General features: G+C 73.3%; 47 protein-coding genes (2 of these 47 cut by a window edge). 23 read left to right on the forward strand and 24 right to left on the reverse strand.

What is annotated here, in order from left to right; all coding sequences use genetic code 11:
- Positions 1–990, forward strand: the 3' portion of a protein-coding gene (locus tag J2S41_RS14590; protein WP_310368040.1) for a saccharopine dehydrogenase NADP-binding domain-containing protein. It extends 96 nt beyond the left edge of the window; the window shows 990 of its 1,086 coding nt (coding positions 97–1,086); the start codon falls outside the window, past its left edge; its stop codon occupies positions 988–990.
- A 657-nt stretch (positions 991–1,647) separates the two neighbouring features.
- Here J2S41_RS14590 and J2S41_RS14595 read toward each other — a convergent pair.
- Complete coding sequence (locus J2S41_RS14595) at positions 1,648–3,414, reverse strand: ABC transporter ATP-binding protein (protein ID WP_310368042.1); 1,767 nt, start codon at positions 3,412–3,414, stop codon at positions 1,648–1,650.
- A 69-nt stretch (positions 3,415–3,483) separates the two neighbouring features.
- Between J2S41_RS14595 and J2S41_RS14600 the strand changes: the two genes are divergently transcribed.
- Together J2S41_RS14600 and J2S41_RS14605 are read left to right on the forward strand one after the other, a co-directional pair.
- Positions 3,484–3,897 (forward strand): MarR family winged helix-turn-helix transcriptional regulator, encoded by a 414-nt coding sequence (locus J2S41_RS14600; protein WP_310368043.1) that lies wholly within the window; start codon positions 3,484–3,486, stop codon positions 3,895–3,897.
- 119 nt (positions 3,898–4,016) lie between these two features.
- Complete coding sequence (locus J2S41_RS14605; protein ID WP_310368045.1) at positions 4,017–4,562, forward strand: globin domain-containing protein; 546 nt, start codon at positions 4,017–4,019, stop codon at positions 4,560–4,562.
- On the opposite strand, the gene J2S41_RS14610 is transcribed toward J2S41_RS14605, so the two are convergent.
- On the reverse strand, positions 4,557–5,768 hold the full coding sequence (locus tag J2S41_RS14610) for a nitric oxide synthase oxygenase (RefSeq protein WP_310368047.1): 1,212 nt from the start codon (positions 5,766–5,768) through the stop codon (positions 4,557–4,559). The two genes, J2S41_RS14605 and J2S41_RS14610, sit on opposite strands and share 6 nt — an antisense overlap.
- 158 nt (positions 5,769–5,926) lie before the next feature.
- Complete coding sequence (locus tag J2S41_RS14615; RefSeq protein ID WP_310368049.1) at positions 5,927–6,589, reverse strand: GntR family transcriptional regulator; 663 nt, start codon at positions 6,587–6,589, stop codon at positions 5,927–5,929.
- A gap of 16 nt (positions 6,590–6,605) precedes the next feature.
- On the opposite strand from J2S41_RS14615, the gene J2S41_RS14620 reads away from it, so the two are divergent.
- Both J2S41_RS14620 and J2S41_RS14625 read left to right on the forward strand, forming a co-directional pair.
- Positions 6,606–9,392, forward strand: coding sequence for an FAD-binding and (Fe-S)-binding domain-containing protein (locus J2S41_RS14620; RefSeq protein ID WP_310368052.1), 2,787 nt, complete (start codon positions 6,606–6,608; stop codon positions 9,390–9,392).
- An 11-nt stretch (positions 9,393–9,403) separates the two neighbouring features.
- A complete protein-coding gene (locus tag J2S41_RS14625; protein WP_310368055.1) occupies positions 9,404–10,339 on the forward strand; it encodes a serine hydrolase domain-containing protein in 936 nt (311 codons plus the stop codon).
- On the opposite strand, the gene J2S41_RS14630 is transcribed toward J2S41_RS14625, so the two are convergent.
- The 4 genes from J2S41_RS14630 to J2S41_RS14645 all read right to left on the reverse strand — a co-directional run bounded on the left by J2S41_RS14630 (position 10,333) and on the right by J2S41_RS14645 (position 14,835).
- Positions 10,333–11,259 (reverse strand): L,D-transpeptidase family protein, encoded by a 927-nt coding sequence (locus tag J2S41_RS14630; RefSeq protein ID WP_310368058.1) that lies wholly within the window; start codon positions 11,257–11,259, stop codon positions 10,333–10,335. The genes J2S41_RS14625 and J2S41_RS14630 overlap by 7 nt on opposite strands.
- Before the next feature lie 137 nt (positions 11,260–11,396).
- Positions 11,397–12,818: a hypothetical protein gene (locus J2S41_RS14635; RefSeq protein ID WP_310368061.1), complete on the reverse strand. Its 1,422-nt coding sequence runs from the start codon at positions 12,816–12,818 to the stop codon at positions 11,397–11,399.
- Positions 12,819–13,047: 229 nt separating this feature from the next.
- Positions 13,048–13,554, reverse strand: a complete 507-nt coding sequence (locus tag J2S41_RS14640) for an acyl-CoA thioesterase (protein ID WP_310368064.1) — start codon at positions 13,552–13,554, stop codon at positions 13,048–13,050.
- A 120-nt stretch (positions 13,555–13,674) separates the two neighbouring features.
- Positions 13,675–14,835 carry a tryptophan dimethylallyltransferase family protein gene (locus tag J2S41_RS14645; RefSeq protein WP_310368067.1) on the reverse strand — a complete coding sequence of 387 codons (1,161 nt, stop codon included), beginning with the start codon at positions 14,833–14,835 and terminating at the stop codon, positions 13,675–13,677.
- A gap of 159 nt (positions 14,836–14,994) precedes the next feature.
- On the opposite strand from J2S41_RS14645, the gene J2S41_RS14650 reads away from it, so the two are divergent.
- Positions 14,995–16,290 (forward strand): flavin-containing monooxygenase, encoded by a 1,296-nt coding sequence (locus J2S41_RS14650; protein ID WP_310368070.1) that lies wholly within the window; start codon positions 14,995–14,997, stop codon positions 16,288–16,290.
- On the opposite strand, the gene J2S41_RS14655 is transcribed toward J2S41_RS14650, so the two are convergent.
- From J2S41_RS14655 to J2S41_RS14665, 3 genes are all read right to left on the reverse strand, one after another.
- Entirely contained in the window at positions 16,283–17,938 is a 1,656-nt protein-coding gene (locus tag J2S41_RS14655) for a cholesterol oxidase substrate-binding domain-containing protein (RefSeq protein ID WP_310368074.1), read from the reverse strand. The two genes, J2S41_RS14650 and J2S41_RS14655, sit on opposite strands and share 8 nt — an antisense overlap.
- Before the next feature lie 81 nt (positions 17,939–18,019).
- Positions 18,020–18,889 (reverse strand): dioxygenase family protein, encoded by an 870-nt coding sequence (locus J2S41_RS14660; protein ID WP_310368077.1) that lies wholly within the window; start codon positions 18,887–18,889, stop codon positions 18,020–18,022.
- An 81-nt stretch (positions 18,890–18,970) separates the two neighbouring features.
- The gene (locus J2S41_RS14665) at positions 18,971–20,233 is read right to left on the reverse strand and encodes a glycosyltransferase (protein ID WP_310368080.1); all 1,263 of its coding nucleotides are present in this window, start codon (positions 20,231–20,233) and stop codon (positions 18,971–18,973) included.
- A 189-nt stretch (positions 20,234–20,422) separates the two neighbouring features.
- Between J2S41_RS14665 and J2S41_RS14670 the strand changes: the two genes are divergently transcribed.
- Entirely contained in the window at positions 20,423–20,821 is a 399-nt protein-coding gene (locus tag J2S41_RS14670) for a hypothetical protein (protein WP_310368083.1), read from the forward strand.
- On the opposite strand, the gene J2S41_RS14675 is transcribed toward J2S41_RS14670, so the two are convergent.
- From J2S41_RS14675 to J2S41_RS14685, 3 genes are all read right to left on the reverse strand, one after another.
- Positions 20,818–23,781, reverse strand: coding sequence for an NACHT domain-containing protein (locus J2S41_RS14675; protein WP_310368085.1), 2,964 nt, complete (start codon positions 23,779–23,781; stop codon positions 20,818–20,820). The genes J2S41_RS14670 and J2S41_RS14675 overlap by 4 nt on opposite strands.
- A 14-nt stretch (positions 23,782–23,795) precedes the next feature.
- Complete coding sequence (locus J2S41_RS14680) at positions 23,796–24,512, reverse strand: GNAT family N-acetyltransferase (protein ID WP_310368088.1); 717 nt, start codon at positions 24,510–24,512, stop codon at positions 23,796–23,798.
- A 73-nt stretch (positions 24,513–24,585) separates the two neighbouring features.
- Complete coding sequence (locus J2S41_RS14685; RefSeq protein WP_310368091.1) at positions 24,586–25,116, reverse strand: TetR/AcrR family transcriptional regulator; 531 nt, start codon at positions 25,114–25,116, stop codon at positions 24,586–24,588.
- Positions 25,117–25,175: 59 nt separating this feature from the next.
- Here J2S41_RS14685 and J2S41_RS14690 point away from each other — a divergent pair, with 59 nt between their 5' ends.
- Positions 25,176–26,354 (forward strand): FAD-dependent monooxygenase, encoded by a 1,179-nt coding sequence (locus J2S41_RS14690; protein WP_310368094.1) that lies wholly within the window; start codon positions 25,176–25,178, stop codon positions 26,352–26,354.
- A 53-nt stretch (positions 26,355–26,407) separates the two neighbouring features.
- On the opposite strand, the gene J2S41_RS14695 is transcribed toward J2S41_RS14690, so the two are convergent.
- Positions 26,408–30,196, reverse strand: coding sequence for a GH92 family glycosyl hydrolase (locus J2S41_RS14695; RefSeq protein ID WP_445343922.1), 3,789 nt, complete (start codon positions 30,194–30,196; stop codon positions 26,408–26,410).
- Positions 30,197–30,323: 127 nt separating this feature from the next.
- Between J2S41_RS14695 and J2S41_RS14700 the strand changes: the two genes are divergently transcribed.
- Positions 30,324–31,163 (forward strand): TIGR02452 family protein, encoded by an 840-nt coding sequence (locus tag J2S41_RS14700; RefSeq protein WP_310368097.1) that lies wholly within the window; start codon positions 30,324–30,326, stop codon positions 31,161–31,163.
- A 117-nt stretch (positions 31,164–31,280) separates the two neighbouring features.
- On the opposite strand, the gene J2S41_RS14705 is transcribed toward J2S41_RS14700, so the two are convergent.
- The 4 genes from J2S41_RS14705 to rnhA form a co-directional block, all read right to left on the reverse strand.
- Positions 31,281–31,889 (reverse strand): DUF305 domain-containing protein, encoded by a 609-nt coding sequence (locus J2S41_RS14705; RefSeq protein WP_310368100.1) that lies wholly within the window; start codon positions 31,887–31,889, stop codon positions 31,281–31,283.
- 79 nt (positions 31,890–31,968) lie between these two features.
- Positions 31,969–32,790 (reverse strand): lytic polysaccharide monooxygenase, encoded by an 822-nt coding sequence (locus J2S41_RS14710; protein ID WP_310368104.1) that lies wholly within the window; start codon positions 32,788–32,790, stop codon positions 31,969–31,971.
- Between the two features lie 527 nt (positions 32,791–33,317).
- Positions 33,318–34,055, reverse strand: a complete 738-nt coding sequence (locus tag J2S41_RS14715) for a lytic polysaccharide monooxygenase (protein ID WP_310368106.1) — start codon at positions 34,053–34,055, stop codon at positions 33,318–33,320.
- A 313-nt stretch (positions 34,056–34,368) separates the two neighbouring features.
- The gene (gene rnhA, locus J2S41_RS14720; RefSeq protein WP_310368107.1) at positions 34,369–34,869 is read right to left on the reverse strand and encodes a ribonuclease HI; all 501 of its coding nucleotides are present in this window, start codon (positions 34,867–34,869) and stop codon (positions 34,369–34,371) included.
- A 106-nt stretch (positions 34,870–34,975) separates the two neighbouring features.
- Between rnhA and J2S41_RS14725 the strand changes: the two genes are divergently transcribed.
- The 10 genes from J2S41_RS14725 to J2S41_RS14770 all read left to right on the forward strand — a co-directional run bounded on the left by J2S41_RS14725 (position 34,976) and on the right by J2S41_RS14770 (position 49,307).
- Positions 34,976–35,473, forward strand: a complete 498-nt coding sequence (locus J2S41_RS14725) for a hypothetical protein (RefSeq protein ID WP_310368109.1) — start codon at positions 34,976–34,978, stop codon at positions 35,471–35,473.
- Positions 35,473–36,822 carry a hypothetical protein gene (locus J2S41_RS14730; protein WP_310368110.1) on the forward strand — a complete coding sequence of 450 codons (1,350 nt, stop codon included), beginning with the start codon at positions 35,473–35,475 and terminating at the stop codon, positions 36,820–36,822. The genes J2S41_RS14725 and J2S41_RS14730 overlap by 1 nt, the downstream gene beginning before the upstream one ends.
- Complete coding sequence (locus tag J2S41_RS14735; protein ID WP_310368112.1) at positions 36,819–38,216, forward strand: vWA domain-containing protein; 1,398 nt, start codon at positions 36,819–36,821, stop codon at positions 38,214–38,216. Before J2S41_RS14730 ends, J2S41_RS14735 begins: the two co-directional genes overlap by 4 nt.
- A 23-nt stretch (positions 38,217–38,239) precedes the next feature.
- Positions 38,240–39,355, forward strand: coding sequence for an ATP-binding protein (locus J2S41_RS14740; protein ID WP_310368113.1), 1,116 nt, complete (start codon positions 38,240–38,242; stop codon positions 39,353–39,355).
- Positions 39,352–42,114 carry a DUF5682 family protein gene (locus J2S41_RS14745; protein ID WP_310368115.1) on the forward strand — a complete coding sequence of 921 codons (2,763 nt, stop codon included), beginning with the start codon at positions 39,352–39,354 and terminating at the stop codon, positions 42,112–42,114. The genes J2S41_RS14740 and J2S41_RS14745 overlap by 4 nt, the downstream gene beginning before the upstream one ends.
- Positions 42,115–42,176: 62 nt before the next feature.
- A complete protein-coding gene (locus tag J2S41_RS14750; RefSeq protein WP_310368116.1) occupies positions 42,177–42,998 on the forward strand; it encodes a M55 family metallopeptidase in 822 nt (273 codons plus the stop codon).
- Between the two features lie 69 nt (positions 42,999–43,067).
- Positions 43,068–43,493: a hypothetical protein gene (locus tag J2S41_RS14755; protein ID WP_310368119.1), complete on the forward strand. Its 426-nt coding sequence runs from the start codon at positions 43,068–43,070 to the stop codon at positions 43,491–43,493.
- A 164-nt stretch (positions 43,494–43,657) separates the two neighbouring features.
- Positions 43,658–45,079: an OFA family MFS transporter gene (locus J2S41_RS14760; protein WP_374728130.1), complete on the forward strand. Its 1,422-nt coding sequence runs from the start codon at positions 43,658–43,660 to the stop codon at positions 45,077–45,079.
- Positions 45,072–45,203, forward strand: a complete 132-nt coding sequence (locus tag J2S41_RS14765; RefSeq protein WP_310368121.1) for an MFS transporter small subunit — start codon at positions 45,072–45,074, stop codon at positions 45,201–45,203. Before J2S41_RS14760 ends, J2S41_RS14765 begins: the two co-directional genes overlap by 8 nt.
- A gap of 1,689 nt (positions 45,204–46,892) precedes the next feature.
- A complete protein-coding gene (locus tag J2S41_RS14770) occupies positions 46,893–49,307 on the forward strand; it encodes a hypothetical protein (RefSeq protein WP_310368123.1) in 2,415 nt (804 codons plus the stop codon).
- Between the two features lie 110 nt (positions 49,308–49,417).
- Here J2S41_RS14770 and J2S41_RS14775 read toward each other — a convergent pair whose 3' ends face one another.
- The 3 genes from J2S41_RS14775 to J2S41_RS14785 all read right to left on the reverse strand — a co-directional run bounded on the left by J2S41_RS14775 (position 49,418) and on the right by J2S41_RS14785 (position 50,860).
- Entirely contained in the window at positions 49,418–49,804 is a 387-nt protein-coding gene (locus J2S41_RS14775) for a hypothetical protein (protein ID WP_310368125.1), read from the reverse strand.
- A 39-nt stretch (positions 49,805–49,843) separates the two neighbouring features.
- Positions 49,844–50,332 carry a hypothetical protein gene (locus tag J2S41_RS14780; protein WP_310368127.1) on the reverse strand — a complete coding sequence of 163 codons (489 nt, stop codon included), beginning with the start codon at positions 50,330–50,332 and terminating at the stop codon, positions 49,844–49,846.
- 90 nt (positions 50,333–50,422) lie between these two features.
- Positions 50,423–50,860, reverse strand: a complete 438-nt coding sequence (locus J2S41_RS14785; protein ID WP_310368129.1) for an NUDIX domain-containing protein — start codon at positions 50,858–50,860, stop codon at positions 50,423–50,425.
- A 125-nt stretch (positions 50,861–50,985) separates the two neighbouring features.
- On the opposite strand from J2S41_RS14785, the gene J2S41_RS14790 reads away from it, so the two are divergent.
- The 4 genes from J2S41_RS14790 (at position 50,986) to J2S41_RS14805 (ending at position 54,578) form a co-directional block, all read left to right on the forward strand.
- Complete coding sequence (locus tag J2S41_RS14790) at positions 50,986–52,542, forward strand: ABC transporter substrate-binding protein (RefSeq protein WP_310368132.1); 1,557 nt, start codon at positions 50,986–50,988, stop codon at positions 52,540–52,542.
- Between the two features lie 156 nt (positions 52,543–52,698).
- Positions 52,699–53,313, forward strand: coding sequence for a DUF4360 domain-containing protein (locus J2S41_RS14795; protein ID WP_310368134.1), 615 nt, complete (start codon positions 52,699–52,701; stop codon positions 53,311–53,313).
- Between the two features lie 64 nt (positions 53,314–53,377).
- The gene (locus J2S41_RS14800) at positions 53,378–53,983 is read left to right on the forward strand and encodes a DUF4360 domain-containing protein (RefSeq protein ID WP_310368136.1); all 606 of its coding nucleotides are present in this window, start codon (positions 53,378–53,380) and stop codon (positions 53,981–53,983) included.
- Position 53,984: 1 nt separating this feature from the next.
- A complete protein-coding gene (locus J2S41_RS14805) occupies positions 53,985–54,578 on the forward strand; it encodes a DUF4360 domain-containing protein (protein ID WP_310368137.1) in 594 nt (197 codons plus the stop codon).
- Positions 54,579–54,630: 52 nt separating this feature from the next.
- Here the strand turns inward: J2S41_RS14805 and J2S41_RS14810 are convergent, their stop codons facing one another.
- The 3 genes in view from J2S41_RS14810 to J2S41_RS14820 are tightly spaced (at most 44 nt apart) and all read right to left on the reverse strand, a layout consistent with a single transcriptional unit that may run on beyond the window.
- On the reverse strand, positions 54,631–55,389 hold the full coding sequence (locus tag J2S41_RS14810) for a dienelactone hydrolase family protein (RefSeq protein ID WP_310368140.1): 759 nt from the start codon (positions 55,387–55,389) through the stop codon (positions 54,631–54,633).
- Positions 55,386–57,329 (reverse strand): putative bifunctional diguanylate cyclase/phosphodiesterase, encoded by a 1,944-nt coding sequence (locus J2S41_RS14815; protein ID WP_310368143.1) that lies wholly within the window; start codon positions 57,327–57,329, stop codon positions 55,386–55,388. Before J2S41_RS14815 ends, J2S41_RS14810 begins: the two co-directional genes overlap by 4 nt.
- Before the next feature lie 44 nt (positions 57,330–57,373).
- On the reverse strand, positions 57,374–57,505 hold the 3' portion of the coding sequence (locus tag J2S41_RS14820; protein WP_310368144.1) for a sensor histidine kinase. It continues 1,551 nt past the right edge of the window; only the last 132 of its 1,683 coding nucleotides appear in the window; its start codon lies beyond the right edge, outside the window; it ends in the stop codon at positions 57,374–57,376.

Below are 57,505 nucleotides of genomic sequence, written 5' to 3' on the forward strand. Positions count from 1 at the left end.
GACGCCGCCCGCCTGGCCGAGGCCGCGGACCGGATCGGCGGCGCCCGCACGGTGGTCGCCGCCTCGGTGACCGCGGCCGGCGAGGAGATCCGGCGGCAGCGGCCGGTCGCCGTGATCAACACGGTCGGCCCGTTCCGCGCGACCGCGACGCCGATCGCGCACGCCTGCCTGGACGCCGGCGCGCACTACGTCGACCTCGCCAACGAGGTGTCCGCGCTGGCCACGACGCTGGCGCTGGACGCGCGCGCGACCACGGCCGGCCGCAGTGTGGTGACCGGCGCCGGATTCGGCGTCACCGCCACCGAGAGCGTGGTCGTCGCGCTCTGCGCGGACCGGCCCCCCGCCGCCGAGGTACGGGTCGACATGGTCCCGTCGCTGGCGATGGAGGCGGGCGAACTCGGCGACGCGCTGGCCGCCACCATGCTCGACGGTCTGCCCGGCTTCGAGGGCGGCCGGCGCTTCCAGGGCCGCCGCTACCGGCGCGGACGCCCGGCCCCGGCCCGGCTCGGCGGCGACGCCACCCCGCTGACGCTGCCGGACGGGTCCCGCGTGGTCACGGTCGGCATGCCGCTCGGCGAGCTGATCGCGGCCCAGCGCGCCAGCGGCGCCCCCGAGGTGGTCGCCGCGTCCAGCGAGGCGGCCCCGCTCCGGCACGTGCTGCCGCTCGCGTCCGTGCTGCTGGAGTTCGCGCCGCTGCGCACGTTCGCGATCCGCCGCTTCGCCCGGGTACGGTTCGGCGCCCGCCCCGCCTCACGCGCGCACTCCTGGGGTCACGCGCGCGTCCGCTGGGCCGACGGCACGGTCCGCGAGGGCTGGCTCCGCCTCGGCGACGCCCAGGCCTACACCGGCGCCGTCCCCGCCGAGGTCACCCGCCGCCTCCTCGCCGGCGAGGGCCGCCCCGGCGCCCACACCCCCGCCGCCCTCTTCGGCCCGTCCCTGGCCGAATCCTGCGGCGGCGAGTTCCTCCTGGACCACCCGGTCACCGCCTAGGAGCCTGTATCGACGTGGGATGCGGGCTGCGGTGTGGCCCGGGCGCCGCCCGGCCGCACGGCGCGAAAGCCCACAGACAACACCGATATGCGGACGTCCGCGCCGCACACCCGGACGGCACCTGCACCTCGCCTCGCCCCGACCCCCACGTCGATACAGGCTCTCGCTCCCGGGCCGGCCGCCCCACGAGAGAGCGCGGGACCGTCCGCCGCCGGTGCGGCCACGGCTCACCGCTGGCCGGCGGGCCTCGGGCGAAACGCGGCTACCTCGCGCGGGCGGCGAGCGGCCGCGGCTCATCGCCGGTCGGCGGGCTTCGCGCGGAGCGCGGAGCCCGGCAGCTTGTGGCCGACGGTGAGCGGGCGTGCGGGGCCTGGCGACGGCCAGGACGTCCCGCGCGGCGGTGGCGGCGCCGAACCCGCGCGGCGGCAAGGGCGTGCCGGGCGCGTGGCGCTGCGCCGGTCACAGCGCCACCGAGACCGCACGGCGGCGGCCGGCCACCGCGGGAGCGTCGGGTGCGCAGCGCTGGACCCGCGCCGGGGACGGGGCGGGGTTCGAGGTGAGTGGCCTCGGATCCCGCAGGGAGGTCGGTCAGCGACCGACCGGTGCCCGCGGGAGCATGCGGAACGGAACCCGCCGGAAGCGGGTGGAGCGGAAGGTTTATGCGGCCAGGGCCGCGTAGCGGCCGTTCGAGGCGACCAGGCCGTCGTGGGTGCCGAGTTCGGCGATGCGGCCGTGGTCGACCACCGCGATCTGGTCGGCGTCGCGGATGGTGGAGAGGCGGTGGGCGATGGTGATGGTGGTGCGGCCCTGGGCGAGCGTGTCGAAGGCGCGCTGCACCGCGCGCTCGGTCTCGGTGTCCAGTGCGGACGTGGCCTCGTCGAGGACCAGGATGCGAGGGTCGCGCAGCAGGGTGCGGGCGATCGCGATGCGCTGCTGCTCGCCGCCGGAGAAGCGGTATCCGCGGGAGCCGACCACGGTGTCGTAGCCGTCCGGCAGGCTCTGGATGTGGTCGTGGATCCGCGCGGCGCGGGCGGCGGCCTCCAACTCCGCGTCGGTGGCGTCCGGCTTCGCGTAGCGCAGGTTCTCCCGGATCGTGGTGTGCAGCAGGTAGGTCTCCTGGCTGACCACGCCGACGATGCCGGCGAGGTCGTCGAGCCGCAGGTCGCGCACGTCCACGCCGTCGACGGTGACGCGGCCGGAGTCCGGGTCGTGCAGGCGGGCGATCAGCGCGGCGATGGTGCTCTTGCCGGAGCCGGTCTCGCCGACCAGCGCGAGGCTGCTGCCGGCGGGCACGTCGAGCGTCACGCCGGCCACGGCCGCGGTGTCGCTGCCCGGGTACGAGAACGTGACGTCCTCCAGGCGCAGGTGGCCGCGCGGGTCGTCCAGGCGCCGCGGGTGCACCGGGTCCGCGACCTCGATCGGCAGGTCCAGATACTCGAAGATGCGGGCGAACAGCGCCAGCGAGCTGGTGATCTGCACGCCGACGCTGAGCAGGCCCAGCAGCGGCCGGAACAGACCGTTCTGCAGCGCGGTGAAGGCGACGAGCGTGCCGATGCTGATCGCGCCGGCGGTGCCGGGCAGGCCCGCGGAGAGGTAGATGAGCGCCGGGATCACCGCGAAGATGATGCTGAGCAGTGCCATCCGCCAGCGGCCGGCCAGCTCGGAGCGCAGCTCCAGGTCGATCAGGCGCTCGGAGGACGCGGTGAAGCGGGCGATCTGGTTCGCGCCCGCGCCCATGGTCTTGCTCAGCCGCACGCCGCTGACCGACAGGCCCTCCTCGATGGTGACGTTGAGATCGGCCAGTTCGCGCTGGCGCTGGGCGACGATCTCGCGGCGCATGCCGGCGACCTTGCGGGTCAGGTAGATCGCGGGCGGCAGCACGATCAGCGACGCCAGGGACAGCTGCCAGGACAGCGCGATCATCGCGACCACGGTGGCGACCGCGGTGGTCAGGTTGGAGGCGATGCCGGTCGCGGTGTTGGTCACCACGGTCTCCATGCCGCCGATGTCGTTGGTGATCCGGGACTGCACCTCGCCGGTACGGGTGCGCGTGAAGAACCCGACGGACTGCCGCTGCAGGTGGGTGAAGACGTCCACGCGCAGCCGGTGCATGACCTCCTGGCCGACCCGGGTGGAGATCCAGGTCTGCACCACGCCGAGCGCGGCGGTCACCACCGCGACCACGATCATGCCGGCGACCAGCCAGGACAGCAGCGTGAGGTCCTGCTCGGGGAGCGCGACGTCGATGACCTCGCGGAGCAGGAACGGCGACGCCATCCCGACGATCGCGGCGACCACGATGATCGCGGTGACGATCGCGAGCGACCCGCGGTGCGGGGTGAACAAGGCGGCGATGCGGCGCAGCGACACGGCGCGCGCCTGGGCCCTCTCGGCCTCGGTGGGTTTGTGGTGATCTCTCGGCACGCGGTCTCCCTATTACTGAGGTTACCTCATCATGAGGCTACAACCGCATGTGCCGCTATGCTATTCCGCGTGCCGCCCGCCGAGTCCGAGTCGCTTCCCGAGCTGTTCTGGGCGGTCGCCCGCCGGCTGCGCCACCAGAGCCGCGAGACGCTGGCGCCGTTCGCGATCACGCCGAGCCAGTCGCGGGCGCTGGGCGTGCTGATGCACCACGGGTCGCTGCGGCTCAACGCGGTCGCCGAGCACCTGCGCATCGCGCCGCGCTCCGCGACCGAGGTGATCGACGACCTGGAGGCGCTGGGGTACGCCACCCGCCGCCCCGACCCGGACGACCGCCGCGCCACGCTGGTCTCCCCCACCGAGGCCGGCATCGCGGCCGGCGAGGCGATCCGCGCCGCCCGCCTGGCCGAGGCCGACCGGCTGTTCGGCGCGCTGCCCCAGCCGGACCGGGAGGCGCTCGCCCGCATCCTGCGCACGCTGCTCTGACCGATTCTCGTCCACGGTAGACACCCCGGCAGCCCACGAAGCTCCTGGTGAGGCCTGGTTTCGGACAATCTCCATGTACGGTTGCACAACCTATCGAGACCGGACGTTATAGTGCATCGGTGATCGATTTCGGAGCCGCATCCGGAGACCTGGGCCGCACCACGGGCGCCGTCTACTCGGCGGGCACCACCCACGGGCCGTCCGGCAGCCTCGGCGACAATCGCCGGCCGACCGCCGAGGCCATGCAGATCGTGCAGCGCACCGCCGAGAAGGTGGCCGACCGGCCGGTCGCCCTGGCGGAGGCGTTCTACCGTCACCTGTTCGCGCTGGCCCCCGGCGTGCGCTCGATGTTCCCCGAGGACATGACGGCGCAGAACGAGCGGCTGTGCCGCGCGTTGCTCGACGGCATCCGCGCGCTCGTCGAGCCGGAGCGGTACGCCGGGCAGATGGAGCGGGCGCTGCACCGGCTCGGCGCGCACCACGCCGACCGCCTCGGTGTCCGCCCGGAGCACTACCCGTACGTGGGGCACGCGCTCGTCCGCGCGGTCGGCGACATCTCGGACGACTGGTCCTCGTCCACGAGTTCGGCGTGGATCTGGGTCTACGACTGGATGGCCGCCCACATGCTCAGCGCGGCGGGGCGGCCGGGACACCTGAGGTCATGAACGCAGCGGCATGCTCGCCCGGAAGTGGCCGTAGCGGGCGAGCAGCCGCGCCTCCTCGTCCAGGTAGAAGTTCGGCCGCTGGTCGGCCTCGTGGTAGTAGCGGTGGAAGACCGGCGTGGCGGCGCCCGACATCGGCGGCACGATCCAGCTCCAGTCGGCCGGCACCTCGCGGCCGGCGCGCTGCTCCCGGCGTATGTGCTCGAGGAACCGGGCGGCCTCGGTGTGATGGTCGGTGATCTTCACGCCCGCCCGCTCGTAGGAGTGCAGCACCGCGCGGTTCAGCTCGACCAGCGCGCGGTCGCGCCACAGCGTCGTCTCCGAGCTGGTGTCCAGGCCCAGCCGGTCCGCGACCACCGGGAGCAGGTTGTACCGGTCGGCGTCGGCCAGGTTCCGGGCGCCGATCTCGGTGCCCATGTACCAGCCGTTGAACGGCGCCAGCGGGTAGTCGACGCCGCCGATGCGCAGCCGCTGGTTCGCGATGGCGGGCACGGCGTACCAGCGCAGGCCCAGCTCGGCGAACCAGCCGAACTCGGGGTGGGTGAGCGGCACCTCGAGCACCACGTTCTGCGGCAGGTCGTACATGTGCATGCCGTGCTCCGGCGTCTCCACCAGCAACGGCAGCACGTCGAACGGCGTCTTCTGGCCCTTCCAGCCGAGCAGCTCCATCGACTCGGTGAAGTCCACCTGCGCCGGGTCGCCGAGCGTCGCACCGTCCGGCATGCGGTAGCCGGCGTACCGGATGAGCTGGTCGTTCCACACCCGAGCGAACGGCCGGCCCGGCTTCGCCGGCGCGAACACGCTGAGCACCGGGCGGACCGCGCCGCGCCGCACGGCCCGCGAGCCGGGGCGCACGTCGGTGCCGCTGGCTATCTCCAGGTGCCGCACCAGCCCCGCGTAGATCTCGTGCGGCGTGGTGGCCGACCGCCGGTCCAGCACGTGCAGGCTGCGCCAGTAGAGCCGGCCGATGCAGCGGCTGGCGTTGCGCCAGGCCAGCTTCGCGCCGTAGGTGACCTCGTCCAGGGTGTGCTCGTACGTGCCGGTGGCCGCGATCTCCGCCCGCACCTCGGCGAGCCGGGCCGTCACGTCGCCCACCCCGGGGTTCTCCGCGTGGTACTGCCGCAGGAACTCCTCGGCCTCGTCCCAGTCCGTCGGTGCGTCCCGATCCCAGTCCGCAACGGGATGATCCCGATAGCCGGGTGTGCCCACGTCTCTTCCACCGTCCCGCAATAGATCGTGTTAAGAGCGATGAAGATCGTAAATTTCCGGCACTTTACCGTCAAGCGGGCGATAATTTCCCACGAAACGTAGCGGTAACACCACTCGGAGCATGTCCCTTTTGAACGGCTCGGTCCTATTGCGACTGATCAGTCGCGCAGATTTCGGACCAGTAGTTCGCCGGTCGCCAGCAGATGCGCGCGCATGGCGTCGCACGCGGCGTCGCCGTCGCGGGCCAGCACGGCCGCGACCACCGGCTCGTGCTCGGCGTGGATTCGGGCGAGCGTGCGGCCGCTTGCCGTGGTGGGCGGGCCGAGCAGCGCGGTGGTGGTGCGCAACCCGTCGATGATCGCGGCGGTGCGCGGCTTCCCGGCCGCCCGCAGCAGCCGGTCGTGCAGTTCCCGGTCCGCGGCCCAGAACGCGGCCTCGTCGCCGCCGGCGAGCGCGACCGCCATGGCCGCCAGCGACGACCGGATCGCGGCGTGCTGCGCGTCGCTGCCGTGCGTGGCCGCACGCCGGGCGGCGGGCGGCTCCAGCGCGAGCCGGATGCCGATGATCTCCTCGACGTCCGCGGCGCGCGGCGGCAGCACGCGGAAGCCGCGGTTGCGCCGGATCTCGATCAGGCCGGCCTCGGCCAGCCGCAGCAGGCCCTCGCGGACCGGGCTGCGGGACACGCCGAGCAGCTCCGCCAGCTGATACACGGAGTAGGTCACGTCCGGCACCAGCTCACCGGCGGCGACGCCGTCCCGGACCGCGCGGGCGACCGCGTCGGCGAGCGTGGGGGCCGCTGGCGGCAGGCTGAGCTGGGGCACGAGTAACATGTTACTTATGACTGACGTGGTGACGGCATTGCAGCGGGCCGGCCTCGAGGTGCGCGCCGATGCCGGCACGCGCGGGATGTACGCGTCCGACGCCTCGCTCTACCGCATCCCGCCGCTCGCCGTGGTCCGCCCGCGGCACACCGACGAGGTCGCCGCCGCGCTCGAGGTCGCCCGTGCCACCGGCACGCCGCTCACCTCGCGCGGCGCCGGCACGTCCGTGGCCGGCAACGCGGTCGGGCGCGGCATCGTGCTGGACTTCTCCCGCCACCTCAATCGCGTGCTCTCCGTCGACCCGGAGGCGCGGACCGCGGTGGTCGAGCCCGGCACCGTGCACGCGGTCCTGCAACGGGCGGCGACACCACACGGCGTGCGCTTCGGCCCGGACCCGTCGACCCACCCGCGGTGCACGATCGGCGGCATGGTCGGCAACAACGCGTGCGGCTCGCGGTCGCTCGCCTACGGCCGCACCTCCGACAACGTGGCCGGCCTCACGCTGCTGACGGCCTCAGGTCAAGAACTCGTCACGGGGTACGACGAGAGCGGCGCACCCTTCGCCCGGGGCGCGGAGCCGGTGCTCGCGGACCTCCGGCGCACCGTGGGGCGGCACCTCGCCACCGCGCGCACCGAGTTCGACCGGTTCGGCCGGCAGGTCTCCGGCTACGCCGTGCAGCATCTGCTGCCGGAGCGCTTCGACCTGACCCGCGCGCTGGTCGGCTCCGAGGGCACGCTCGCGGTGATCACCCGGGCGACCGTGCGGCTGGTGGTGGACGCGCCGGTCCGGGTGGTGGTCGTGCTCGGCTTCCCGGACATCGTCGCGGCCGGCGAGGCCGCCCCGGCCGTGGTCGCGCACGGCCCGACCTCGTGCGAGGGCCTGGACTCGCGATTGCTGGACGTGCTGCGCGCCCGCCGCGGGCCGGACGCGGTGCCGCCGCTGCCGGCCGGCGGTGCCTGGCTGTTCGTGGAGCTGGCCGGCGACGACGCCGGCGAGGTCGAGTCCCGCGCCCGGCGGCTGGCCGCGGACGGCATCGGCGCGGACGCGCTGGTGGTCACCGACCCGGCCACGCAGTCGCGGCTGTGGCGCATCCGCGAGGACGGCGCCGGGCTGGCCGGCCGCGCGCCGTCGGAGAAACCGGCCTGGCCCGGCTGGGAGGACGCGGCCGTGCCGCCGGAGAGGCTGGGTGCGTACCTGGCCCGGTTCGACGAGTTGGTCGCGGCGTACCACATGACCTCGGCGCCGTTCGGCCACTTCGGCGACGGCTGCATGCACGTGCGGCTCGACCTCCCGCTCGACGAGCCCGGCGGCACGAAGATCATGCGCGAGTTCCTGACCGACGCGGCGAAGCTGGTCGGCGAGTTCGGCGGCTCGCTCTCCGGCGAGCACGGCGACGGGCGGGCCCGCTCGGAGCTGCTGCCGCACATGTACTCGGCGGACGCGATCGCGCTGTTCGCCGGCGTCAAGGCCGCGTTCGACCCGGAGAACCTGCTCAACCCGGGCGTGCTGGTCGACCCGGACCCGATCGACGCGGACGTGCGCCCGGCCGGCCGGTTCCCGCTGGCCGGGCTCGCGATGGCGTACCCGCACGACGACGGCGACCTCGGCCAGGCCGTGCACCGGTGCACCGGCGTGGGCAAGTGCCGGGCGGACAACTCCGCGGCCGGCGGCGTGATGTGCCCGTCGTACCTGGCGACGCGCGAGGAGAAGGACTCCACCCGCGGCCGGGCCCGGGTGCTGCAGGAGGTGGTGCGCGGCGAGCTGTCCTGGTCGGACCCGTCCGTGCACGACGCCATGGACCTGTGCCTGTCCTGCAAGGGGTGCGCGTCCGACTGCCCGACCGGCATCGACATGGCCACCTACAAGTCCGAGGTGCTGCACCAGACGTACCGGGGGCGGCTGCGCCCGCGCTCGCACTACACGCTGGGCAAGCTGCCGATGTGGGCGCGGCTGGCCGGGTGGATGCCGCGCCTGGCGAACCTGGGCGTGCGGCTGCCGCTGATCGGGCGGGCCGCGCTGTGGCTGGCCGGCGTGGACGGACGGCGGTCGGTGCCCGCGTTCGCGCGCCGCCCGTTCCGCCGCACCTTCAGGCCCGCGGCCACCCCGGGGAAGCCGGTCGTCCTGTTCGCGGACTCGTTCTCGGACGCGTTCTCCCCGGAGGTCGCGGACGCCACGGTACGGGTGCTGCGCGCCGCCGGATACGAGCCGCGGCTGCCGTCCGGGCCGGTGTGCTGCGGCCTGACCTGGATCACCACCGGGCAGCTGGACTCGGCGAAGAAGATCCTCGCCCGTACCGTGGCCGCGCTGGCCCCTGACGCCCGGGCCGGCGTGCCGATCGTCGGCATCGAGCCGTCCTGCACCGCCGTGCTCCGCTCCGACGTGCGCGAGCTGCTTCCCGGCGACGCCGACGCGGAGGCCGTGGCCGGATCCGTCAAAACCCTCGCCGAGCTGCTGTCCCGGACGCCCGGCTGGACGCCGCCGGACCTGTCCGGCGTGCAGGTCGTCGCGCAGCCGCACTGTCACCACCACGCCGTGCTCGGCTGGAAGACGGACGCGGACCTGCTCGCCGCGAGCGGCGCCACGGTCCGGCGGCTGGCCGGCTGCTGCGGCCTGGCCGGCAACTTCGGCGTGGAGATCGGCCACTACGAGGTGTCCGTCGCGGTGGCCGAGCAGAACCTGCTGCCCGCGCTGGACGCCGCCCCGGACGCGGTGGTCCTCGCGGACGGATTTTCCTGCCGCACGCAGGTCGCCGACCTGCGTGACCGGCCCGCCGTGCACCTCGCGCAGCTGCTGGACCGGTGATACTGGACGGCATGACCGGATCTCTGCACGGCCTGGTGGTCGTCCAGCACGGCGAGGTCGTCCTGGAGCGGTACGGCGCGGGCGAGGACTTCACCTGGGACCGGCCGCTCGGCCACGTGGTCTTCGACGCCGGCACCCCGCACGACGTGCGCTCGGTGACGAAGAGCGTGGTCGCGCTGCTGTACGGCATCGCGCTCGCCGACGGCCGGGTGCCGGAGCCGTCCGCGCCGCTGCTGGCGTCCTTCCCGGAGTACCCGGACCTCGCCGCCGACCCGGCCCGGGCGCGGCTGACCGTGGCGCACGCGCTGACCATGTCGCTCGGCCTGGAGTGGCGCGAGGAGATCCCCTACTCCGATCCGTCCAACGGCGAGATCGCCATGGAGCTGGCACCGGACCGCAACCGCTACGTCCTCTCCCGCCCGGTGGTGACCGCGCCCGGCGAGCGGTGGGTCTACTGCGGCGGCGCGTCCGCGCTGATCGGCCACCTGATCACGGCCGGCACCGGGCGGTCACTCGCCGACTTCGCGCGGGAGCGGCTGTTCGGCCCGCTCGGCATCGACACGTTCGAGTGGATGACCGCGCAGGACGGCGTCCACTCCGCCGCGTCCGGGCTCCGCCTCACGCCCCGCGACCTGGCCCGGATCGGCACGCTGGTGCTGACCGGCGGCGAGGACCTGGTGCCGCCGTCGTGGCTCGCCGCGATGCTGGAGCCGCGCCTGGAGGTCGAGTGGGGCGACCGGTACGGCTACCAGTGGTACCTCGGCGACCGCACCGTCTACGCGGCCGGCAACGGCGGCCAGCGCCTGTTCGTCCTGCCGGACCGGGACGCGGTCGTGGCGGTCACCGCGGGCGCCTACGACGACCCCGAGCAGTGGCGCGTCCCGCACCACGCGCTGCACGAGGTCGCGCTGCCCGCGCTGCACCCCGTTCCTCGCCACCCTCAGTAGACCCAGACCGGCGTACCGACCGGCATCTGCCCGTTCGCCCAGACCCAGTCCATCGCCGCGATCGTCAGCCGCGCGCAGCCGTGCGAGGCCGGTTCCGGGGGCACGCTCGGCGCCCCGTGCACCGCGATCCCGCCGTTGAAGTACTTCGGCCGGTACAGCGGGCCGAGCGGCCCGTACCGCCACGCGTCGATCTCCCGCCCCACCCGGAACCGGCCGGCCGGCGTGTCCGCGAGATAGCGCCGGCCCTGGTAGCGGTAATACTCGTTGGAGCCGGTCGACGTGTTGAAGATCCGCGTGACGGTGCCGTCGTCGACCAGCATCAGCAGTTGCCTCGCCAGGTCGATCTCGACCCGGTGCCCCTTGCTGCTCCGCGCGCCCGGCCGGACGCCACCGGCCAGCGCGCTCATCAGCGCCGGGTCGGCCCGCCCGGTGCGCTCCAGTCCCGCCGCCTTCTGCGCCGCGTACACCGCCTGCAACGTGAGCGGCCCGAACTTCCCGTCGGCCGGCCCGTTCCAGTAGCCCAGCGCATCCAGCCGCTGCTGCAGCACGAGGATCTCCGGCCCCGACTCGCCACGCGTCAGCGTGCCGTCGGCGCCCGCCGTGGGAATGCCGGTAGGCGTCGGCGTGCCCGTCGAGCCCGGCGTGGGAATCCCGCTCATCGTGGGTGCCGGCGCGGAGGCCGTCGGCACGGTCGGCAGTCCGGTCGGCCATCCGGTCGGCGTCGGCGCCGGTGTGGCCCGCGTCGGCGCGGTCGCCGTCGGTGCCGGCGGCCCGGTGCCGCTCGGCGTGCCGTCCGGCGCCGTCGGCGTGCCGGTCGCCTGCTGCGCGAGCGGCGCATCGGTGGCGGTGCCACATCCGGCCGCCAGCACGACCGCGACCCCCAGCGCCACCGCGCGCCGCACCGTTCCGCGCACCGTCATCGGCCCATTGTCCCTGATCAGGGCCGTTTCAAACCCAAAAAACGATCCAGCCGGTACGGCGATCCCGCTCGACCCCCCGACCCAAACTTCCACGGCCCACCCGTCTCCGGCCGCCCCGTCCCCGGCACGCCGACCGATCAGAACACCGGCGGCGGCCCGGGCTGCGGCTGGTACTCATGCGGATACCGCGGCGGGTAGGGCTGAGCGGGTCCCTGCTGCTCCGCGGGTCCGTGCTGCTCCGCGGGTCCGTGCTGCTCCGCGGGTCCGTGCTGCTGGGCGGTCCCCTGCTGCGCCCCATCGTGATTCGGAACCGGGGGACGCGGCGGATATTGCGGCGCTACAGCGTGCTGCGGCGCCACCTGGTGCTGCCACGCGACCGAAGGCTGCCCGCCCTCGCCCTGCTGCGGGCCGCCACCCTGGTGTGGCGCCGGGTACTGCGGTGGGTATGACGGCGCCGCCTGCTGCTGCGCGACCGGGTACTCCGGCGGATACGGCGGCGTCAGCTGCTGCGGATATCCATGCTGCTGAAAGCCCTGCTGGTGCAGCGCGACCGGTTGCTGCGGAAACCCTTGCTGCTGCGGCCCCGGATACTGCCGGTGCCCTTGCTGCTGCGGCCCCGGATACTGCGGGTGCCCTTGCTGCTGCGGCCCCGGATACTGCGGGTGCCCTTGCTGCTGCGGCCCGGGATACTGCGGGTGCCCTTGCTGCTGCGCCGCGCTCTGCGGCGGATACGGGGACGTCAGCTGCTGCTGCTGCGCGTATCCCTGCTGCGACACCCCGCCCTGCTGTGCGAATCCCTGCTGCTGCGGTGCGACTGAATACTGCGGGTATCCCTGCTGCCCAGCACTCTGCTGTGGACCCGGGTACTGCGCCCCCTGCTGCTCCGGATGCCCCTGCTGCTGCGGAAACCCATGGTGAGACCCGCCCTGCTGCGCGTGACCGTGCTGCAGAAACCCCTGATGCGGCTGCCCCTGCTGCCCGTGACCGTGCTGCGGAAACCCCTGATGCGGCTGCCCCCGCTGCGCATAAGCCTGCTGGGCGAACCCCTGCTGCGCGAACCCCTGCTGCGCGAGTCCCTGCTGGGCGAACCCCTGCTGCGCGAGTCCCTGCTGCGCGAGTCCCTGCTGCGCGAGTCCCTGCTGCGCGAGTCCCTGCTGCGCGAGTCCCTGCTGCGCGAGTCCCTGCTGCGCGAGGCCCTGCTGCCCGTACCCATGCTGCGGGTGTTGCCCCTGCTGCCCCGGCGGGAAGCCGCCCTCCCCCGCAGTCCCGGAGCCGCCCTTGCCACCCACGGCCCGCCGGATGATCACGATCACGCCGCCGATCAGCAGCAACGCCCCAGCACCCATGAAGATCATCTGGGTGCGGCCCTCGTAGGCCTTCTGCTCGTCGTACGTCCTGGTGGTGGAGTTCCCCTTGCGAATCGTGGTGCAGGTGTCACCCCGCGACATCACGTCACCACTACACGTCGGCTCGCCACCGAAAACCGTGAGCGACACCCCGATCAGCAGCACCCCTATGAGGACCGCTCCGAAGCGGTTACCGACGACCTTCCACAGCACATTTCCCAGCATCCCCGGCCCCGTTCCGTGACGTTGGCCCGTCACCATAACGCGCCATCGATCGATCACCTCACCGCCCCCCCGCCCCCCGCCCCACCGCACCCCCTCACCGCCGATCTAGGCCGGATTCAGGCGATCGGAGATCGAACCACCGGAATCCGCCCTAGATCGGCGCGGCAGCGGGGCGCGGCAGCGGGGCGGGGCAGAGGGGCGGGGTAGAGGGGCGGGGTCAGGCCGCGGCGGCGGCGGCGAGGTCGTCGCGGAGGGCGAGGCGGTGTTTGCGGCGGATCTCGGCGAGGTGGAAGGCGTGGCGTTCGTCGTCCGTGGTGAGGGTCAGCGGGGGTACGGGGCGCGGCTTGCCCTGCTCGTCGACGGCCACCATGACCAGGTGCGCGGTCGCCACCACGGTCGGCGGCACCGCACGGTCCCAGCGGTCGGCCGTGCAGCGCACCGCCACCTCCATCGAGCTGCGCCCGGCCCAGGTGATCCGCGCCTGCACGTGGACCACGTCGCCGACGCGCACGGCCCGCAGGAACGCGGTCTCGTCGATGGCGGCGGTGACCGCGGGGCCGTCGGAGTGGCGGGCCGCGACCACACCGGCGACCGAGTCGATCAGGTTGAGGATGCGCCCGCCGTGGACCGTACCCATCAGGTTGGTGTGGTGTTGGTCCATGATCTGCGAGAGCGTGAGCTCGGACGCGGACGGCGGTCGGCCGTCGAGGCCCGGGTGAGTCATCGGATCGTCCGTTCTGTCGTGCCAGGTGCCCTTTGATCATGACACCTGGCCCGGGGACGTCCGCGCGGCGGCGGGAATTCGGAACGGGGAGCCGGGGCCACCGGCCCCGGCCCCGACGTGTCAGGCGGGTACGCGGGGCCAGCCGTGGCCCGGGCGGGGGACGGCGTCGGCCCCGGGGGCGTGTACGGGGAGGCGGAAGTAGACGCCGATGTCGGCGGGGCCGGCGTCGCGGGTGCGGTAGCTGACCAGTTCGTGGAGGCCGACGGTGGTGTGCAGGGGGGCGGGCGCGACCGCGGCGGCGATGCGGCGGTAGACGTCGGTGGGGGCGCCCTCACGGTGCATCAGCGCGACGATGCGCTCGGACGCGGTGGCGTCGGTGTCGACCGTGCCGGGCAGGCGGAAGTAGATGTTGGCCTCGTCGGCGCCGTCCCGGCCGGCGCGGAACGCGAGGCCGGTCATCGGTTCGTTGGCGATCGGGCCGGTGTAGAGGTCGGCGGCGGCGTGCGCGGCGCGGTCCGGGTCGTAGCTGCGGGCGAAGGCGCCGAGGCGGTGGATGCCGTCGAGGCCGGTGCCGCGGTGCCGGAAGTAGATCTTCGCGCGGGCCTGGGCGCCGGTGGCCAGGTCGAGCGCGACGTAGTCGAGATGGGTGCCGGTCGCGGCCAGGCCGTCGCGGTCATGGGCGACCGGGGCCCAGGCGGGGGCCAGGCCGAGGCGCTCCATCGCGCGCCCGACGGTGTCCCATTCCCGGCCGGCGCCGTTGACGTACGGGTTGAGGTAGACCTTGAAGTGCGGTGGCGTGTCCGGCCCGCAGGCGAGCGACAACCAGACCCCGGAGCGGTACGCGGGCGGGTCGTCCACTGTGAACAGGTCTTCGACCGCCTCGTACCCGCCGATGGAGACGCCGGTGCGGGTGGCGAGCGCGCGCACCATGGCGCGCCCGGCGTTCTGGGCGGCCCGCGCGTCCGCGCCGGCGCCCACCGGCTCGAAGAGGATGCGCACCTCGGTGACGCCCTTGCGCCAGCTGACCGACAACTCGGCGGGGAAGCCGTCGGCGGACACGAACGATGGATAGTGCGGCCGCGTCTCTATTGGACGGTGGGCCCACGGGTGCAGCATGTCCGCCAGATGCGCGCGGACGTCCTCACGCTCGCCGCCCTCCCACGCGGCGGTGCGGATGCGGTTCCAGAGATCGGCGAGCAGACCGGCGTGGGTGGTGTCGGGTGGATAGCTGAACAGCTGCTGATGCCGTACCGGGGTCGCACGGCTGGACTTTTCCGGCATAACGGTGCATTCTGCCGCAGACGTGCGCGATCGGTCACCCTCCGCGTGAGTCTTGGCACAATCAGTACCTGATCGTGCGCTCAGACAGTTACGCAAGTCCACCTAGGACGATACTCTCCGAACACGACCGCTCGGAACCGCTTCGGCGAGGGAGAGGAAATGACTGATTACTCAGTCTGCGTGATCGGCGCGGGACTGTCCGGCATCGCGGTCTGCCGGGCACTGGACCGGGCGGGCGTGCCGTTCGTCTGCGTGGAGCGCGAGGACGAGGTCGGCGGCATGTGGGGCCAGGCGGGCACCGGCCGGCGTGGGCCGGGCTACGCGAGCCTGCACCTGAACACGTCCAAGCGGCTGACCGGCTACTCGGACACGCCGATGCCGGCGGACCACCCGACGCATCCGAGCCACGCGCAGTTCACCGAATACCTGCGCGGGTACGCGAAGGAACACGGCCTGCTCGACCACGTGGAGACCGGCACCACCGTGGACTCGGTGCGCCGGGATGCGGGCGGGCGCTGGACCGTGGTCACCCGAGACTCCGGCGGCACCCCGGCGACCCGCACGTTCAGCCACGTCGTGGTCGCCTCCGGCCTGCACCAGGACCCACGCGTACCGTCGGGTCACGAGGGCTTCACCGGCGAGGTGCTGCACACGATCGACTACCACGACAGCGCCCGGTTCGCGGGCCGGCGCGTGCTGGTGGTCGGCTTCGGCTCGTCCGCGGTCGACGTGGCCGGCGACCTGACCAGGGTCGCGGCGACCACGCTGCTGTCCGTCCGGCGCGGCATGCACGTGACCCCGAAGCGGCTCTACGGCGTGCCGATCGACGAGATAGCCGACGAGCCCTGGTACGCCGAACTCGGCCTGGACGGCGCCCGCGCGTTCATCCAGCGCACGCTGTGGACGATCCACGGCAACCTGACCGACTACGGCCTGCCCGAGCCGGACCACGAGCTGTTCTCGGCCGGACTGACCATATCGGACACGATACTGAGCCAGATCAGCCATGGCCTGATCACGCCGAAACCCGCGATCGCCGGCTTCGACGGCCCGCGCGTCACCTTCACGGACGGCACCAGCCATGACGTGGACGCGGTGATCTACTGCACCGGGTACGCACCGCGCTTCCCGTTCCTGCCCGGCCACGGCCCCCGCGACGCGACCGGCCGCATGCGGCTCTACCAGCGGATCGTGGCGGTCGACTCGCCGGGCCTGATGTTCGCCGGCATCGTGCGCCCGGTCGGCGCGATCACCCGGATCGTCGAGCTGCAGTCCCGCTGGATCGCCGGCGTGGTGACCGGCGAGGTGCGGCTGCCGTCCGCGAGCACGATGCGCCGCGAGATCGCCGCCTACCTCGCCGGTATCGCCGGTCAGTACGGTGCCGACCCGTACAGCACCGTCCACGTCGACTTCGCCGCCTACGCGGCGTCGCTGCGACCGGACCGAGTCAGCTGAACAGCGCGTCCACGAAGCCGTTGCGGAACACGCCGTGCGGGTCCAGTGCGGACAGTTCGGACACCGCGCGGTCCCAGGACGGCCCGAACGAGGCCGGGATCGTCTGGGTGAGCAGCGGCTGGTTGGTCCACGGGGCCGCGGGCGTGTACGCCCAGCCCTTGGACCACTCCACCCGGGTGAGCGCGCGCCCACCGCTGAACGCGGCGTAGCAGAAGGCCTCCAGGTCGGCGTAGAACGCGTTCGCGTCCCTGGTGCCGGGCAGCGTGAGCACGTCGAGCCAGACCGCGGCGTCGAAGCCCGGGTGCGGCGTCACTGCGGACAGCAGCGGCGGCTCCGCGCCCGGCACCTCCGCGTCGGCGGCGACGTCGAGGCCGGTCACCCGGATCTCCACGGCGCCGTTGACCGGGAACCGGCCCTCCGCGGCGTACGCCTTCAGCAGCCGCTCGTACTCGGTGGCGAACTCGTGCAGCACCCACTGCACGTCCGCGCGCCGGGTCAGCACCGCGTACCCGTTCGGGTGGACGCGCAGCGTGGTCGGCTTGATGTAGAGCAGCAGGTTCTTCGACGGCCCCCACAGGTCCGCCGAGACCGAGGCGGTCAGCCCGGCGACGGTCGCGTCGTACTGGAGCTGACCGAGCACCGGGGCCAGGTAGTACTGGCCGCTCAGGATGTCGCCGGCCACCTCCGCCACCGGCCGCGGGATGTTGTCGGAGAACGGGTAGTTGTACGGCGCCACGACGGGCCGGCTGGTCAGCGGCCGGGTCGGCGCGACGCTCCACACCTTCAGCCACGGGTGGGTGGTGAACGCGAACCAGATCACCTCGATGCGCCCGGCCTGGTCCAGGAACGACTCGACCGTGTCCCCGTCCGTGCCGGGCGCGGCGAACAGCTCGGACGCGGCCAGGTCGACCCGGCTCAGGCAGCGCAGGTTCGCGTTCACGCCGACCCGCATGGTCACCTCCACCAGGCAGAGCACGCCCAGGTCGGTGAGCAGCGCGGCCGCGTCCGGGTCCGACCGCGGTACCGTGCGCAGCGCGTACGACGAGCCGTCCCAGACGACCGCGGTGACCGAGGTGACCAGGTTGCTGAGCGAACCGTACGTGGTGCCGGGCGCGCGCGTCTCCCCGGTCGCCGGGACCGCGGTGCCGTGCCCGCCGATCGCGAGCACGCCGCCGACGGACAGGTCACCCGGGGCCGGGCAGTGCGCCAGGCCGCGCCCCTTCTCCTCCAGGTAGGTCAGCAGCGACTCCATCGACGCGCCGGCCTGCACGCGCACCTCGTCCGCCGCGGTCATCGACATGGCGGTGAGGTGCGCGGTCATGTCCAGCAACACCACGTCCGCGTCGTCGCCGGGCGCCAGCGTCAGCGGCGACCAGCCGTGCCGGAACCCGTGCGGGCGCAGCCGCCAGCCCCGCGCGTGCGCCCAGTTCGCCAGCGTGACCACGTCCGCGGGCGTGCGCGGCGAGGCGGTCCACACGTCGTCCGCGACGGTCTCGCCGGACCAGTTCAGGTAGGTGCGGCGCTCGTGCGGAATGTCCGCCGGGAACCCGGGCGGCTCCGGGCCCGGGTCCGCCAGCCGGCCGATCGGTGTCCACATCAGACCGGCCGCGGCCGATCCGGTCAATAGTGTGCGTCGAGTCATCCCCATGACGCAGGACGATAGATCGGTGCCATCGACGCCGCTCGCTGCGTGGCCGTTTCGTCGTGATGGTCCGCCGTGCCCGCCGGATCAGGCCCCGGCCGGGTTTGTGCCGGTGTCCACCCGTACCGTCAGCGCGACCGTGAACCCGCCGCCCACGTCGCCGGTCACGGTGGCGAGCTGGCTCGCGCCGCCGTCGTCGCCGAACACCGTGTCCGACTCCAGCGACAGCCGGGCCAGGTGGGTCACCGACGCCTCGTACCCCGGTTGCCGGAAGACCGTGTCGCAGACGTCCCTCGGCAGCGCGACCTGCGACGTGGCGATCACGTTCGCCGAGTCGGCGATCGACGCCTGGTCCGGGTAGACCTCGAAGTGGACGTGCGGCCAGCGGCCGGGGTAGCAGGCCGGGACGATGCTGGTGAAGCGCACCGTGCCGGACGCGTCCGCGAGCTGCACGCCGCGCAGGTAGTTCTCGCCGGTCAGCCCGTCGCTGTACATGGAGTAGCCGCCGGCCCGGTCGCAGTGCCACACGTAGACCGCGGTGCCGGCGAACGGCGCGCCGCCGTTGGCCAGGTCCAGGACGGTGAGTTCCAGCGTCATCGGCACGCCCTCCGCGGTGGCGCCGCCGGGGCCGATGCTGGTCCGGATGTCGGAGCGGACCACGCCGCTCCGCTCCAGCACGTCCGGCCCGTTGGAGCCGTCCCCCGGGTACGGCCCGGCCGTCTCGTCCGCGATCTCCCCCGTACCGGTGCCGGTGCCCGTGCCCCCGGTCGTGGCCGTCGCGCTCGGCGTGTCCGAGCCGCCGCCGCAGGCCGCGAGCCCGAGCGTGACCGCGCCGAGCCCGAGCGCGCGCAGCATCCGCCGCCGCCCGAGCAGCGTGTCCAGGTCGAAGCCGAGCCCCTGGTCGATGACCTCCTCGTCCTGCCTGGGCAGGGCCCGGCCCTGGTACGTGCGCCTCATCGCGTCCTCCGCTCGCCGCCGATCGGGTGCCGCCCCCAGCCTGACGGCCGCGTCCGTGCGGGGCCTGAGCGTTCCCTGTGATCATCCTGTGCGACCGCCGTACCCCGCCGTCAGGCGCGCCTCCACCAGCTCGGCCGCGCGGTCCGCCGCGCCGCCCTCCGCGGCGAGCCGGGTGGCCAGCCGGGCCGCCGCCGCCCGCGGCTCCGGGGCCAGCAGCCGGGCGACGCCGTCGTGCAGCCGGCGCGCGTCCAGGTCGGCGAAGCGCATCCAGTCGCCCGCGCCGAGCGCGCGCAGCCGCGTCCCCCAGAACGGCTGGTCGCCGAAGACCGCGCAGACCAGCGCGGGCAGCCCGGCGCGCAGCGCGGCCGCGGTGGTGCCCGCGCCGCCGTGATGCACCGCGGCGCGGCAGCGGGGCAGGACCGCGTCGTGGTCGAGCGCGCCGGTGACGAACAGGTCCCGGCTCGGCCGCACGTCCCAGCCGGCGCCGACCAGCACCCGCGCCGGCAGCCCGCGGACCATGGCCAGCATCCGGTCCGGATCGGCCGCCGGCATGCTGCCGAACCCCAGGTAGACCGGCGGGTCCCCGTCGTCGAGCCACCGGTCCAGGTCCGGGCTCACGCCGCGCTCACCGAGCCGCTCCCGCGTCCCCGCGTCCAGCCCCAGGAACCCCACCATCGGACGGTACGCCTCCCAGCCCGCGATTCGGGGCACCAGCGCGGCGCTGTACGCCTGGATCTCCACCGTCCCGGCCCGGGCCAGGCGCGGCGCGGTCGGCGTGCGCACCGGCCGCAGCCCGAGCCGGGCGCGCAGCGCGTTGACGCTGGACGCGATCGCCCGCCAGTGCACGCGTGCGGCCACCTCGTGGGCGAGCGCGGTGACCGGCGCGGGCAGCCGCCGGACGGTCAGGAAGTAGGGCGGCACGACCCGGTTCGGCCGCGACGGCGCGTAGTGCAGGCAGACCAGCGGCACGCCCGCGTGCTCGGCCAGCACCGCCGCGTCGTCCTCGACCAGCCGGCTGGCCACGATCACGTCCGCGCCGCGCGCCGCCCCGATCAGCGCGTCCTGCACGTCACCGATCACCTCCGCGCGCCGCCGGGCCAGCGCGGTCAGGTAGCGCCGCGAGTCCCCCGCCGCCAGCCAACGCTGCCCCTCCGCGGACTGGAGGAACTCACGCGCGTCCACACCGGCGGAGACCGCGTCCAGCCCCGCCCGCCGGGCGAACCCCACCAGATCCGACGGTACGGCCAGCACGACGTCGTGCCCGCGCCGGCGCAGCGCGACCCCCAGCGCCACCATCGGCTGAACATCACCACGACTGCCGACACAGAGCAGGGCGATTCGCATGATCCTTTGTCCCCCGATCCTCCGGCCACCGCAAGCACCACCGGTCCCGGCGCCGTCTGTTCATAACCCGCCCCGGGGGCACCTCACCACGAAGGAGCCATGACCGGGCCGGCCGGCTTTCTGACGGCGGCCGGATCGTGACCGGAAAATCGGGCGGCTCGCGGGGCGGGCGGCGCTACGGTGGTCGGCGTGGTGACGCGGTGCCCGGAGTGTGGTGGCGGGGAGACGCGGGACGCGTGGGACGGGGTGGTGGACGGGCGGCTCACCTGGACGGTCACCGGGCGCTGCCCGGATTGTCCCGGCTCCGTGTGGGAGGCGTGCGGCTGGGACGACACGCCGCCGGAGATCCGCGATGAGCTGCTGGAACGGCGCGGGGTGTACCGGCTGGCGGTCGCGCCGCGGCCGGGGTGGTCACGGATGGGACTGCTGCGCGCGTTGCGCCGGGAGGGTGCCACCGTGGGCGAGATCCAGGCGCTCGCCGACCGGGTGCTGGCCGGCGAGGCCACCGGGACGGAGGGCGAGATGCAACGGCTGGCTCACCGCATCCGCACCGCCGGCCTCGACGGCACGACCGAACGGGTTCGCTAGCGGGAAGACCGTCCCCAGTCCGGGCCGAATCTCGCGAACGACTTCATGATCGAGTCGACCTCGTGTTTCGGCAGCCGGTTCCGGTCCCTGGCCAGCAGCCGCCGGATGAGGGCGATCACGGCGTTGGCCGACGCCCGCTCGTCGCTCCCGTGGTACAGCCACGGTGCGTTCGCCAGCACGGCGGCCTTGTGATAGGCGCGGGCCAGCGCCGCCGGGGACTCCTCCAACATGGACGTCAGCAGCAGATTCACCAGGCTGTGGGCGATCGATTCGGTGCTGCCGTCGTCATGCGTGACGAAGCGGGACACCAGATGAGGTGCGCGGGCGAGCAGCGGCTCGATCGCGTGGCGCAGCGCGTCGTCGCTCATCGCGCCGGTCAGATTCATCGAGGTCAGCGCGGGTGCCAGCGCGAAGTGGTCGGCGAACACGCCGGACGGGCGCCGGTGTGTCCAGAGCGGATCGACCGGCTCGGCCGGCTCGCCCCGCCCGGGCGCGATCACGATGTCGCGGCGGCCGTCGGCCGCCCACGTCCGGGTGACGGACATCGTCTCGATGGTCTCCAGCCAGATGCCGCTGGGCACCGCCGCCTGCCATTGCATCGCCATGTCCCGGAGCCAGGACGCCGGGTCCTTCGCGTGCACGAACAGCTCCGACGCGCGCACCGGCTCCCCGCAGGCGAGCGCCAGCAGGAGCAGGTTGAACGAGTACGTCGACATCCAGTAGTCGGCGCGCTTGTCGACCGGCGAGTACCGCAGCTCCGCGTACCGTGGCCGGGTCACGGCCGCACTCAGCCGCGACACCAGCCAGGGTCGCAGCGACGGGTCGAGCAGCGACCGGGCGAACGGCAGCACCGACGAACGCCGGGTCAGCACCGTGTAGCCGAGCAGCGACTGGAGCAGCTCGTCGTCGTCCGCGGGGCCCAGCCGCAGCGTGCGAGCCCGGGCCCGCGCCGCCGCGTCCCGCACCGCCTCCACCACGAGGCGCGCGACCAGGTATTCGCCGAACGTGGCGTGCAGGAACTCGTACGTCCGAAGGGTCTGCCCGTCCTGGATCGCCTGCGCGCGCTGGATGAAGAAGAACCGGCCGACCACCTCCTGCCCGGCCGTCACGCCCGCACCGAACGCGCCCGGCGCCGGCTCGGCCAGCGGGCGCAGCCCGAGCCCGGCCAGGTCCGCGTCCAGCTCCGCGGTGGTCACCCACAGCCGCAGCCGGTGGAACATGGCGAACGCGACCACGGAGAGGCGCAGCAGCTCCGCCTCGACCAGATCCGGCGGTACGTCCTGGGTCGCGACCCGGTGCAGCCGCCCGACCTCGCGCGCGGCGAACTCGCGCAGCAGCCGCTCGTACAGCCGACCGGAGTCGACGGCGGCGTCGTCACGGCGGAGCGCGTCGTGGCCGGTCGCGTCGTAGAGCGCCAGCATGAGCAGCAGCAGCGGCTGCGCGGCCAGGTCCGGGAAGCGGCCCACCACCTCCGGGGTCAGCGGTGCCGGCAGCCGCCCGCGGTTGGCCGCGTTCCACACGTCCAGCCAGCGGTCCACCCGCGCGTCGTCGAACGGTTCGAGCCGGACCGCGAGGCTGCCGGCCGGCACCCGCACCCGGTCGGCGACCGCCATGCGGCTGGTCACCACGACCGCGACCGGGCGGCCGAGCACCGCCTCACGCTGCTGGAACGCGGCCACCCGGGCCAGGTAGTCGCTGCGCTGCACGCCGGTCACCTGGAGCAGTTCGTCGAGGCCGTCGAGCAGCACGACCGGCATCGCGCCGTCCGCGTCGCCGGCCAGCGCGGGCCAGGACACGGTCTCGCCGATCGTGGCGCGTACCGCGGCCTCGATCTGGTCCTGGACCTCCGCGTCGGCCTGGACCTCGCGCAGCGCCACGCGTACCACCAGGAAATCCGCGGCCGGAAGGCGCGCCGCGAGGACGCGGGTGAGCGACGACTTGCCCGCGCCCGGCTGCCCGAGCAGGAACAGCGGCGCGTCCGCGGCCTCCGGCGAGGTCAGGTGCGTGGCCAGGAACGTGCCCAGGTCGTCGCGCGGCACCTCGTCCCACCACGACTCGTCCGCCGGCCGGGCGCCCGTCCCGGCCGCCCGCACCCGGAACCGCGGGTCGACGTATGCGTCGCGGAGCGCGGGCATGACCAGGTCACCGACGTCCCCGCCGAGGATCGGACGATCCAGCACCGCACGGTACGCCGCCGCGAGCTGGGCCCGCTGCCGGCGCGGATCCCGGTGCGAGGTGGCCCGCAGCAGCGCGGCCTCCAGCGACTCCAGCCCGCGCGCCGCCGCCCGGAACTCCAGCCCGCGCAGCCACAGGTCCACCTCGGGCAGCTCCGCCGCGAGCCGGCGCAGGCTCTCCTCGTACCGCCGGACGGTCCCGGTCGGCAGTTCGCTCGCGAGCAGGGTGGTGACGGCGCGCCGGGCGCGGTCGTCGGCCGCGTCCCAGACCGCGAGCCCGGTCAGGTGCGCGGCCAGCCGGTCGGCGAACGCCGCCGCCCAGGACTCGAGGTCACGCAGCAGCCGCTCGTGCCCGCGGTCCGCGCTCGGCGCCGGGATCTCCGCGGCCAGCAGCCGGGGCAGCCACCCGCCGTCCGCGGGCGTGCCGAGCGCGAGCGTGACCTGGTCGTCCCGGCCGAACTCGGCGCTCGCCACGCCGCCCTCGGTCAGGCAGTCGTCCAGCGCCGCGAACGCCGCGGACACCACGAGCACGCTGTGCGCGGCCCGCAGCCGCTGGTTGCGGTCGTACCGGCCGAGCCCGCCGACCGTCTCCGTGATCCGCCCGGCGACCAGGTGACCGAGCCGCACCGCCTCGTTCTTCGCGTCGAACAGGCTCAGCGCCACGTCGCTGCCACCGGCCGTGGCCGCGCTGAGCACGCCGCCGAGCACCGTGTCCGCGACCGACACCAGCGGCCCCGACCCGCCCAGAATCCGGACGGCGTCCGCGTAGATCACACCCCGTGGCATCCCACCACTATGGCCTAGCCGCGCCGCCGCGAGTACCAGGCCGTGGTCCCGGCCGCGCGGAATCCCATCGACTCGTAGAGCGGCAGCCCGTCGTCGGTCGCGATCAGCGTGAACGGCCGGTCCGGCTGTGCCGCGATCGCCGTGCTCAGCACCGCCCGCCCCAGCCCGTGCCCGCGCTGCTCCGGCACCGTGGCCAGCCAGAACAGACCCACCGCCGTACCGTCGTCATAGGTGTATCCGGCCGCCGCCGGCGCGCCGTCCCGGTAGGCCAGCCACACCCGCCACCCCGGCAGCTCCAGCACCCGCGCCGGTAGCGCCCGCCCGCGCGTCAGCGGCTGGTACACCGCCATCGGAAACCCGTCCACGATCACCCGCTCGGCCGCCGCGAGTTCCTCCTCGTCGGCCACCTCGACGACCTTCGCCCCGTCCGGCGGTACGGCGTCCCCCGCCTCCCGCACCATCACCGGCACCCGCCACAGCCGCGTGTCGTCCGGCAGCGCCGGGCTCTCCTCCCCCGCGAAGAGATCCTCGATCACCAGCGCCCGCCCCTCGACCCTGCTCTCCAGCAACGCCGCGATCCGCTCCACCCCGGTCGCCCGCGTCATCAGAATCCGCGACACGGCCGGCGTCTCCACCCGCTGATGATCACTCTCGACCCGCACCTCCTCCCCCACGGCCCGCCACATCGCCCCCGCGTTCCCCAGATACAGCCCCACCCCAAAGTCGATCACCAACCGACTCTAACCGTCCGAATCCGATCCAGCCGCCGGCGATCCGGCGGGATCGCGATGGCCGGGGCGACGGTCAGGTGGGGAGGTTGAGGGCGCGTAGGGCGGCGTTGACGGCCTCGGTGCGGAGGGTGGTGGTGAGGGTGGGGTCGTCGTTGAAGAGGATGACGCTGTCCTGGATGCCGCCGAGGGCGACGACGGCGCGGATGCGGCCGGCGGGGGTCGGGTCGGTGAGGGCGGCGTCGAGGCGGGTGCGGAACGCGATGATGCGGTCGACGATCTGGAGTTCGTTGAGGACGGCGACGTCGCGGAGCAGGCCGAGCAGCACGGCGCGGTGCCGGTAGCAGGTGTCGAAGAAGGCCTCGAGGGTGGCGCGCGGGTCGGCGGGCAGGTCGGTGGAGAGGGCCTCGATGTCGTCGAGCAGCGGGTCGACCAGGCTGCGGAGCAGGTCGGTCTTGGACCGGAAGTGGTAGTACAGCGCGGCCTTGGTGATGCCGAGGTGGGCGGCGATCTCGGCGAGGCTGGTCTGTTCGTAGCCGCGGGTGGCGAAGAGTTCCGCGGCGATCCGCATGGCCTCCGCACGGGTGTCGGTGTTCGGACGGGGCATGCGGTGATCATAGACCGGCGCTTGACTACCTGCCGGCCGGTAAGTAAGCATCGAGAGGTATGAGACGTGTGCTGATTTCGGGGGCGAGCATCGCGGGTCCGGCTCTGGCCTACTGGCTGGACCGGTACGGGTTCGAGGTCACGGTGGTGGAGCGGGCGCCGGCCGTGCGGCGGGGTGGTTATCCGATCGACGTGCGCGGGTCGGCGATGCGCGTGTGCGAGCGGATGGGGCTGCTGCCGGCGCTGCGGGAGGCGACGATCGACACGCGGCGGATGACCGTGCTGAAGCCGGACGGGCGGGTGGCGAGCAGCCTCGACGTGTCGCGGCTGCTGGGCGGCGGGCAGACCGAGCGGGACGTGGAGTTGCCGCGCGGCGAGCTGAGCGACCTGCTGTACGGCCTGACCAAGGACCGGGTGGAGTACGTCTTCGGCGACTCGGTCCGCACGATCACGCAGCACGACGGCGCGGTCGAGGTCGCGTTCGAGCACGGCCCACCGCGTACCGTCGAGGTGGTGGTGGGGTGCGACGGGCTGCACTCGCGGACGCGGGCGCTGGCGTTCGGCCCGGAGCGGGACTACCACCACTATCTCGGCTTCTGCTTCGCCGGGTTCACGATGCCGAACACGCGCGGCCTGGAGCGCGAGGCCGTGATCCAGAACGCGCCGGGGCTCGGCGCCACCATGTACGCGGTGCGCGACCAGCCGGGCCTGTACGTGCTGATGGTGTTCACCGACCCGCAACCGCCGCGCGGCTGGACCGAGGCCGACGTGCGCGGCCGTGTGCACGAGCGGTTCGCGGGCCTGGGTGGCGAGGCACCGGCGCTGCGGGCCGCGATGGACGCGGCGGACGACCTCTACTTCGACACGGTGAGCCAGATCCGCATGCCGTCCTGGTCGGCGGGCCGGGTCGCGCTGGCCGGCGACGCCGGTTACGCGCCGTCGTTCCTCAGCGGACAGGGCACCAGCCTGGCGCTGTGCGGGGCCTACGTGCTGGCCGGCGAACTCCGGCGTGCCCCGGGCGACCCGGCGCGGGCGTTCGCGGCCTACGAGAGCGCGATGCGCGACTACGTGCGCCGCAACCAGGACATGGCGACCGGCGCCTCGTTCCTGGTCCCGCGCACCCGGCACGGGCTGTGGCTGCGGAATCAGGGCCTGCGGCTGGCCCCGTTCCTGTCCCGGCTCAGCTCGCGCATCGACCGCAACGCGACCGCGCTGCGGATCGAGGACTACGCGGCATGAGGAGGGCCGGCCGGCGCCTCGTCGAGACGCCGGCCGGCCCGGGACGGGGACGCTCAGGCGAGCAGTTCCAGTTCCGCGACCGAGACCGGGGCGCCGCCGGTGAACTCCAGGCGATAGTGGGTGTACGCGCCCGGCTTCCGCACCGTGAACGGCCGCGTCTGCTGCCGCCACTCGAAGGTCTGCCCGGAGCGCGCGTCCAGCTCGGTCCACGTGCTGCCGTCGGTGGAGCCGAGCAGTTTCCACGCCGCCGGGTCCGCGCCGGCGGTGGCCGCGGAGGTGATCGTGTACTGCTTCGCGGACGCGGCCTCGGGCAGCGTCCACTCCTGCGCCGTCACGCTCGCGGCCGTGGTGGACGAGTCGTCCGCCAGCGCGGTCGTGGTGACCGTGCCGGACACGTCGCGGCGCGGCGTCGCCACGGCCGGGCCCTGGGTCAGCGACGGCGGGACCGCGCCGGCGCCGGTCGCCCAGCGGGACGGCGTGGCGCCCATGGTGAAGTCCAGCGTGGCGCCGTTGGCGAGCACCGAGTGCGGCAGGTGCGACTGGTTCCACGCCTTGCCGTTGACCTTGAGCGACTGGACGTAGACGTTGGCCGGCGAGTTCTGCGGCGCCCGGATCACGACCTTCCGGCCGTTCTCCAGGTTGATCGTGGCCTTGGTGAACAGCGGCGAGCCGATCACGTACGACGCGCTGCCCATCTGGAGCGGGTAGAAGCCGAGCGCGGCGAAGACGTACCAGGCGGACATCTCGCCGTTGTCCTCGTCGCCCGGGTAGCCCTGGCCGATCTCGCTGCCCAGGTAGAGCCGGCTCAGCGCCTCACGGGTGAGCGCCTGCGTCTTGTACGGCTGCCCGGCGAACGCGTACATCCACGGAATGTGGTGCGACGGCTGGTTGGAGTGCCCGTACTGCCCCATCCGCACGTCACGCGCCTCGGTCATCTCGTGGATGACGCCGGGGTACGAGCCGAACTTCAGGCCCTCCTCCGGATCGGTGAAGAACTCGTCCAGCTTCTTCGCCAGTTCGTCCCGGCCGCCGTAGAGGTTGGCCAGGCCCTGCCCGTCCTGCGGCACGTGGAACGCCATGTTCCACCCGTTCGTCTCGGTGTAGTCGTGACCCCACACCTCCGGGTCGTACTGCTCCGGCGTCCACCGCCACTGCCCGGCCGAGTTCTTGCCCTGGAAGAAGTCCACGGACGGGTCGAACAGGTTGACGTAGCCGAGCGCCCGGTCCCGGTAGTACGCGGCCTCCTCCCGGTAGCGCGCCGCGTCCGGGCCGCCCCGCTCGGCCAGCGCGGCGGCCATGTTCGCGATGCCGAAGTCGTTGATGTAGCCGTCCATCGCCCAGGAGAACGCCTCGCCGGTCACGTCCAGCGGCGTGTACCCCTTGAAGATCGCGGTCCGCATGCCCTTGCGCCCGACGTTGTCGTTCGGGGGCGTCACGGACGCGTTCTTGACCGCCGCGGCGTAGGCGTCCTCGAGATCGAAACCCTTGACGCCCTTGAGGTACGCGTCCGCGAACGCCACGTCCGAGCTGGTGCCGACCATCAGGTTCGCGTAGCCCGGCGACGACCAGCGGGAGATCCAGCCGCCGTCGCGGTACTGCTGCACGAACCCGTCCGCCATCTCGCCCGCCATCTTGGGCGTGAGCAGCGAGTACGCCGGCCAGGTGGTGCGGTAGGTGTCCCAGAAGCCGTTGTTGACGTACACCTTGCCGGGCTTGACCTCGGCCCCGGTCTCGGTGGGCGTGCTCGGCGGCGTCGTCGTCGACGACTGCACCGCGTGCCGGTAGACCGGCGCCGCGTTGGTGCCGGTGTTCTCGAACGCCGAGTTCGGGTAGAGGAACAGCCGGTACAGGTTGGAGTAGAGCGTGACGAGCTGGTCGCGGCTGGCGCCCTCCACCTCGACGGTGCGCAGCTTCGCGTTCCACGCGGCCTCGGCGCGCGCCCGCACCGACTCGACCGTGTCCGCGGCGGCCACCTCCAGGTCGAGGTTGTGCCGGGCCTGGGCCACGCTGATCAGCGAGGTGGCCACGCGCAGGTTCACCGTCTTCGCGCCGACCGTGACGTACCCGGTGGAGGGGCGGTTGCCGTCCGGCAGCATGCCGCTGGCGGTCACCGGCGCGTCCAGCCGGCCGTAGAGGAACATCCGGGTGGCGCCGTTGGACAGGTCGCCGCGCACGTCCGACCAGCCGGTGATTACACCGGTGGCGGCGTCGATGGTCAGGCCCGCGTTCTCGTCCATGTTGTCGAAGATGATGGTGCCGCCGTCGCCGGTGAACGTGAACCGCAGCACCGCCGCGTGGTCGGTCGGCGCGATCTCCGCCTTCAGCCCGCTGTCGAACGTGACGCCGTAGTAGTGCGGCTTCGCGACCTCGTTCTCGTGGTGGAACGGCAGCGCGCGGGCGACCCGGTCCGGGTTCGGCACGCCGGTGCCGTCCTGCGGCATGAACTGGAACGTCTGCCGGTCCGCCATCCACGGGCTCGGCTCGTGGCTGACCGAGAGCGCCTGGAGCGCCGGCAGGTTCTGCGCGTTGTTGGCCTTGTGGTACTCGTACAGCCAGTTCAGCGTGCCCGCGTTGGTGACCGGCGTCCAGAAGTTGAAGCCGTGCGGCACCGCGGTCGCGGGGATGTTGTTGCCGCGGGAGAACGCGCCGCTGGACTGGGTGCCGCGCCGCGTCTCGACGTACCCCGCGAGGCTCTTGGCGGGCTTCTCGGCCGGCGTGTCCGCGATCGTGATGTCGTCGAACCACGCCCGCCACGGGCTGGCCGGCCCGGCCGGCTTGTCGTAGGCGACCAGGATTCGGTCGATGGTCTTGCCGCGGGCCACGTCCCCGATCCGGGTGACGCGCTTGTTCCACTGGTTCACCGACAGCGTCTTCGCCTCGCCCTGCGCCTGCGGGGAGACCACGGTGCTGTGCTGGTCCCGGGCCTTGAGGCCGCTGAGGAACGTGCCGTCCGTGAAGGCCAGATCGACCGAGGTGTACGTGGCCGGGTAGCTCAGGTCGCCGCGGCTGAACTCCGGGAACACCAGGTAGGACAGCTCGGTGTCCCGGTTCACCCGCAGGTTCACGTCATAGACCTTGTTGTACGTGTAGCCGCGCCCGTCCACCGCGTGCCGGCCGGCGAACTCCAGCGCCTTGAGCCCGCTGTAGCCCACGCGGGCCTTCGCGGCCGGCGCGTTGCCCGGCCCGTCCCCGATCGCGCTGCGCACCGGCTCGGGCGGCAGCGGCGTCTCGTCGCCGTCCGACAGTTGCAGGTCCGCGAGCTGCACGACGTCCGCGCCGCTGTTCGCCGTGACGGAGAGCCGGTAGTGGCGGTACTCCCCCGGCGTGGCCACGTCGTACGTGGTGGTCTCGCCGCGCTCGCCGAGCGTCTGGCCGGTGCGGGCGTCGACCGTGGTCCACGCGCTGCCGTCCGCGGAGCCCTCCAGCAGCCAGTCCCGCGGGTCGCGCTCCGGCACGTCGTTCGCGGCGGTCAGCGCGTACCGGGTGATCCGTACCGGCGCGTCCAGCTGGTAGGCGGCCCAGCCGGTGGTGGCGAAGACCAGCCACTTCGTGTCCGGGTCCGCGTCGTTGAGGTTCTCCTTCACCTCGCCGGCCCCGGTGTGCTCGCCCGAGGCCGTGATCGCGGTGACCCGCTCCGCGACCGTGCCCGGGAGACCCGGCCGCAGCCGGCCGTCCACCCCGGACGTGCGCTCCGCCGTGTCCACCCAGGTCGGCGGCGGATCGCCGCTCTCGAACAAGCTCGCGAACCGGGGCGCGGGAGCGGCCGTGGCCGGACCGGGTATCACGATCGACCCTCCGATCAGGACCAGCGACAGCGCGGCGGCGACGGGTAGACGGCGCATGAGACCTCCATCGACGGGGTTGACCCGCCCGCCATCTTCGATCGCCCGACACGGATCTGTAAAGGCGCCTTAACGAAATCCGGATCTCGCTGTGCGCGATCGCTGGTCCGGCGCAGAATGACGGATCGTGAGTACCCGACTGCGCGCCATCGCCACGGAAACGCTGGCCGTGCTGGACGCCGGCGCCTACACCGCCCCCTCCGGCGCGGTCGTGCCACTGGCCCCGCTCGTCTCCGCGGCCGTGGCCGGCACCGTCCTGCACCTGCCCGGCTCGCCGCTGCCCGCTCCGTCGGGTGACGGGCGTCCGGCCATCGTGGAGGTGACCGGCGAGAGCACGCTGTCCGCGGCGCGGCGGCTCGCGCGGGACGGCCCGGTCGCCGCGCTCGTCTTCGCGTCCGCGAAGAACCCCGGCGGCGGCTTCCGGACCGGCGCGCAGGCGCAGGAGGAGAGCGTCGCCCGGGCCAGCGCGCTGTTTCCGTGCCTGACCGCGGTGCCCGAGTTCTACGAGTTCCACCGCGCGCAGGGCGACCTGCTCTACAGCGACCGCGTGATCTACTCCCCCGGCGTACCCGTCTTCCGGGACGACAAGGGCCGCTTCCTGGAGGAGTCGCACGCGGTCTCCATGCTGACCGCCGCCGCGCCGAACCGGGGCGCGATCGCACGCGACCAGCCGGCCTCGGCCGACCGCATCGACGCGGTCCTGGCCGCCCGCGCACGCCGCGTGCTGGACGTGGCCGCCACCCACGGCGAACGCCGCCTCGTGCTGGGCGCCTGGGGCTGCGGCGTCTTCCGCAACACACCCGCGGTGGTCGCGGACGCGTTCGCCACGGCGCTGGACGCGATGCCCGGCCACTTCGACCACGTGGTGTTCGCGGTCCTCGACCGCGACCCCGCCCCGATCAGGGCGGCCTTCACCGCCCGGCTCGGTGGGCCGCCGCCGGGGCGGGGTCCGAAGCCGGCCGGATGACGCCGCCGCAGTTCGTCAGCGCATGGTCACTCGGTCGCCGAGTGAGTTCACCGAGCCGGGGCCTACCCGCAGCAAAAAAAGGGGGCACGGCTCACGCCGTACCCCCCGGGACGGGCCTCAGGCCGCGGAGGCCGCGCTGAGCTGGAGCATCAGCTGGATCTGGGCCGTGCGGGACTCGTCGATGCTCTTGGCCAGCGACTTCGCGTCCGCGTTGACGCCCTCGGCGGACTCCGTCTTGGCCATCTCGACCGCGTTGTGCTGGTGGCCGATGAACAGCGCCAGGAACGTGCCGTCGAAGTCGGCGGCGGCGGCCCCGCGCAGGGACTCGATCTCCTCGGGCGTGGTGGCGGGCAGGCCGCCGTGGTCGGCGTGCAGGTTGACGTCGGTGGCGGCGCGGTCGGCCTCGCCCCAGGAGGTCAGCCAGGACTTCATCGTGGTGATCTCGTCGTTCTGGGTGGCGACGACCGCGGACGCGAGCGTCTTGAGCTGGTCGCTGGTGGCCTTCTCGGCGGCGATCTGGGCCAGCTGCACGCCCTGCTCGTGATGGTTGACCATCATCTGCAGGAACATCACGTCGTGGTCGTTGCGCTCGCCGGTGTTGGCGGGGGCGGCCGCGGCGGTCTCGCCGGACGTGGTCGTGGGCGCATCGGGGGCGGTGCCGCAGGCGGCGAGGCCGGTGGTCAGGGCGGCGGCGGTGAGGAGGGCGGCGACGAGGCGGCGTGTCATCGTGGGCTTCCTGGTGAAGACGGGTGTGGGCGTGGAGCCGTGCGAGGCCCGCCGGTCGGAACGGGCCCCGCACGGAGAATCACTTGACCGGCAGCCAGAGCGCGAGGACCAGCGGCGGCTCCCAGCCGGGGAGCGTGGTGTGGCCCTGGCGGCACTCGTAGGTGACGCCGTTGAACGTGACCTTGTCGCCGGTCTTGTAGGCGGTCCAGCTCTTCCAGTCGGTGGCGGCGCCGCTGCCGGTGTTGCCGTTGCCGGCGGCCGGCTTGGACGTGCCGGCCGAGGGCGTCGCGGCCGGCGGCTGTACCGGCTTCTCCGGCTGCGGCTTGGCCGGGGCCGGGTTCGCGGGTGCCGGGTTCGCGGGCGCCGGGTTCGCGGGTGTGGTGCCGCCGGTGCCGCCCACGTTCAGGTCGACGCAGTTGTAGAACGCCATCGGCGTGTCCGCGATGTTCCACACGGCCAGCATCTTGATCTTGCCGGAGTAGCCGCTCAGGTTCACCTGGTGCCTCACGGTCGCGGCCGGCTGCGCGCCGTTGTCGTTGAACTCCGCGACCTTCTTGCCGCCGACGAAATACTGCCAGGTCGAGGTCTTGTGCCGGGCGGTCAGCACCCAGGTGAACGTGGTGGACGTGCCCACGTTCGTGACCGGCCAGCCGCGCGAGTCGTCGTTCAGCGCGGAGAACTGCGAGAGGCCGCCGTCGCAGCTGGCCAGCCCCTTGGTGCCCTCCACCGACTGCGGTTCGTACTGGACGTTGCCGCAGTTCTTGGCCGCGCCGCTCGCGCAGTTCGCCTGCCGGCTCGGCGGGGACGAGATGTACCCGTGCGCGCTGGCCGGCGACGCGACGACCAGCGAACCGGCGACGGTGCCCAGCGCGAGCAGGGACGTGGTGAGGGTTCTACGCATGACGAACGGTGCTCCTTCGTAGGACGGGCGCGCCTCGTGAACACCCGGCCCCTGGTGTCACTCAGCGTGGAACTCACGCTAGAAGACGGTCACCTAAAGTAAGATCATGCATTCCCTAAATCTTCTTTATGATCTTCCCGTGGCCTTCTGATCGGTCGTCCCGACAATGCGTCGCCGAGGCCCGCGGCGCCTGCCGCACCGCCCGTCGACCGCTGTGGACGCCCGCCGCACCGGATGAAGACCCACGACCAGACCCCATCAGCGGTACGAAACCCGCCCGGCCCGGCCCCACCCTGCTTCGCCGGGCCCGCACGGCCATGATTTGCGGGCATCCGGCCGAGACGTGAGCCGGCCGCCCGGTCCCGCGCCGTCGCGGTCCCGGGAGCGGCCGGAGCGGCCACGACAGTGGATCGACGACCCGGGCTCCGGCGAAGCCGGGTCGCGGCGGAGGCGCGCGGCCCGGCGTACCGTGTCAGCATTTTGGGTCTTCGGGGTGGCCCGGACGCCGGACGCCCGGGCCACGTGGGTCAGGCGCGGTCCCAGAGGGCGGGGACGTTCGGCGGGTCCCAGCCCACGATCGCGGTGTGTGACTGCTTGCAGCGGTAGGTCGCGCCGCCGTAGGTCACGGTGGCGCCGGCCGGGTAGCCCGTGCCGGCCGCCCAGGTCCCGCCCGCCGGCGGAGGCTCGGTGGTGGCGGTCGGGCGCGGCGTCGGCGTGGGGGTCGGCGTGGCCGGCGGTGGCGTCGAGCCGCCGCCGAACTGCAGGTCCACGCAGGCGTAGAAGGCGTTGGTCGTGTCGGCGATGTTCCAGACCGCGAGCACCTTCTGGCGGCCGGACCGGCCGGCGAAGTTGACCGTGTGCCGCACGGTGGCGCCCGGCTGCGCGCCGCCGTCGTTGAACTCCGCGATCCTGGTGCCGCCGATGAAGTACTGCCAGGTGCTGGTCGCGTGCCGCGCGGTCAGCACCCAGTTGAACGTGACGGTGGAGCCGACGGACGTGGCCGGCCAGCCCTTCGACTCGTCGTCGAGCTGGGCGAACCGGCCGACGCCGCCGCTGCACTGGGTACGGCCCTTGGGCGCCTCCACGGACTGCGGCTCCCACCGGATGTCGCCGCAGTTGCTGACCGCGCCGCTGGCGCAGAGCGCCTGCCGGCTCGGCGGGGAGGAGATGTAGCCGTGCGCGCTCGCCGGCGACGGGGCGGCGAGCGTGGTGGCGGCCACGGTCATCGGGGTGAGCAGGGCCAGGGTGACGAGGGGTCTCCGCATGACGGGCTCCTTCGAGTGGGGGTTCGCGGGCCGCGGCCGATGCCTGCGCGCTGCCGTGCGTGTGCACGGCGCGCTGCGGCCCAACCGCCGGTGCGCCCTCCACCCGGCGCCTGACGTACCACCGAGCGTACTGAAAACCTAATTAACAGTAAACATCGAAGCCGGTGAAGATGGGCAGGAGTTCGCGCCTCCTCGATCCACATTGATCAGGTAGAGGTACGCCTGGCAGGCGCGCGGCCTCCGCCGCTGCGCCGCCCCGAACGTGCCGCCACCGGCCCGGTACCCCGCCAGGAACTCCTCGTCGTCCTCGATCTCACCGAACGACGCCGGCGACGCGAGGTCCGGGACCGGATCTCCCCGGAACGCCCGCTCCGCGGGCCAGCGCCTCCGCCAAACCCTTCGCCGCCAGACGGTCGGCGCGCTCGTTCTCCACGTGGCCGTTGTGGCCCTTCACCCAGTGCCACTCGATCGTGTGACGGCGGCAGGCCTCGTCGAGGCGTTGCCAGAGGTCGGCGTTCTTGACCGGCTTGCGGTCCTTGGTCTGCCAGCCGTTGCGCTTCCAGCCGGTGATCCAGCTCGTGATGCCGTTGCGCACGTAGGTGCTGTCGGTGTGGATGTGCACCTCGGACGGGCGGGTCAGCGTCTCCAGCGCCTCGATCGGCGCCATCAGTTCCATCCGGTTGTTGGTGGTCTCGCCCGGGTCGCCGCCGCACAGCTCACGCTCGTGCCGGCCGTATCGCAGCAGCGCGCCCCAGCCGCCGGGTCCCGGGTTCCCCCGGCATGCGCCGTCCGTAAAGATCTCCACCACGGTCATGGCGGGATCGTGCCAGACCACCGCGGGCGGCGTTTCCGCAGGTGCCCGGTTTTTGTCGCACGGGTCCTATACAACTACGGGCACTTGTTCGTGAGGAGGACTGGTTGTGACAAGCGATGGCGTCGCCTACGAGCGGCGCAGCGCAGCGCCCGTCGTCGCGCCGGCACGGCCGCGGAAGCTGGCCAAGGTGCCGTTCGTGGAGCTGGCGGAGGGGCGCCTGCAAGGGGTGGTGTCCAGCGGCTCGGACATCGAGCGGGTGTACGTGTCGTCGGTGACCGCGGGCGAGCACGGGCTGAGCTGCAACACCAACAACAACCGTCCGTGCGGCGGGCTCGGCGGCGGTTCCTGGGCGTGCAAGCACATCCAGGCGCTGGTCGCCGAGGCCGAGTTGCAGTACGGCACGGACCGCGTCGCCCGCTACCTGAAGGTGGAGGTGGCCGAGGGCGCGAGCGTGATGTCCGCGCTGAAGACCACCACCGCGCCGAACCGGGCGGCCGAGGTGTTCGCGAGCTTCCTGCGCCACCTGGCCTACCTGGAGCTTCCGGCCAGCACCGATCCGCTGCCCGAGCTGCAGTGGTTCCCGGCCGCCGGGGCGGTGCGCTGATGCTGGCGGACGCGCTGCGCGCCGCCCCGGCCGGGGTCGACGACGCGATCGCGCTGGTCGACGGCCTGGACGACGCGCTCACCCACGGTCTCGCCCGGATCGACGAGGAGCGCGCGGCGGCGCTGGAGGAGCTGGCGGCCGCGTTCGCCGGGTCGCCGCTGGCCGACCGCGTCGCCGACTCCGTCGGAAAGATCCTCGCGGGTACGGTGACGGACGAGCACCTGGTCGCGCTGGCCGGTGCCCGCGCCGCGCTGCTCGGCGCCGCCCACGACGCGCTGCTCGGCGCGGTGGACGCGGCGCTGGGGCGCACCCGGGCGGTCTGGGACGCCACGCCGCTGACCGGCGACGAGCCGGGGCTGCTGGCCGGCGGACGCTCCTGGCTGCGCGAGCTGGCCATCGCGGGCTGGCGCGGCGTCGACCACGAGCTGGCCGCCGCGGGTGGGCAGGCGGTGGCGGCGCTGCTGGCCGACCCGGCGCGGCGCCGGCTGGCGGTGCTGCTCGACGGCTTCGCCGGTGAGCTGCGCGCCTGCGCGCCGGTGGCCACGCTGGACCGGGTGCCGGTGCGCCGCTGGTCCGACCTGTGGACGCGCGCGCTGCTGCTCTCCCAGGACGGCTACCCGGCGTGGGAGTCGGCTCCGGTCAGCGGCCGGCTGCTCTACCTGGGCGCGGACCTGCACGAGCACCCGACCGTGTTCCGCGCGCAGGTGCACGCGCTGCTGGAGACCGGCGACGAGGTGCGCGTGGTCCGCACCAGCGTCGCGGCGGCGAAGGTGGACACGATCACCGGCCCGTCCGCGTGGCGGATGCTGGCCGGGTTCCCGATCTTCCGCGCCATGGTCACCGGGCACACCGCCGCGGAGATCGACGGCATGGCGCTCACGCCGGCCGGCGACCTGATCTGGGACGAGGAGCGCGCCACCGTCGGCGAGGCCACCGATCCGCTCACCACCGCGCGGGTCAGGCTGTCCGCCGCCACGCTGCCGGCGGTCCCGCCGCTGGACCGGCACCCGGCCACCATCGCCACGCCGGTGCTGCTGGAGGGCGGCTTCGACCTCGGCGGCGGCGTCACGGTCGCGGTCGACCACGACCGGCTGCCCGCGGCCGGGCCGCTCACCCCGGCGCTGGCCGACGCGGCCACCACCTGCCTCGGCCTGCTGCGCTGGGACGGTGGCCGCTGGTCCGTGCAGCCGCTGGCGGTGCAGGCGACCGTGAAGAAGAACCAGGTCACCGTGCACACCGGCGCCTGGGCGAACGGGCCGGACGACCCGAAGGCGGCGAAGGCGGAGGCGGCGGCCGGGACCGCGGTCGACGTGCTGCGCGAGCGCGCGGGAAGGCTGCTGCGGAAATGACCGTCAGTGACGAGAATCGGCGGCAGGTGCTCTACTGGCGGCTGCTGGCCCGGCTGTTCGACCCGGAGGAGCAGGCCTCGCTGGAGTCGGCGAGCGTGGCGATCGTGGACGACCTCGGACTGCCGTCGCTGCTGCTCGACCCGTCCGTCTCGGTGGACAGCGTGGTGCAGCGGTTCCCCGACCTCGAGACCGAGATCGACGGGCTGATGGCGCCGGTGGCCGACGACCGGTCCGGTGAGGTGCGCCGGGCCGCCCTGGTGTCGAAGCTGCTGCTCAACGTGTTCGCCACCGGCAGCGGCAACGTCTCCGCGGAGCAGTTGGCCCGCTGGCAGTCGGACGCGGGCTGGTTCGAGCGGGCGCTGGGCTGCGAGCCGGGCGCGCTGCGCGGCCGGGCCGCGGCCACCGGCGCGGGCGGCGGGTCCGGTGACGCCGGCGGATACGGCGAGGGCGGCGCGCCGTCGTTCGGTGCGCCGGCCGGCAACGGCCCGGGCAGCGGTTCCAACGTCAACCTCGGTCCGGCGCTGGCCGCGATCGAGGCCGACCTGATCAAGCGCATGCAGCTGCGCGAGGTGCTGGCCGATCCACGGCTGGCGAAGAAGCTCACGCCCAGCATGTCGCTGATCGAGCAGTTGCTGCGGGACAAGGACAACCTGGACGGCGTGGCGCTGGCGAACGCGAAGGCGCTGATCCGCCGGTTCGTCGACGAGGTGGCGCAGGTGCTGCGCACCCAGGTGGCGCAGGCCAGCACCGGCACGATCGACCGGTCCATCCCGCCGAAGCGGGTGTTCCGCAACCTCGACGTGGACCGGACCATCTGGAAGAACCTGCCGAACTGGAGCCCGGAGGACGAGCGTCTCTACGTCGACCGGCTCTACTACAAGCAGACCGCCAAGCGCGTGGAGCCGGCCCGGCTGATCGTGGTGGTGGACCAGTCCGGCTCGATGGTCGACGCGATGGTCAACTGCACCATCCTGGCCTCCATCTTCGCGGGCCTGCCCAAGGTCGACGTGCACCTGATCGCGTACGACACGCGTGCGCTGGACCTCACCACATGGGTGCACGACCCGTTCGAGGTGCTGCTGCGCACCCAGCTCGGCGGCGGCACGGACGGGACGGTCGCGCTCGACCTGGCCCGCCCGAAGATCGTCGACCCGCGCAACACCGTGGTCGTCTGGATCTCCGACTTCTACGAGTGGCGCGAGCAGGCCTGCTGGGACGGCTTCTCCGCGATCCACCGCTCCGGCGCCCGGTTCATCCCGGTCGGCTCGGTGAGCAGCGGCGGCCAGCAGTCCGTCAACCCGTGGTTCCGGCAGCGGTTCAAGGATCAGGGCACCCCGGTGCTCTCCGGCCGGATCAAGAAGCTCGTCACCGAGCTCAAGAACTTCCTCGTCTAAGACACCCAAGGAGTAAGAGACACATGAGCAACGAGCTGCTGCGCGCCCCGGCCGAGGTCAAGTACGCGGACGAGCTGGACTGGCTGGAGTCGGTCGACGACGGGCCGAAGCCGTTCTCCTGGCGGCTCAGCCCGAAGATGGTGCGCCTGTTCATCCTCGGCTCCGAGCGCGCCGACGGGCTGGACCGGGAGATCCCGCAGAAGTGGTTCGGCGACCGCAGCTTCGTCGAGCGGGCCATCGTCACGCTGGCCTCCGACCGCGGCCTGCTGCTGATCGGCGACCCCGGCACCGGCAAGAGCTGGCTGGCCGAGCTGCTGGCGGCCGCGATCAGCCGGAACTCGACGCTGGTGGTGCAGGGCACCGCGGGCACCACCGAGGACCACATCAAGTACTCGTGGAACGTCTCGATGGTGATCGCGAAGGGCCAGTCCCGGCAGTCGATGATCCCGTCGCCGATCATGACGGCGATGGAGAACGGCGTGATCGGCCGGTTTGAGGAGCTGACCCGCTCGACCAGCGACGTGCAGGACGCGCTGATCTCGATCCTGTCCGAGAAGTACGTGTCCATCCCGGAGCTGGACGAGGACAACATCGTCTTCGCCAAGCCCGGCTTCTCGATCATCGCCACGGCGAACAGCCGGGACCGGGGCGTCAACGACCTCTCGTCCGCGCTGAAGCGGCGCTTCAACTTCGTCCGCATCCCGGTGGTGACGAACAAGAAGAGCGAGGCGGAGATCGTCCGGTTCCGCACCGAGGAGCTGCTGCGCCGGCACAACATCGAGCTGGAGGTGCCGCCGACGCTGCTGGACGTGCTGCTCCAGTCGTTCGCGGACCTGCGCGCCGCGTCCGCGTCCGCGACCAGCGACGACGAGCGCCTGGAGTCCGCGTTGTCCACCGCCGAGCAGATCGGTGTGCTGGAGGACGCGATCCTGCACAGCAACTTCTTCGGCGCCGCCGCGCTCACCTCGCAGACACTGGCGTCCTCGCTGGTCGGGTCGCTGGCTCGGCGCAGCCCGGAGGACCTGGCGATCCTGAACAAGTACTGGCACGGCGTGATCGAGCCGCGCAGCAAGGACGCGGGTGGCGAGTGGAACGGATTCCTGGAGGGCGGTCGTCAGGCGATCGCCACCCTGTCGTGAGCGGCCCGTTCGATGCCCTCCGGACGCAGTTGCTGGGCGCCGCCGAGGCGCTCGCCGGCGGCCCGGCCACGCTGCCGGACATCCTCAGCGGGATCGTCGACGACGTGGATCACGCTCTCCGTGAGCCGCTCGAGATCTTCCCGGTCTGCCACCACTCCCCGGCCTCCGCGCTGGCGATGGTGCGCCGGCTCCGGGAGAAGCAGCCGAAGGTGATCTACCTGGAGCTGTGTGAGGACCTCACGCCGCTCCTGACCGAGCTGCGCAACTGCCGGCTGCCGGTCGCGCTCCAGGCGTTCGCGTCCGAGCTGGACGGGTTCCCGAAGGAGTCGGCGCCGCTCTCCGTCATCGCGCCGATCACCGAGGCCTCGGCGGAGTACCAGGCGATCTCGTACGCGCTGGAGACGCCGGGCGTGGAGCTCGTCCTGGTCGACCGGTCCACCGACCACGTCTTCCAGTGGCAGCCGGACGCGTCCGCCGCGCACGACCAGCCGGAGGAGGCGGAGGACGACCTGCACGGCGACGCGGTCGGCGTGGAGATCGGCGACCTGCGGCCCCGGTTCGCCGAGCTGGAGGAGCACCTGCTGCACCACGGCCGGGTCCGGCACTGGTCGGAGTGGTGGGACCAGTACGTGGAGCAGCCGCTCGCGGGCGCGGACTACGACACGTACCGGCAGGTCATGGTCCTGATCGGCTCCCTGTTCCGGCGGCTGGCGCCGCACGATACCCGGCGGTACGCGTCCGACGAGGACCGCGAGCGCTACATGTGGACGCGGATCCGGCAGCACCTGGCCGCGAACGACCTGGACCGGGCCGACGCGCTCTACGTCTGCGGCGCGTTCCACGCGGCGAGCCGGCTCGCGGAGGTCGGATCGGAGCCGGGCACGCCCGACTTCGACATCACGCCGCGGACCGCGACGAAGTGGCTGTACGGCCTGATCCCGTCCAGCCACTCCGCGATCGAGGCGCAGTTCGGGCTCGCGCCCGGCTCGGTGTCGATCGCGGCCGCCACCTGGCAGAAGAACCTCGGCCGGACCCGCCTGAAACCGTTCCAGCTGGCCGGGCAGAAGGGCCGGAAGCCCGCGAGGCTGCCCGCGCCGGTCGCCGCACCGGGGCCGGTCGAGGACCAGCTCACCGGCTACCTGTCCGGGCCGCCCGCGCTGGACGGGCTGGACGAGGAGGAACTGCGCGGCTGGTGCGTCGACATCGTCCGGCTCGCCCGGCGCAACGGCTACCTGGCCAGCACCGCGGACGCGATCGCGGTGTTCGAGACGTCGATCCTGCTCGCGGGCATGCGCGGGCGGGCGCGGCCGACGCCGTACGACTTCCAGGACGCGGCCGTCACCTGCATCGAGAAGGACACCGTGCCCGGCCGCCGGGACGTGCGCCGGCTGTGCGAGATCCTGCTCGGCGGCGACCGGGTCGGCCAGGTCGGGTACGACGCGCTGCCGCCGCTGGCCCGCGACGTCTACGACCGGCTCGCCCCGCTCGGCCTCAACCTCGAGCAGCGCAGCATCCAGCGCGCGCTGCTCGACCTGGCGGCCCGGCCCGAGCTGGCGGCCTGCTCGCGGTTGCTCTGGATGCTGCGCTACCTGCTGCCCGACCACGCGGTCCGGCCGATCATGGGATCGCGGAAGCTGGGCGAGCGGCACATCCAGGAGAGCTGGGACCTCGACCTCGGCCGCCACCAGCGGACCATCATCGAGCTGGGGTACGAGGGCGTCACCGTGGAACAGGTGCTGGAGCAGCGCCTGCGCCGCGCCGCCTGGGACCCGAAGGCGACCGCCGCCACCGCGCTCACCGCGGTCGAGGACTCACTGCTGTTCCTGGACAGCCCGCGCCTGACCGACGAGCTCGGCGCGCGGGCGGTGGAGCTGCTGGCGGCGGAGCGTACCGTCGACGAGGCACCGGCCGTGCTGCGCCGCATCCGGCGGCTGCTCGCGCACTACCGGGCCACCACGCCGGTGCTGCCCGCCTGGTGCGAGTCGTTCGTCCGGACCGGGTACGCGCACTACTGCACGCTGCTGCCGACCGCGTTCGTCGCGGACGACACCGGCGTGCGGCAGGTCGGCGCCATGCTGGGCTTCCTGTTCAGCATGGAGAGCCTGGCGCTGTCCCTCGGCTGCGACCGCGCCCAGCTGGAGCTCGCGGTCCGGCAGTCGCACCCGGAGCACCCGGCGAAGATCGCGCTGCTCTGGGCCGCGCTGCACCAGCTCGGCGCGCTGCCGCTGGCCGGCCTGCGCGCCACCGTCGACGACCTGCTCGGCAACCCGCTGGTCGTGCCCGCGTTCCCGCAGTACGTGGCCGGTTTCATCCAGTCCCTGGAGTCGGTGCCGCGGCTGGCCCCGTTCGTGGTCGAGACGCTGTCCAAGGCGTTCGCCCGGCTGCCCGACCCGATCCTGCTGCCCTGGCTCCCCACGCTGATCACCACGCTGAAGGACCAGGCCGCCGAACTGGTGCCGGTGCTGACCCGCGAGGCCGGCCGCACCTTCCCCGGCACGCTGCCCGCGGTGGACTCCTGGGTCGCGCCGTGGAACGCACCACCGCGCAAGCCGCGCGCCACCGCACCCGCGGCGGCACCGGCCCGGGGCGCGGCCGGCACGCTGCTGGCCGCGCACCCGTCCAGCACCGACGCGGTCGCCGGCCTGCTCGGCTGCGCCGGCGAGTGGTCCGCCGCGCCGGAGGGAGCCACCGGCACCGCGGTGGCCGCGTTGCTCGCCGCGCATCCGCAGCCGGCGGAGGCGGTGGCGCTGCTGGTCTAGTCACGGCCGGCCCGGCCGGGAATTCACATTCCGGCCGGGCCGGCTGCCCTACGGTGTACCGCATGCGGATTTTGATCTCTGCCGATATGGAAGGCGTCTCCGGGATCGTGCACGTCGCGGAGACCAACCCCGAGCGGTACGACTACGAGCGTGGCCGGGTGCTGATGACCGCCGAGGTCAATGCCGTGATCGAGGGGGTGTTCGACGCGGAGCCGGAGGCGGACGTGCTGGTCGCGGACGCGCACGGCACGTTCCGGAACCTGCTGCCGGAGGAGCTGGACGAGCGGGTGCGCGTGGTGCGCGGCCGGCCCCGGCCGCTGGGCATGATGGCGGGGCTGGACGGGCGGACCGACCGGGTGATGTTCGTCGGCTACCACGCGCGCGCCGGGACCGGCCCGGCCGTGCTGGCCCACACGATGAGCGACGCGGTGCTGTCCGTGCGGCTGAACGGCCGCACGGTCGGGGAGATCGGACTCAACGCGGCGCTGGCCGGGCACCACGGCGCGCCGGTCGCGCTGATCGCCGGCGACGACGTGGCCTGCGCGGAGCTGGCGGACCTGTCGCCGGAGTCGGTGACCGTGCCGGTCAAGGAGGCGGTGGGGCAGATCGCCGCGGTCACCACGCATCCGGCCGTGACGCGCCGGCGGCTGCGGGAGGCGGCGGCGTCCGCGGTCCGGAAGCGGATCGCCCCGGTCGTCATGGACGGGCCGGTCGCGCTGGAGGTGGACGTCATGGGCCCGGCCGTGGTCGACCTGGCGACGCTGATCCCCGGCGCGCGGCGTGCCCCGGGTGCGCGGACCGTCACGTTCGCGGCGCGGGACCTGGCCGAGGCGTACCAGGTGGTGGCGTTGATCGTGGCGCTCGGGCAGGTCCCGCTCCGGTAGCGGCCACGATCGTTTCGAGTCGCCCGCGATCGGGCAGTCGTCGGATGACCGACGGATCTGGAGGTACGCGTGGACGAGGACCCGCTCAAAGATGAGGCAGCGCGGCTGTTCGCCGTCCACCGCGACCTGGTCGCCGAGGCCGGGGCGGAGGCGGAGGCGCGGGTGGCGACCGTGACCTCCGGCTACCGGCGCCTGGCCGAGGCCGCGGCCGCGGTGGAGCAGGCGGGGCGGGCCTGGGACGCGGCCCGCGAGGCCCGCGCGCTGATGCCGGCGAACCCGGCGCTGGCGGCCGCGGCGGACCAGGCCGAGGAGGCGTACTTCTCGGCCGACGCCCAGCACCGGGACGTGGTCGCCGAGGTGACGCCCGCGCAGGAGCGGGCGATGGCCGGGCTGGTCGCGGACCTCACCGCGGTCGCTGCCGCGAACACCGCGTTCCGGGCCGCGCAGGACGCCTACTTCGCGGCCATGGCGCGGCACCCCGGTGAGCAGCGCTGATACGCCCCTGGCCTGCCCATACGGCGTACCGACGTTATCTGATTTTGATCTTTGACCGTTCGGCTCAGGGCGGTGACCGCTCGGCGATCACTCAACATCGAACCCGGCGACAGGGAACTAGTTTGCCGGGGAGATACCGCCCGATGTGGGGAGGTTTTACCAACATGGCGCTGCTGTCCGCACTCGACCGCCAGCACACCATCGCGCCGCCGGGGTATTCCCGGTGGCTCATTCCGCCGGCGGCGCTCGCGGTGCACCTGTGCATCGGGCAGGCGTACGCCACCAGCGTGTACAAGACCTCGCTGATCAACCACTTCGACGCCTCGCAGACCGCGATCGGCGTCATCTTCAGCATCGCGATCGTGATGCTGGGCCTGTCCGCCGCCGTCGGCGGCACCTGGGTGGAGCACAACGGGCCGCGCAAGGCCATGTTCGTCTCCGCCTGCTTCTGGGCGTCCGGCTTCCTGGTCGGCGCGCTCGGCATCGCCACCACGCAGCTGTGGCTGGTCTACCTCGGGTACGGCGTGATCGGCGGCATCGGCCTGGGCATCGGCTACATCTCGCCGGTGTCGACGCTGATCAAGTGGTTCCCGGACCGCCCGGGCCTGGCGACCGGCATGGCGATCATGGGCTTCGGCGGCGGCGCACTGGTCGCCAGCCCGCTGTCCCGGCAACTGCTGTCGTTCTACGACCCGAACTACGACCCCGGCAACGCCGCGTCCGTGGCATCCGGCGGCGCGCTGGTCTCGCTGTTCCTCACGCTCGGCATCGGCTACTTCCTGATCATGATGTTCGGCGTGTTCAACGTGCGGGTGCCGCGCGAGGGCTGGAAGCCGGAGGGCTGGGACCCGTCGACCGTGACCGCGAAGCCGCTGGTCACCACCGCCAGCGTGTCCGCCGCGAACGCGATCAAGACGCCGACGTTCTGGCTGCTCTGGATCGTGCTGTTCTGCAACGTCACGGCCGGCATCGGCATCCTGGAGCAGGCCTCGCCGATGATCCAGGACTTCTTCCGGGAGAACGGCACCTCCACGGTGGCGGTCGCGGCGGCCGGCGGCTTCGTCGGCCTGCTGTCGCTGTTCAACATGGCCGGCCGGTTCGTCTGGTCGTCGACGTCCGACCTGATCGGCCGCAAGCCGATCTACATGCTGTACCTGGGCCTCGGCATGGTGCTCTACGCGACGCTGGCCGCGGTCGGCAACACGCACACCGCGCTGTTCGTGCTGCTGGCAGGCGTGATCCTGTCGTTCTACGGCGGCGGGTTCGCGACCATCCCGGCGTACCTGCGGGACATCTTCGGCACCTACCAGGTCGGCGCGATCCACGGCCGGCTGCTGACCGCCTGGTCCGCCGCGGGCGTGGCCGGGCCACTGATCATCAACGGGTTCCTGGACGCGCAGGGCAAGCCCGGCACGCTCACCGCGGACGCGTACCGGCCGGCGCTGTTCACCATGGTGGGCGTGCTGGCGATCGGCTTCATCGCGAACCTGCTGGTCCGTGCGGTCCCGGAGAAGTACCACGAGCCGAGCAAGCCGGCCGACCCGGTCCTGGCCGGCGCCGGCACCGAGGGGAGCAAGGATGTCTGAGGATACGACGAAGCCGGCCGGCCAGGGCGTCCGCCTGATCGTGTCGTGGCTGCTGGTCGGGGCGCTGCTCGCCTACGGCGTGATCCAGACCGGCATCACGGCGGCACGGCTGTTCACCAGCTGACGTAACGGATCGGCACATCGGCCGGCTCGGTCCCCCAGCGGACCGGGCCGGCCGTTTCCGTCTCGTGGCGCGGCCGGCCGAGATTCACCGGTGGTCGCGAAGCCGGTCCGTGCCGCGCGTCGCGAGCTCGGGCGGCGGCCGATCCCCGACGCGGCGCTCGGCGAACGGGTTGCCCGGCGCCGCCACGGAACCGGCCCGCGGCTCCGGCCGGATCGGCGACCGAAATCGCAGGTCACCGGCGGCCGGGGCGGCTTGGGGAATATTCTTGAACAGACCGTCCCGACCCCGTGACCGCCCGTAGTCGGCACTTACCGCGGGGCCGCCCATGGTGCGGACGGTATCCCGCCCGGTCGCTATGAGGTTTCCCGGAACGCTCAGGACACGCCGTCCTCCTGCCGACCGTGACAACGAACCCCTCGACCGGGCGTGAGCGCGTCCGGTGGATCAACCCGTATTCCCGCGGAAGGCGTGCCGATGTCCACGGAATCCTTCACCCCCGCGCGGCAGCAGCCCGACCCGCCGCCGCCGGGGCAGCCGGGTGCGGCGTCATCAGCGGAGTCAGACCTGGTCAGCGCGGCCGGTCTGGTCCCGCCGCCGCCCGGACCGCCCATCCCCCACCCCACCAACGGCCCGCTGGCGCCGGTGGACGAGGACGCGGCCCAGCCCCGGCTCGCGTCCCCGGACGAGGCAAGCGCGTTCCCGCTACCCCGCCGCGAGCGCGGCGCCCAGCTGCCGACCGGCAGCTGGCAGGCCTTCGCCAAGCCCAACCCGGCCGCCATCGACGCGGCGAACGCGCTCATCTCGGGCGTGGGCGTGCCCGGCGCGGGCCCGGCACAGCCGGCGGAACCGCTGCGGGCACGCGCGGCGGTGGACGCGGCGAACGCGCTGCTCTCCGGCGGGGGGGCGAGCGTTTCCGACGCGGCTTCCTCGGGCGCGGGTGTTTCCGACGCGGGTGTTTCCGACGCGGGTGTTTCCGACGCGGGTGTTACCGGCGCGGGTGTTACCGGCGCGGGTGTTACCGGCGCGGGTGTTACCGGCGCGGGTGTTACCGGCGCGGGTGTTACCGGCGCGGGTGTCGCGGAGGCGGGCGTTCCGGGTGCGGACGTCGCGCACGCGCGCGTTGCAGGGGCGGACGTCGTGGGCGCCGGCGTCGCGGGCTCCGGGATGCGGGCTGCCGCTGGAGCGGCGGACATGCGGGACCCGCTGGTGGACGAGCCGGACTTCGACGAGAGGGACATGCCGACTGCCGGATTCCGCCCGCCGGACGCGGTGACCCCGTCCGCGAGCGGCGCCCTCGCACCAGCGGCAGGCGACGCTCCGGCGGCAGGCGCCGGATCGGCGACAGGCACCGGATCGGCAGCAAGCACCGGACCGGCAGCAAGCACCGGACCGGCAGCAAGCACCGGACCGGCAGCAAGCACCGGACCGGCAGCAAGCACTGGATCGGCGGCAGGCAACGCATCGGCGGCTGCCAGCGCATCGACCGCAGGCAGCATGCCGGCTCAAGAGGGCACACCGGCGGCAGACGCCGCGCCGATCGCAGACAGCACGCCGGCCCCAGAGGGCGCACCTGCGGCAAACGGCGCCCCGGCCGCGGGTAGCCCACCGGCCGCGAGCGACGCCTCCGCCGCGGGCGGAGCCACGATCAAGAACCCGGCCGGCGGTACCGGGTACCGGCCGCCGAAGCCGGTGAAGGCCACCTCAACCGGCACGGAGGAAACCTCGTCCGACGGGTCGGCGAACCGGACCCGGTCGGCGCGCCGCGCCGCCGGGCGGGACGCGGCCGCGTCTTCGCAGACCGCTCCCACCTCGCCCGGCACGGACGGCGAGCACGGCCGACGGCCCTCCGAGGCCGCGCCGGCGTTCCGCCCGGCCGGTCCGGCGCTGCGGCGCCTGGAGGCGGGCAGCACCGCGTCCGCGCCCCGGCACGGGGCCGGCGCACGCCCGGCGGCCGGGGGCGACACCCCGGCCGGGACGGAGACGGGCGGCATCGGCACGCCGGCCGCCCGTCCGGGCACGTCCCCGGCGTTCCGTCCCGCGCGGGCGGCATTCGCCGGGCGCGACGACGCTGCCGGCACGCCCGGCGAGGCGGCCACACCGACCGGCGAGACCAGCGGCACGACCGCCGCGTCCACCGGCGCGGCGTCGGGCCTGCCCGGCACCGCGCCCACGCACGGCATCGCGACCGCCCACGGCGACGCGACCATGCCCGGGACGCCGCCGGGCGGTACAGCCATGCCCGGCGATCCGGCGGCGCACGGCGCCCCGGCGGCGCACGGCAGCCCGGCCACGCACGGCAAGCCGGCCACGCACAGCGGCTCGGTCTCGCACGGCCACGCGACCGCGCACGGCAACCCCGCCACGCAGGGCAGCCCGGCCACGCAGGGCAGCCCGGCCACGCAGGGCAGCCCGGCCACGCAGGGCAGCCGGGCCACCCGGACCGCCACCGCGCACGGCAGCCCGGCCGCGCACGGCAGCCCGGCCACACACGACAGCCCGGCCACACACGGCAGCCCGGCCACGCAGTCCACGGCGCACGGCGACGCGACCACCCACGGCAACCCGGCCGCACCGGCCACCACAAGCACGCACGGCGACGCGACCACCCACGGCACCGCGGCCTCGCCCGGGGGCGCGGGACACACCGTCGCGGCCGGGGACGGGGCCAAGGCCGCCGACGCGCCCGCGCGGACGCCCAAGCCGCTCCCCGCGCTCCGGCAGGTCCCCGCCCCCGCGCCCGCCCCGGGCGACGAGGCCGTGGAGAAGTCCGCCGACGACGGTGACGCCGCGGTCGCGGAGGAGGAGGCCGCGGAGGCCCGGCGCCGGGAGGACCGGGCCGCGCTGCGCCGTGCCCAGATCCTGCTGGCGCAGGGTGACGCCCGGTCCGCGCTCGCCGAGGCCGGTCCGGCCATGGCGCGCCAGGCGTCCGACGCGGACGTGTGGCTGCTGATGGCCCGGATCCGGATCGCGCTGGACGACATCCCGGGTGCGCTTCGGGCGACCGAGACCGCGACCGCGCTGAAGCCGGGGAACGCGGCTACCTACGCCGTGATCAGTGACGCGCTGTCCGCGGACGGCCGGCACCAGGACGCGATCGCGGCCGCGCGGGCCGCGCTGGAGGCGGAGCCGGGCAACCCGCACTGGCAGCACCTGGTCGCGACGCGCCTGGTCGAGGCCGGCGAGGACCGGGCCGAGGCGGACAAGCTGGCCCGCGCCGCGGTCGCGGCGATGCCGGACGATCCGGCGTTCCAGGCGACGGCCGTGCTCACCCAGGGTTCGCGGCACCGCCGCGGGCGTGGTGGCGCGGACGCGGACCCGGACGTGGAGGAGCCGAAGCGCGGCGAGATCGAGAGGGCGCCGGTCCGCAAGTGGGGCTGGGGCAAGCCGCTCGCGCTCCCGGCCGGTCCGTCGGCGGCGAGCCCCGCACCGTCCGAGCCGATCGTCGACTTCGTCGAGTCGCTGAAGGACGACCGAGTGGTGGACGGTGAGGCGGTGGAGACCGTCGCGGAGGAGAGGACCGCGCCGTCGTACCGCCCGCCGCGCCCGATGCCGAAGCTGGTCACCGAGGACCCGGGCGACAAGCCGTGGCAGCGCGGCGGCCCGGCGTCGATGACCGGCACGATGCGCCCGGGCGGCCCGGACTGGTCCGCGCTGACGAACGGCCGCCCCTGGCAGCAGGGCACCGGCGCGTTCGCGATGGTCCCGTCCGGCGCGTCCGCGGTCCGCTGGCCGATGGGCCGGGTGGGTCTGGTCGGCGCGCTGGGCGCGGGCGTCACGTACGCCTGCCTGGTCTGGAATTTGACCGAGACGGCCCGGATCGCGGCCGCGATCGCGCTGATCACGATCGTGCTGATGGCGGTCCAGTACGTGTGGTCGCTCGGCGCGGACGGCCGGCGCGGGCTGGGCCGCGCGCTGAGCTCGGTCCGCCGCGTGCTGGCCGCCGTACTCGGCATCGGTGGCGTGGTGGCGCTGGGCCTGGCCGCGGCCGGCACCGACGCCCGCATGCCGTGGATGCTGGCCGGCGCCGCCGCCGCGTGCGTGCTCGCCGCGGTGATCGCCGCGACCGAGCCGCGCTCCCGGCGCCGCACCCCCGGCCAGCGCTGACCGGACACGACGACGCCCCGCCCCCGGCGACGACGCCGGGCGGCGGGGCGTACTGACGACCGGTACGGGAATCACACCGCCCGGCCGGATCGACGGGCTCCGCCCTCGGGTCAGGAGGGCGGAGCCCGGAACCCGTCCATCAGCCGGCGGAAGAAGCCACCCTCGGGCGGCAGCGCCGGCCCGCGCATCGGCGGCGTCGTCACGCGCCGCCCGATCGGCTGGTCGTAGTCGGTGTGCGCGATCGCCTCGACCGTCTGCTCCGGCGTGAAGCCGTCCGACCCCTCGATCGTCGGCACGAACCCGACCAGCACGCCGTTGCGCAGCACCTGCGCCTCGAGGCCGGCCGTGCCGTCCGTGTCCCAGACCGCCTCGCGCCCGTCCGGCAGGCTGACCCGGATGCCGAACTGGGTCTGCCCGGCGCGGGCCAGTTGGAGATGCGCCGGCACGCCACGCGCCCGGAGCCGGTCCACCACCCATCGTGCTCTGTGTTCGTCCACCTCCCGGACCGTAACGCGGCACGCTGAGAGGTGGCTGTGCTACGTGGCGCGTACGTACGCCTGGTGCGCGGACCCGTCGCTCAGCGCCCGCACCAGTGCCTGAACCTCGTGGTCGGGCGCGGGCCGGCCCGTGTAGAGCGTGAAGCCACGGTCCACGTCGAGCCGCCACCCGAGCCCGTCCGCCCGCCCGTCCGTGGCCCAGCCGGGCAGTTCGGACGCCGTACCCTCGTCGGTCAGGGCGTTGAGGTCGACGAACCGTTCCAGGCACGGGCCGGAGCCGGTCAGCATCAGGTAGAGGTCGTGCGACGGGCCGGGCACCGCGTAGCGCAGACCGGCCGCGAGACAGTCGGGGATGCTCAGGTGGGCGCGGCCGAGCGCGGCGGCCAGCGTGACCGTGCCGCGGTCGGCGGGGTACGCGCGTGGGTCGCGGCCGGGGCCGGGCGCGCGCGACAGCATCACCAGGACCGCGGCGACGAGCGCGGCCGCGACCACCGTGGTGACGACGACCGTGGCCCGTGAAGTCCGCATGATTCCCATAGTGCCGCAGCCCGGCGGTCCGCGCTGTGAAGGAATCGTGCAGGTCAGTGCGCGTCGGAGATCGCTCGCGGCCGGGCGGGCTCAGCCGTTCCAGGGCAGGCCGAGGCGGGGGAAGACGCGGGACAGCACCGGTTCGTAGTGGTCGGCCCAGTCGACCGCCGGCAGGTCGGCGATCGGGGTGAAGACCATGGCGGCGCCCTCGTTGCACCGCACGCGCTCCTGGGTGGCGGTGGTGTGGCCGAGGTAGATCGCGTACTCGGTGAGCGTGCCGGTGTTGCGCACGGACGGGGCCACGCCGTGCCAGATCAGGTCTAGGTCGCCGTCCGGGCGCAGGCCGGTCTCCTCCTCCAGTTCGCGCGCGGCCGCCTCCGCCGGCGTCTCCCCCGGCTCCACGGCCCCGCCCGGCAGGCACCAGCGGTGCGGCGCGACGGTGGTGTTGCCGTCCCGCAGTTGCAGGAGCACGCGCTGGTGCGGATCGCGGAGCACGACGCCGGCGACGGTCAGGGAGATCTCGCTCATGAGCGCGACCCTACCGCTCGGTCGAATGCCTCCCGGCCGATGACTGTTCGGCTGAAAAATCCGCCTTGTCGGGATGAGGCCCGGCGACAGTGTGACGATGCCGGTGGAGATGCCGGGAGGACGCCGTGCTGAACAGCAGACTGAGACGGCGCGACCGGGCCGGTCGCTCGCCCGCGCGCCGGCCCCGCGGCGCGGCGGACGTGGTGCACACGTGGTTCGTCGCCGTCACGCTGATCGCGAGCGTCGTCGCGCTGGCCGTCGGGCTGTACGCCGCCTGGGTGGGCCTGGACAACATCGTCAGCACGCTGACGATGCTGATCGGCGTGTCCGGGGTGGGGCTGACCGCGGTGCAGACCGTGCCCGCGATCGTGCGGCACGTCCGGCAGGCGTGGCGGCCGGTCGGCTACCTGCTGGTCGCCGCCCTGGTCGTGGCGACGTCGTACGCGACCTGGGTGGTCGCCCACAAGCCGGTCATCAAGATCGCGGTGAGCATGCCGTTCCTGGACGTGGACCCGCGGGACGCCCGGGCCGTGCTGCGCGGCGTGGGTCTCGCGGTGGCCGCGGAGCAGTTCGTCGCGGACGGCGTACCCATCGAGATCGTGCCGTTCGACGATCACGACCTCGCGGGCGGCGTCACCTACATGTCGCCGGACGGCAGCCATCTCGCGGGGAAGGCCGACGGCCTGCGCACGGTGCTCGACGACGCGCAGATCGCCGGCGTCATCGGGCCGTTCCACAGCGACACGGCTCTGGAGGAGATCCCGGTCGTGTCAGCGGCCGGCATCCCGATGATCAGCCCGTCGAACACGCTCACCTGCCTGACGCATCGGGGTGAGGTCTGCGAGTCGACGCCCATCCCGCGGGACAGCACGTACTTCCGGATGGCGGTGACCGACGAGGTCCGGGCCGAGGATCTGGCGACCCGCCTGGCCGCGCACCTGAGCAAGCGGCTCGCGGTGGCACAGGTGGTGGTGGCCGAGGACGCGACCACGTTCGGCCAGGGGCTGGCCGCGTCGTTCGAGCGGGAGTGGCGGGAGCGGCGCCCGTCGGATCGGCTGACGCGGCTCGGGGTGGCCGACGCCCGGGAGCGGATCATCGCCGGCACCGTCCGGCCGGACCTGGTGCTCTACTGCGGCACCGGCCTGTCCGGCGGCATGCTCTACGAGGCCGTGCAGAGCCGCAGGCGCGCGTCGCCGTCGCTCTTCGTCGGGCCGGCGACCATCATGAACGGTGGGCTCACCCAGTGGGCGACCGCGGCGGGCGAACTCTACGCGGTCGCGCCGTCCCCGTACGACGACACCCGGGGGCAGGGGAACGTCTTCAAGGGACATTACCGATTCCGTTTCACGGACGGCGATCCGTCGCCCTACGCGGCGGCGGCCTATGACGCCACCCGGGCACTGATCATGGCGATCGAGAAGGCGATGCACGGCCACGTCCGGCCGCCGGTGGCGGAGCGCGGCCCGTTCATGCGGTGGCGGGCCGACGACCTTCGCCGGCGCACCGTGGAGGCGCTACGGACCTTCAACCGCGGACCCGGCTTCCCTGACTACGAGAACCCGGTGCTCGGCGCGTTCTGGTTCGACGACCGCGGGGACGTGGTCTTCCGCTCGGCACGGACCGCGATCTATCAGTACGGCGACGGCACCAAGGGCGTACCCGAGTGGCAGTTCGTCCGGTAGCCATAGCACGATCCGGACGACCGCGGGGCGGAATGGCCGGGAAATGGTCGAAGGGTCCTTTCCCCGCGAAGGCTCACTGCTTCCTCTCAGCCGGGATCTAGGTTTCTTACAGCAAACCTGCAGCGATCACCTACGACTGAGAATGGGAGCACGATCGTGTTCACGACATTCGCGACCGCGGGGGCTGCGACGCTCGCTCTCCTGAGCGGATCCGCTCCAGCACCGGCGGGGCCGGCCGGGGTCAGCTTCACCATCGCGTCGAGTAACGGCACCGGCTGCGCGGCCGGGAAGGCGACGCTGTCGCCGTTGCCGAACGGAAACGGCTTCGCGCTCCGGTTCCCGACGTTCACCGCCCGCAGCGGCGGTGGGGCGGCGGCGACCGACATGCGCAAGAGCTGTCAGGTCAGCGTGCGGGTCGGCGGCTACAAGGGGTTCACGTTCGCCGTCGCCCAGGCGGAGCACCGCGGCTACGTGCGGCTTCCGGGCGACGCGGGCGCCACGCAGACGACCACCGCGGGATTCACCGGCGAGCCGGAGAAGACGGTCTTCACGAAGACCTTCACCGGGCCCCGCAACGGTTTCTGGGTCAACCGGACCACGGTACGGGCCGACCAGCTCGACTACGCGGCCTGCGCCGAATCGCGGTTGCTCAACATCCGCATCGACGGCCGGGTCAGGTCCGGCGGTAACGGCGGGGCCAGCACGCTGACGCTGGGCTCGGCCGGCAACGGTATCGACGCCTCCTACCAGCTGGCATGGCGGAAGTGCTGATTCGACATCCCGACATCACAGAGAAGGACCAACCACGATGCGAAAGATCATTCTTGCCGGAGCCATGGCTCTCGGAGCGGTCGCCGCCACGGGCACCCCCGCGCAGGCGGCCGATCTACAGGGACCGGAGAACTTCAAGGTCAAACTCGTCTACATGAACGGTACGGGGTGCCCCGCGGGGTCGGTGACGACCGCGATCGAGGAGGACCGGGAGGCGTTCATCATCACGTTCAGCAAGTTCACCGCGCAGGTCGGTCCCAAGGCCGCGGCGACGGACATGCGCAAGGCGTGCAAGGTCGGCATCTCGCTGGACATCCCGGCCGACTTCACCTACTCCATCACCCGTCTCATCCACAGTGGATACGCCAACCTGGCGGCCGGCGCCACCGCCCAGGAACGCGCCATCTACAACTGGATCGGCGAGCCCTCGGAGACCTTCACCCACCCGCTGACCGGGCCGTACGACGACAACTGGAGCTTCACCGACGAGGTCGAGAGCGGGCTGGTCACCGAGCATCCGTGCGGCGACGAACGAATCCTCAACGCGAACGTGGACGTGACCGTCCGGCCCGGCACGTCGAATCCGAAGAAGGAGACCAGCTTCATCACGCTGGACTCGGTCGAGACCTCCTTCTCCACCAAGTTCCAGCTGCAGTGGCGGGCGTGCTGACATGCGCCGCACGGCCGTCGCCGGCGCCGCCGCGCTGGCGCTGATGGCAACCGGTGCCGCGCGTCCGCCGGCCACGGACGTGCTCGCGATCGCCGGCGTCACGACGTCCGGACCGGGGTGCCCGCGTGGCTCGGTCCTGGCCGAGGCGCACGGAGACCACTTCACGATCATCTTCAGCGCGTTCACCGCCACGGCCGGGCCGTCCGCCACGAACGCGGACCTGTCCCGGCAGTGCACGGTGGCGGTCCGGGTGCGGCTGCCGGAGAAGCGCACGTTCGCCGCCACGGCGGTGACCCAGCGCGGCTTCACGGACCTGGCGTCCGGCGCGACCGCGCGGAGCAAGCGCACGTTCTGGTGGAGCGCCGGCCCCACCACCTCGATGGTGCTGTCTGAGTACCGGGGGCCGCTGGACACGAACTGGGCCACCGACGACGAGGTGGCCACCGAGACCGGCGCGGACGCGCCGTGCGGCGGGACCACGACCTTCAACGCCGAGCTGCAGCTGACCGCGTCGGCGCCACGCAAGAGCAGCGAGCCCGCGCTGTTCACGCTGGACTCCGTGGATGGCGCGCTGTCGCGGTGGAGCGACTGTTAGCACCCGCCGTCCGTGCCCGGGCCGGTCGCCGACCGGCCCGGGCGCGGTGCGTTCACACCGGGGCGACCTCGTCGAGGAAGTCGCGGAAGCGGGACCAGCTGCGCGCGTCCGCCTTCGGGTGGTAGAGCGGGATCTCGGGCAGCGTGAACGCGTGCGGCGCGCCCGCGTAGGTCACGATCTCGAAGTCGACGCCGGCGTCGCGCAGCTCGGACTGGAACGCGATGACGGCGTCGTCCGGCACCACCGGGTCGGCCGCGCCGGTCAGCACCAGGATCGGCGCCGCGACGTGCTCCGCGTCGCCCGGCGTGTGGGTGATCAGGAGGCCGTGGAACGAGACCACGCCGGCCAGCGCGGCCCCGGTGCGGGAGAACTCCAGCGCTGCCGAGCCGCCGAAGCAGTACCCGGCGACCACGATCCGCGACGCGTCGACCCGCGGGTCCGCGGCGAGCGTGTCGTAGGCGGCCCGGACCCGTGCGCGCAGCAGCGGCAGGTCCGCGTAGTACCGCTCCGCCTCCGCCTGGGAGTCGGCCGGCTCGGTCGGCCGCACGCCGGCGCCGTACAGGTCGGCCGCGAACGCCACGTACCCCAGGCGGGCGATCATCTGGGTGCGCAGCCGGGTGTACTCCTGCGGGCCGGTCCAGTCGTGCAGGATCAGCACGGCCGGGCGGGGCGTGCTCGCCGCGGCGTCCACGGCCAGGTATCCCTCGAGTGCGACGTCGTCATGGGCGTACGGCACGTCCTCCTCGGTGAGTGAACCGGCGAACGGCACGGTGTCGAGCAGCGCGGCATGCGGCGCGGAGAAGGCGGTCACACCACCGACTCTAGGCCCAGGTCCGCGCCGGAGCCCGCCGGGTGGGTCCGCAGCCAGTCGGACAGCGGCCCGGGCATGGCGATGCCGTACCCCTGGGCGTAGTCGACGCCGATCTCCTGCAGCCGCCGGATGGTGGCCTGGTCCTCGACGAACTCCGCCACGGTGCACAGCCCCATCTGGTGACCCAGGTCGTTGATCGTGCGGGTCATCACGCGGTCGAGCTCGTCGTGCTCGAGGTTCCGGATGAACGCGCCGTCGATCTTCAGGAAGTCGACCGGCAGGTGCTTGAGGTAGGTGAACGACGACAGGCCGGTGCCGAAGTCGTCGAGCGCGAACCGGAACCCGAGGTCGCGCAGCTGGGAGATGAACTCCGCGGCCTTGCGCAGGTCGTTGATGGCCACCGACTCGGTGATCTCGAAGCAGATCAGCTCCGCCGGCAACCCGGAGAGGGCCAGCTGCGCCTGGACGTAGTCGATGAACTCGGCGTCACCGATCGACGGGCCGGAGAGGTTGATCGCCCAGTGGTCGGCGAGCGGCCCGTCCGGGTGCCCCGCGCCGTAGCCGTGATAGTGCGCGGCCAGCACCTGGAACGCGTGCGCGACCACCCAGCGGTCCACGGCCGGCAGCAGGTCGTAGCGCTCCGCGGCGGGCAGGAACAATCCCGGCGGTACGACCTTGCCGTCCTCGGTCCGCATGCGCAGCAGCAGCTCGCCGAACTGGGCGGCGCCGTTCCGCACGGGCGCGCCGGGCACCCGCGCGATCGGCTGGTAGAACAGCTCGAACCGGTCGTCGCGCAGCGCGGTCACCAGCCGGCCGGCCCAGTCCATCTCCTGCTGGTGCTTGGCCAGCGCCTCGTTGTCGGCCCGGTACAGCTCCACCCGGTCCCGGCCGCGTTCCTTCGCGGTGTAGCAGGCCGCCTCGGCCGCGATGATCAGCTCCTCGGGCCCGACCGCGAGCGGCGTCACCGGCACCACGCCGATGCTGGCGGTCAGCGCCACGGCCTGCTCGTCCACCTGGAACGCGAGGTCGGCGATCCGGGCCCGGACCCGCTCGGCCACCGCCACGCCCTCCTCCGCCGCGACCGGCAGCAGCACCGCGAAGCGGTCACCGCGGACCCGGGCCACGGCCACGGCCTCGCCGGCCACGTCCGAGACCAGGCCGGCCACCCGGCGCAGCAGTTCGTCGCCCTGCGCGTGCCGGCCGGCGCCGCTGATCAGCCGGAAACGGTCCAGGTTGATCAGGCAGAGCGTCCGCGGCGAGGACGAGGACACGCCGATCGCCTCGATCAGGCGACGGTCGAAGCCGGCGCGGTTCAGCAGGCCGGTCAGCGTGTCGTGGACGGCCTGGTGGGCCAGCTCGTCCGCGGCGGCCTGGCCGCGGTCCTGCGCGGTCTCGGTCAGCCGCCAGTTCGCGATCGCGGCGACCGCGGCACCGGCGATGAACAGCGCGTGGATCGCGGCCCACTTGATCGGCGCATCCGTGGCCGCGCTGTGCGCGTAGACGTCGTGCGGCGCGACCACGCCCACCACGGCGTGCTCGACCAGCACGAACGCGGTGGCGAGCAGGAACGTGATCCACTCCTGGTAGAGCACGATCACGAAGAGCATCACGAAGAAGTGGAAGTGCGCCTCGGTCTGGCCGGCGGCGAGGCCGACCAGCACGGCGGACGAGCCCATCAGGCCGAGCGTGGTGATCGACGCGCGCCAGCGCCGGGACAGGCCGCGGTAGCCGCCGAGCGCCGCCGCGACGGCCAGCGGGAAGACCGCCACCAGCGCCTGCGCCGGAGCGAGGCCGCGGATCAGCGCGAACACGTACAGCCCGGCCGCGTGCAGGCCGAGCACCCAGAGGATGGCGCGGTGCCGCCGGCCCCAGGCCTCCGCGGGCAGCGGCCGCCCCTGTGGCAGCACGGACCGGACGGCCCGCATCCAAGCTGTCAGCACGCCTCCCCCAATCGGCCGGGTCCGCGCCGACCTGACCAAAACCATCAGGGGGTACGCGGCAGCGCGAACACGATCGTCGTACCGCCGCCCGGCGTCTCCTCCGCCCCGATCCGGCCGCCGTGCCGCTGCACGATCCGCAGGCAGGTGGAGAGGCCGATGCCGTGGCCGGTCGCCTT

Source organism: Catenuloplanes atrovinosus (assembly GCF_031458235.1).
Lineage (GTDB): Bacteria > Actinomycetota > Actinomycetes > Mycobacteriales > Micromonosporaceae > Catenuloplanes > Catenuloplanes atrovinosus.

What these genes read in the sequence shown, in the direction of transcription:
- J2S41_RS14620 (WP_310368052.1), top strand. Translation starts at nt 6,606, where the DNA reads ATGACTGACGTGGTGACGGCATTGCAGCGGGCCGGCCTCGAGGTGCGC.
- J2S41_RS14625 (WP_310368055.1), top strand. Translation starts at nt 9,404, where the DNA reads ATGACCGGATCTCTGCACGGCCTGGTGGTCGTCCAGCACGGCGAGGTC.
- J2S41_RS14630 (WP_310368058.1), bottom strand. Translation starts at nt 11,259, where the DNA reads ATGACGGTGCGCGGAACGGTGCGGCGCGCGGTGGCGCTGGGGGTCGCG.
- J2S41_RS14640 (WP_310368064.1), bottom strand. Translation starts at nt 13,554, where the DNA reads ATGACTCACCCGGGCCTCGACGGCCGACCGCCGTCCGCGTCCGAGCTC.
- J2S41_RS14645 (WP_310368067.1), bottom strand. Translation starts at nt 14,835, where the DNA reads ATGCCGGAAAAGTCCAGCCGTGCGACCCCGGTACGGCATCAGCAGCTG.
- J2S41_RS14650 (WP_310368070.1), top strand. Translation starts at nt 14,995, where the DNA reads ATGACTGATTACTCAGTCTGCGTGATCGGCGCGGGACTGTCCGGCATC.
- J2S41_RS14655 (WP_310368074.1), bottom strand. Translation starts at nt 17,938, where the DNA reads ATGGGGATGACTCGACGCACACTATTGACCGGATCGGCCGCGGCCGGT.
- J2S41_RS14660 (WP_310368077.1), bottom strand. Translation starts at nt 18,889, where the DNA reads ATGAGGCGCACGTACCAGGGCCGGGCCCTGCCCAGGCAGGACGAGGAG.
- J2S41_RS14665 (WP_310368080.1), bottom strand. Translation starts at nt 20,233, where the DNA reads ATGCGAATCGCCCTGCTCTGTGTCGGCAGTCGTGGTGATGTTCAGCCG.
- J2S41_RS14675 (WP_310368085.1), bottom strand. Translation starts at nt 23,781, where the DNA reads ATGCCACGGGGTGTGATCTACGCGGACGCCGTCCGGATTCTGGGCGGG.
- J2S41_RS14685 (WP_310368091.1), bottom strand. Translation starts at nt 25,116, where the DNA reads ATGCCCCGTCCGAACACCGACACCCGTGCGGAGGCCATGCGGATCGCC.
- J2S41_RS14690 (WP_310368094.1), top strand. Translation starts at nt 25,176, where the DNA reads ATGAGACGTGTGCTGATTTCGGGGGCGAGCATCGCGGGTCCGGCTCTG.
- J2S41_RS14695 (WP_445343922.1), bottom strand. Translation starts at nt 30,196, where the DNA reads ATGCGCCGTCTACCCGTCGCCGCCGCGCTGTCGCTGGTCCTGATCGGA.
- J2S41_RS14705 (WP_310368100.1), bottom strand. Translation starts at nt 31,889, where the DNA reads ATGACACGCCGCCTCGTCGCCGCCCTCCTCACCGCCGCCGCCCTGACC.
- J2S41_RS14710 (WP_310368104.1), bottom strand. Translation starts at nt 32,790, where the DNA reads ATGCGTAGAACCCTCACCACGTCCCTGCTCGCGCTGGGCACCGTCGCC.
- J2S41_RS14715 (WP_310368106.1), bottom strand. Translation starts at nt 34,055, where the DNA reads ATGCGGAGACCCCTCGTCACCCTGGCCCTGCTCACCCCGATGACCGTG.
- rnhA (WP_310368107.1), bottom strand. Translation starts at nt 34,869, where the DNA reads ATGACCGTGGTGGAGATCTTTACGGACGGCGCATGCCGGGGGAACCCG.
- J2S41_RS14730 (WP_310368110.1), top strand. Translation starts at nt 35,473, where the DNA reads ATGCTGGCGGACGCGCTGCGCGCCGCCCCGGCCGGGGTCGACGACGCG.
- J2S41_RS14735 (WP_310368112.1), top strand. Translation starts at nt 36,819, where the DNA reads ATGACCGTCAGTGACGAGAATCGGCGGCAGGTGCTCTACTGGCGGCTG.
- J2S41_RS14740 (WP_310368113.1), top strand. Translation starts at nt 38,240, where the DNA reads ATGAGCAACGAGCTGCTGCGCGCCCCGGCCGAGGTCAAGTACGCGGAC.
- J2S41_RS14750 (WP_310368116.1), top strand. Translation starts at nt 42,177, where the DNA reads ATGCGGATTTTGATCTCTGCCGATATGGAAGGCGTCTCCGGGATCGTG.
- J2S41_RS14760 (WP_374728130.1), top strand. Translation starts at nt 43,658, where the DNA reads ATGGCGCTGCTGTCCGCACTCGACCGCCAGCACACCATCGCGCCGCCG.
- J2S41_RS14765 (WP_310368121.1), top strand. Translation starts at nt 45,072, where the DNA reads ATGTCTGAGGATACGACGAAGCCGGCCGGCCAGGGCGTCCGCCTGATC.
- J2S41_RS14780 (WP_310368127.1), bottom strand. Translation starts at nt 50,332, where the DNA reads ATGCGGACTTCACGGGCCACGGTCGTCGTCACCACGGTGGTCGCGGCC.
- J2S41_RS14785 (WP_310368129.1), bottom strand. Translation starts at nt 50,860, where the DNA reads ATGAGCGAGATCTCCCTGACCGTCGCCGGCGTCGTGCTCCGCGATCCG.
- J2S41_RS14800 (WP_310368136.1), top strand. Translation starts at nt 53,378, where the DNA reads ATGGCTCTCGGAGCGGTCGCCGCCACGGGCACCCCCGCGCAGGCGGCC.
- J2S41_RS14805 (WP_310368137.1), top strand. Translation starts at nt 53,985, where the DNA reads ATGCGCCGCACGGCCGTCGCCGGCGCCGCCGCGCTGGCGCTGATGGCA.